Origin of the sequence: Geodermatophilus tzadiensis (assembly GCF_003002915.1) — a bacterium.
Taxonomy (GTDB): domain Bacteria; phylum Actinomycetota; class Actinomycetes; order Mycobacteriales; family Geodermatophilaceae; genus Geodermatophilus; species Geodermatophilus tzadiensis.
The window spans coordinates 1-55,897 of record NZ_PVTG01000025.1 but is presented as its reverse complement, the minus strand read 5'-3'; the positions used below and the strand labels follow the sequence as shown (position 1 = coordinate 55,897).

The following is a 55,897-nucleotide window of genomic DNA, read 5'->3' as shown; positions in this document are numbered from 1 at the left end:
CGCCGGCATTCCCGGCTCGGCAACCTCAGCCCCGCCGACTACGAGAACATGCACCTGACACAGAACGAGGTGTCCGCCTGACGGGGGTCACTTCAGTCGGCCAACTCCTCCGGCCAGGCGGCCACCTGCGCGACCATGCCTTCGGTCGCCGGGTCGGCGACATGGTGCGGACCCCTAATGCTCGCTGGCGAATCCTGGACTTCCGGGAGTTCGAAGACTCCATCACCCATCGGCCGAAGGTTGAGTACCTCGTCCGCCCGATCAGGCTGTTCAAACGGCTTCCAGGCGTCTGGACCCCGGGCGAACGCTTCATGCGGAAGTAGGTCACGCCCGGGGCGGGTGTGTCAGCGCGTCAACGGTGGATCAGGCCGTCCCTGAAGCGGCCTTCAGGGACGCGGGTGACGGCGTACAAGATCCGCGGGACAGGCCCTAGGTGTCAGCGATAGGGGACCGCACGCTCTCGATCCATTCGTCGGACGCCGGGTTTACCGTCCAGAAGTCTCAGGTCGGCGGGAGCGGCTGGGCTTGGGGCTCTCTGAACCGCAGTAGCGGGCGGTCCAGGGAGGCTGTTCGAGTCCGCGGCGAAAGCCAACTGGGGCACCCCGCCCGGCCTCGATGGCCGGGGGCCGGAGCGGGGCCGCCGCCCGGGTCGCCGTGGAGGAGTCGTCTCAACCGGCGAGTCATCGAACAGCCTCAAAGGTCTGCCTCTTGAGCCGAGCAGCCTGTCCGCTCAAGGCACCGTGCCGCAGCCCCGTAATGTGCCGAGCGTGCCGGTTCCGGACTTTCAGACGGTGATGCGCCCTTCCCTCGTCGCACTAGAAGACGGGCAAGCACATACCTTGCAACAGATCCGGGATGCGGTAGCCGGGACGTTGGGTGTCTCCGCCGAGGACCAGGAAGAACTTCTTCCAAGCGGTAAGCAGACGACCTACTCCAACAGGATCGCGTGGGCTCTCACGCACATGGCGAAGGCCGGACTGGTTTCCCGACCTGCACGCGCCCAGTACAGGCTCACGGAACCCGGACGTGAGGTGCTGCTTAAGCACCTCGACCGTGTGGACATGAGCGTCCTGTCGGGCTTCGCTGAGTACCGGGAGTTCCGGACCCCCAGGTCGCTACCGAAGACGGAGGCAGGGGGCGCCGTCGCTGCCGTCGCCGACGAAGTGTCTCCCAGCGAGGCGATCGGAAGCCTTGTTCAGCAGGCAGACGATGCCCTGGCGTCCGAGTTGCTCGACCGGGTGCTCCAGCAGCCACCGGCCTTCCTGGAGCGACTCGCCCTGCGACTCCTCAGGGCCATGGGCTATGGAGGCCGCGAGTCCCTCCTTGAGCACACCGGGAAGAGCGGTGACGCTGGACTGGACGGTCTCGTACGCCAAGACGCACTGGGCCTTGACCTCGTAGGCGTGCAGGCGAAGCGCTACGACAAGTTGGCCACCGTGCAGCGTCCGGAACTGCAAGCCTTCGTTGGGGCGCTCCAGGGCGCTCAAACGAGTCGCGGTGTCTTCGTGACGACGGGCCGGTTCAGCGCGGGAGCGCGCCAGTTCGCGGAGGGTGTCGCTATGCGCCTGGTTCTTCTGGACGGCATAGAACTGGCCCGACTGATGGTGCGGTACAACGTTGGCGTGTCAGTCCGGGAGACGTTCGACCTTAAGCAGATCGAGGAAGAGTTCTTCGAGGACTGAGGGGCCCGTAGTCCGGCGCCGACACGACCTCGCCGTGATCCACTCGTGCCCTAGAGTGACCAAGCCGTTACGAGTCGTCTCGGGAGTGCAGGCGCCAATGACCCAGGAGACACGAGCAAGGGCTCTTGCGGACAGTCGGGACCCGGATTGAGCACTTCGCCATGGGCCGACGCCTGGCAGCGCGCGAAGGAATCTGCCGCGAGCAATCGCGTCCCGTCTTCACCGAGTCCGGGCACCGCCCGTGCTGCATCAACGTCCGTCCATTCGTGGGAAGACGCCGAACGTCTTGCGGCAGCACACATGCGACAACTCGGTTTCCATGACGCGAGCCTCACCTCGCGTGGTGCTGACATGGGAGTCGACGTTCACGCCGCCGGTGCGGTAGCCCAGGTCAAGTTCCACGGAACGAAGACCGGCCGCCCCGACGTGCAAGCGCTCTACGGAGCAGCGACTGCCGAGCGGGCAACACCGCTCTTCTACGCGACCGGGTACACGCTGCAAGCCATCAACTACGCCAACGCCACGGACATCGCGCTGTTCACTTACACCCCAGCCGGTCACATCACCGCGGTATCCAGAAGCGCTCACGACCTTGCGCGTCGCTCCCCGTCGGCAACGTCCCGGGCTGGCTTTTTCCAACGAGCCCGCGCTGATCGCTACCGACAGGAGGCCGAGCGCATCCGATCAACGGTGGCCTCGCTGACTGCTCTGATGCACAAGAGGACGCAGTCCCGCTCGGCAGCCAAACGCAACGCTGCCGGACAGGCCGCTCAGGCGCTGCTGATTGCTACGCGCAGCCTGGACAGCATGGAGTTCCTCCCGCCACACGATCGCCGCCGCGAAGACTTCATGAAGGCAGCGAGAGACGCCGTCAAGATGGCGAAGAAGTGGCTCTGAGCGGCGGGTTCCAGCGGGTCTGTGCACCCGCGCAGGAACATAGAGGCTCGGTTTAGGTCTCCGTCGGAGCGACGGGGGTGGGCGGGGCAGCGTCTTGCTCCACCGCCTCTGGGCCAATGGAGACGAGGCGGCTAGTCCCCGGGCGGGGACCGGTCAGCCGACAGACGTACCAGAAGGCGGCGCCCACCGCCCCCGATACGACGAGGGCAATCCAGACCGGCAGCAGCGGCGTGTTCGGGTCGTTGACCAGCGCGGCTCCCATGACGGGGACCATCAGGGAGGCAACGAGCGAGACTGTTGCGGTCCCGCCGCCGAGAAGGGAAAGATCTTAGTCCGGCCGTCGCTCGCAGAGCGCATCCTTTCTAATGCTGCGTGGTGGTAGCGGCAGAGCGCGACGATGACCCCGACTCCCAGCAGCAGCGACCCTGGTATCAGAAGCCAGTGCCAGAGTCCGGGGTGCCTGGCCTGGCGGGTGGTTGCGTCTACAGCCCCACCAACGACGTAGGCGGCGGCGACAATCGGCCCAACGCTGCCTACCGCACGATCTGCCATGGCCTAGGTGCGTGGGGCTACGGAGACGACTTCCCTCAGGGCGAGCAGCATGAGGAGTCCCGCTGACGTGAAGCCCACACCCATCACTACGTGCTCGACAGTGGCGAGATTGCGGTTCTCCTCTCCCCCCAGGACTGCATACCCGAGCGAGCACAACGCCAGCCCAAGGAACGCTGCGAACAGCAGCAGGGCTGAGTTGTCCGTCTCTTCAACCTCGTCCTGGTGTTCGTCGGGGTCCGACGTAAGGCGCTGGGTAATCACAAGGGCTAATCCAGCGAACGCAAAGCCCGCGAGAACGCCCGTGAGTTGGGAGTAGAGGCCGCCGATAGCGGCCTCGTCGACCGCCAGCACATCCAGAGCCATGTCCTAGGACGCTAGCGACTCGATTCGCCTTCAAGCCGATACGCCTCACGACGGGCCACGTTTCTTGGGGCCTCAGAGGCCGGGGCCGCGTCGGCAGGTTGCTCAAGGATTCTGAGGCCCGACGCTCGCAGCCTAGGGTGGTGGCCGTGCCGCCCTCGAAGTCTCAGCCGTCTTCCGTCGTGAGCCGCCGCCCCGAACCGCGAGCCTGGGCAGAGGCGATGAAGATGGTCGGGGGCGACTATCGCTTCCTGACCGTTCTGTCAGACGGAACGGTTCACGTCGCGAACAGTCCGCGATAGGTCCACTCTGGCGGCGCAGGCATCTATTGCCAGTTCAGAGGCATTTTGCTCGGGTGCACCGCGATGGCTGCCGTTGCGATTGACACAGTCATGGAAGCCCAGTCGGCGTGCCCGCCCTGAAATGCCGCACGGCGCGCTGACCTGCTGTGTTAGCCCCGCTGCCATCGGATCTGTCCGTTTGAATCCCTCATGGGCAGTGGAAGGTTCCCGGCCGAGACGGTGGAGTGTCCGGACAGACGGTGGCCTCATCCCCCCACTGACCTGGGCCTTTGCTGTTTCGCGTACCAGCCGCTCCGGACCTGCGGGTCTGCGCTGACCCGTGGGCTCCGTCGACCGGGTACCAGGTGCGGATACCCGGTCGCGTGCCCGCTACGTGCCCGTACGGTTCGGCGTCGTGCCCGCCGCGAGGTGCCCGAGGTGGACCGCGACCTCGGCATCCCGCCGCTCGGCCGCGTGCTGGTGGACCATCGCCGTGATCCGGCAGCGATTCCGGGGAGCGCGTCATCCCGATCGCCCTTCAGCTCACGGCGGGCCCGACCCTGCTCGGCCTCCACGTCGGCCGACTGCTGGCGCACGGCGGCCGCGTCCCGGTGCTGCAGCCCGCTCGACGACGTCGGGGCCGCTGTGGTGGTGCTCCGACACGTCCGAGAGAAGCGTCGGCCGGTGGGGCCGGATCAGGCGAGCAACTGCTCGCCGAGCCAGCCGTCGTCGGTGACGCCGGGCAGCACGAAGTAGAACCCGCCTCCTTCGGGGAGCACGTACTCCTCCAGTGGCTCTCCGCGGAGCCGATCGGTGACGGCGAGGAAGGTGGCCAGGGTCTGCGAGAAGCTGACGAAGGCCAGCCCCTGGTCGAGCAGCCCGGCGGCGTCGTGGCCGCGGGAGTAGGAGAACCCGCGGCGCAGCAGCCGCTGGTGCTCGGTGTCGGCCGTGCGGGGGCGGGCCAGTCGGATGTGGGCGTCCAGCGGAGTGACTGCACCGTCGGGGTCAGCGGCGAACTGCGGATCATCCTCCTCGCGCCGTCCGTCCAGTGGTGCGCCGGAGGCCTTGCGCCGGCCGATGATCCGCTCCTGCTCGGCCAGGCTGGCCCGGTCCCACTGCTCGACGAACATGCGGATGACCCGGACGACCTGGTAGGTGCCGCCCACCGTCCACGCCGGCTCGGTTCCGCCGTTGCGGTCGGCGCCCACCCACACGGAACGGTCCATGACCTCGCCGTCGGTCGGGTCGAGGTTGGCCGTGCCGTCCTTGAAGCCGAGCAGGTTGCGGTTGTCGGTGCGGCCCGGCGTGTGCACGGCATCGGCCCGGTTGTAGCCGTCGAGCACCCAGCGCACGGTCAGGTCGGCCCGGGTGACCCGCATGACCTGGCGCAGGGCGTGCAGGCATGCGTCCGGCGCGTCGGCCGACACGGTGAGCAGCAGGTCCCCGTGGGTGCGCGCCGCATCCAGCCGGTCGTTGGCCAGGAAGGGCATGGGCACCAGCTCGGCCGGCCGCCGGTCGGCCAGCCCGAAGCGGTCGTCGAACAGCGATGCCCCGACCGACACCGTCACCCGCGGCCGCCGGTCGGCGGTCACCACTCCGGTGTCGGCCGGCGGCAAGCGGGGATCTCGCTGCTCGGCCGGCACGCCGTCGACCAGCCGCCGGGTCTCGGCGGTCAACGCCTGCAACGCACTCGCCAGGGCCGCCCGGTCGGAGCCGACGACGTCGAAGGCGGCCATCAACCCGAACGCCGACACCGGCTCGGCCACGCCCACCTGCTGGGTGCCGGCGAACCCGCGGGCGCGCTCGGCGGCCGAGTGGTCCTGCCCGCGGGTGCACCCGGTCAGGCCCAGCGCGCCGGTCACCCCGGTGGCCGCGGCACCCGCGAGCAGCGCGCGGCGGCTGAGCTGCGGGCTCACTCCAACCCCAGCGCCCCGGGCACACGGGACAGGTCCTCGGCCAGGGCCGCCAGCTGCGCCGACAGCCGCCGACGATCCTGCTCGGTCAACGTCTCGTAGGAGGCGTAGCCGCCCTCGGGCAGCGCGTACGGTCCCAGGCCCGCCTGCACCTCGGCCAGGCCGGCCTCCACGTCGGCGAGCAGCTGCGGGTCCTGGGCCTCCAGTGCCGGGCGCAGCCGCTCCACCGCGGCCACCGCTCCCTCGATGTTGGCCGCGAAGTCCCACAGGTCGGTGTGGGCGTACCGGTCCTCCTCGCCGGTGATCTTGCCCCGGGACACCTCCTCCACCAACTCGGTCGCGCCGGTGGCCACGTCGAGGGCGGTGATGTCGACCTCGGCGAGCTCGCGTTCCAGCGTCGCCAGATCCGCGTCGAGCTGGTCGGCGAGAGGCGCGCCGCCCTCGGTCGTGCCGCGCTCGAACAGCAGGAACTCCAGCCGGTGCCAGCCGGTGAAGTCGGGATCCTCGACACCCTCGAAGTCGTCGACGCGCGCGTCGAGCTTGCCGTCGAGCTCCTCTACGAGGCCGGCCACCGGCTCGATGCGCTCCCAGCCCACCCGGCTGGGCGCGTAGGCCGCACGGGCGGCCTCGAGCTCACCGGCGCGCACGGCGTCGGTGAACACCGCGCTGGCCTCCCGGGTCTGCCGGGCCTGCTCCAGCACGTACTCCCGGTAGGAGACCACCCCCGCGTCGACAGCGGTGGCGACCTCGGGGCTGACGGTGGCGGCGGACGAGCCGTCCGATGCCGAGGAGCCAGCCGGACCGGCGCCGTCCACAGAGCCGGCACACCCGGGGAGGGTGAGCAGGGAAGCGGAGAGCAGGACTGCCGACCGGCGCATGGACACCCCTTCACAGACAGGTAAGGCTCACCTAAGCACAGCGCACCGAGGGCCGAGCCGCCGCCCTGTCCCGACGGCTCCGTTCCCAGGGACGCCGGCTGCGGGCCCGACCGCGGCCGGCGGCCGACCCGAGCCGCACGAGCCGATGTGGCCGGGACGAGCGGCCGCGGCGGGGCGAGGAGGCACCTCGTGCCGGGTCCGGCACGGGGACGGAGTGGATCCCCGGCACCTGTACGGATGCCGCCGACGCCGGCACGGCAGCCTCGGAAACCGCGGTTGCGAGACGGCGCGCCCGCCCGGGCGGTGCCGGCCCGGGGCATGACCCGTCCAGGACGTGCCTCAGGTGCGGGACCGCGCGGTGAGCAGCTGCTCGTGCGACGCCGAGCACCACTGTCACCCAGGAGCCCGCACCGTGGGCGGCGACCACGCCTACTGCGGCACCTCCGTGGAGATCGGCTCCCGCGCCGGGATCGACCGCAAGGGGCTGGTGGGCGCCGGTCACCGCTCGGACGGCGTGCACGACGGCACCGGTGTCGGTTCGGGAGTCGCCGGTACCAGGCTCGAGAACCGCCATGGGGTCACACCCGTCGTGGGTTCGGATCCCACGCCCTCCGCTCGTGGTCAGCGGCGCGTCCCGGGTGGCTCGCGCGGGGCCGCGCCCGCCGCGCCGGCGGAGCGCGACGGCGGGCCCCCGCTGCCCTACCGTGTCGTCCGCCCGAACAGGGGTGTCGACAGGGGGGGCTCATGGACGACGGCGTCCCGGTGGCCACCGACCACGCGCACACCGCGGCCGCGCTGGAGCGCAGCCGGCGCTGGCTGGCCGAGGCGCAGCGGCTGGCGGCCATGGGCAGCTGGGAGTGGGACGTCGTCTCCGACGCGGTGACCTTCTCCGACGAGCTGTTCCGCGTGTTCCGGCTGGACCCGGCGACGGTGACGCCGAGCTTCGAGGCCTGCCTGGAGATGGTCCACCCCGAGGACCGGGACCGCGCCCGGCACGCCATCGGCGCGGCGCTCGCCGCCGGCGGGGTCTTCGACGTCGACCACCGCGTGGTCACCGGGGACGGGGAGGTCATCTGGGTGCGGGCGCGGGGCTCGGTCACCCGGGACGCCCAGGGGGCCCCGCTGCTGCTGGTGGGCACCGCGCAGGACGTCACCGAGCGCGTGGCCATCGAGGCGCGCCTGCAGGAGAGCGAGCGCCGGCTGCTCGAGGCGCAGCGGGTGGCCCGGCTGGGCCGGTGGGACTGGGACGTCCGGGCCGACACGCTCGTTTGGTCCGACGAGATGTTCCGCATCTTCGGCATCCCGCCCGCCGGGCTGGTGCCGACCGTCGACGGCTACCTCGCCCGCATCCACCCCGACGACCGCACCCAGGTGCTGCAGATGCTCGCCGACGTCCGCGCCGGCCGGCAGGACTACGCCCTCGAGCACCGGGTGCTGCGGGCCGACGGGTCGGTGGGCTGGGTGAGCTGCCGGGCCGCCGTCGACCGGGACGACGACGGCGCCGAGGTGCGCATCCACGGCACCGCCACCGAGATCACCGAGCGCAAGACCGCCGAGCTGTCCGTGGCCCGCGCCGCCGAGGAGCTCACCGAGCAGGCCGGGCAGCTGCGCCGGCTGGCCTTCACCGACCCGCTGACCGGGCTGGCCAACCGGGCGCTGTTCCACGACCGGCTGCGGGCCGCGCTGGCGGCACGCCACGAGGGCGGGGTCAGCGTGCTGCTGCTCGACCTCGACGACTTCAAGGACGTCAACGACGTCCTCGGCCACCACGTCGGCGACCAGCTGCTGGTCGAGGTCGCCGGCCGGCTGACGCGGTGCACCCGGCCCGGGGACACCGTGGCCCGGCTGGGCGGCGACGAGTTCGCCGTCGTCCTGCGGGACGGCGACCACGGCGAGCGGGTGGCCGAGCGGGTCACCGCGGTGCTCGACGCGCCGGTGCGGCTGGGCGCCCGGCAGCTGGTGCCGACGGCGAGCATCGGCCTGGCCCGGGTCGGCCGCGACGAGCAGGTGGCCGCCGACGTGCTGCTGCAGCGGGCCGACATCGCGATGTACGCCGCCAAGCGCGGTGGCAAGGGCCGGCACGAGGTGTTCGACCCCCGCATGTCGGTGGCCGTGCTGGCCCGCGCCGACGTCGAGGACGGGCTGCGCGAGGTGATCGAGCGCGACGGGCTCGTCGTCCACGTGCAGCCGATGGTCGACCTGCGCCGGCGGGAGACGCTGCGCGTGGAGGCCCTCGTGCGCTGGCCGCGGGCCTCGGGCCTGGCGCACCCCGCGGAGTTCCTGCCCGTCGCCGAGCGCAGCGGCCTGGTGCGCACCCTCGGCCAGCAGGTCCTGCGCACCGCCTGCCGGGAGCTGGGCGCCTGGCTGGCCGCCGACCCGCGCCGGTCGGTGGCGGTCAACGTCTCCCCGGTGCAGCTGCGCGAGCCCGACGTCGCGACGGCCGTCCTGGCGATCCTCTCCGACACCGGCACCCGCCCCACCCAGCTGGTCCTCGAGGTCACCGAGTCGGTGTTCCTCGAGGCGGGGCCGCGGGTGGTCGCCCAGCTCGACGAGCTGCGCGCGGCCGGCGTCCGGGTGGCCATCGACGACTTCGGCACCGGCTACTCCTCGCTCGGCCGGCTGCAGGAGCTGCCGGTGGACAGCGTGAAGATCGACCGGGCGTTCGTGCAGCAGGTGGTCCGCGGCGACGAGCCGCTGCCGATCCTCACCTCGATGGTCGTCATGGCGCACAACCTCGGCCTCGACGTGACCGCCGAGGGCGTGGAGACGCCGGTGCAGGCGGCCCGGCTGCTGCAGCTGGGCTGCGACCACCTGCAGGGCCACCACCTGGCGCGGCCGGTGCCGACGGACGAGCTGCCGGCCGCGGTGGCGGCGGCCGACGACGCCGTCCGGGCCGCCGCCCGCGCGGCGGGACGGCCGTGCCGGCCCACCGTCCTGCTCGTCCCCGCCGGTGGCCGGCTCGACCCGGCGGTGCCGGGTGCGCTGCTGCGGGCCGGCCTCGAGCCGGTCGAGTCGGGCGCGGCGGAGGGTGTGCTGCTGGTGGCCGACGACGGCGAGGCGGCCCTCGCCCGGGTCGCGGAGCTGCGGTCCTCCCCGTGGCTCCGGGAGGCCGTGCTGGTGGTCGTCTGCGCGTCGGCCGACCGCCTCACCCGCGCGCGGCTGCTCACCGCGGGGGCCGACGACTGCCTGCCCGACACCGGCTGCCCGGCCGAGCTGGCCGCGCGGGTGCGCACCGCCCTCCGCGCCGCGGCCCGCTGACCCCGGGGCGCCGGCGCGCGGGTCAGCGCAGCGAGCGTGCGGCGGCCAGCAGGGTGCGCGCGGTGAGCCGGCCGTCGACCAGGCCGAGGGCGACGACGTCGTCGAACACCCGCTGGTCGGCCGCGGCGGCGCGGAAGGCGGCGTCCATCACCACCGGCCAGCGGCTGACCAGCGACGCCGCGGACGCCGACCGGTGGTGGGCGCCCAGCCGCCGCCGCAGCGCCCGCCGGTGCACCGCGCCGGCGCCGGCGCCGGCGGCCGCGGCCCGCCCGGCGAGCACGCCGGAGAGGACGGCGTAGAAGATGCCCTCGCCGGTCATCGGGTTGACCAGCGAGGCGGCGTCGCCGGCGAGCAGCACCCGCCCGTCGGGCTGGCGCGGCCGGCCGGTGGACAGCGGCAGCCGGTGCGCCCGGAGCCCCTCGGGCTCGACCCCGGGCAGCAGCCGGTGCAGGCCCTCGACCAGCGCGGCCCGGGTGGCGCCGCCGGACACCAGCTCGCCGTAGCCCACGTTGGCCCGCCCGTCGCCCAGCGGGAAGGACCACGCGTAGGCCGGCCAGCGCTGCTCGGTGGTGACCAGCACCTGCGTGCCGGCCTGCCCGGGCGGCTCCGGGGCGTAGCCGCGCAGGGCCACGGCCATCCGGTCGTCACGGTTGCGCGGCAGGCCCACGGCCCGGCGGACGACGGACTCCGCGCCGTCGGCGCCCACCAGCACCCCGGCGGTCAGCACGCCGTCGACGTCCACCCCGTCGGGCCCGGGCGTGACCGTGCGGACGGTGTGGCGGCGCAGCACCGCCCCGCGGTCGAGGGCGGTGGCCAGCAGCCGGGCGTCGAAGATCTCGCGCGGCACCACCCACGAGGGCCGCTGCGTGTCCCGCTCCACCGCGGCCCCGCCGGGGGAGCGCAGCGACAGCCGCGGCACCGGCGGGGAGCCGGCGGTGAGGGCCGCGACGTCGACCCCGAGACCGGCCAGCACGTCGAGCGCCTCGGCGGCGATCGCGTCGCCGCAGACCTTGTCGCGCGGGAAGTCGGCCCGGTCGAGCACGAGCACCGACGCGCCGGTGCCCAGCGCCGACAGCGCCGCGGCCGCCCCCGCCGGGCCGCCGCCGACGACCACGACCTCCCAGCGCTCCACGCCCGCGACGCTAGGCAGCCCCCGCGCCGACGGCCAGCCGGGGTCCCGGTCGCGGACACGTCGTGCTCTGCCCCCGGTGCGGACCAGAGCACGACCGGCGGCGGGGGACCGGTCCCGCCCTCCTTCGTGCTCTGCCCCCGAGTGGGGGCAGAGCACGACCGTGCCGGCCGGGGGTCAGGCGCGCGGCGGCGGCCTGCCGTCGGCCCACTTGCGCGGCGGGTGCTCGTAGCCGGCGACGAACGCCAGGAGCTCGCCGGCGTCGCGGACCACGCCGAGCGCGTCCAGGCGGCGCCGCTCGAGGTAGCCGTCGTCGGCCATCCGGCCCAGCTGGGCCAGCAGCGGCTGCCAGAACCCGTCGACGTCGAGCAGCGCCACCGGCTTGGCGTGCAGGCCGAGCATCCCCCAGGTCCAGGCCTCGAAGAGCTCTTCGAGGGTGCCGGCGGCGCCGGGGAGGGCGACGAAGGCGTCGGCGAGCTCAGTCATGCGGGCCTTGCGCTCGTGCATGGAGGGCACGACCTCCAGCCGGGGCAGCCCGGGGTGGGCCAGCTCGTCGTCGACCAGGTGCTGCGGGATCACCCCGACCACCTCGCCGCCGGCGGCGAGGGCGGCGTCGGCGACGGTGCCCATCAGCCCGACGTGCCCGCCCCCGTAGACCACCCCGACGCCGGCCTCGGCCAGCCCGGTGCCCAGGGCGGCGACGGCCTGCCGGTGCGACTCGGGGCCGGGCCGGCTGCCGGTGAAGACGGCGATCCGCATGGCAGGACCGTATGCGGGTGGGTCCCCGGCTGCTGCTGCCGGATCCCGCCGGTGCGGTTCACTGGGGGTGTGGCGACTCCCGGCCTGACCCCCACCGACGGCTGGACCACCTGCGCGCAGGGACACCGGCACTGGGGACGGGCCGGGGCGGCCGGGCTGCTCGTGCACCGCGACGGCGACGACGGCCCCGAGCTGCTGCTGCAGCACCGCGCGCTGTGGTCGCACCACGGCGGCACGTGGGGCACGCCCGGCGGCGCGCTGCACCGGGGGGAGTCCCCGGAGCAGGGCGCGCTGCGCGAGGTCGAGGAGGAGCTGGGGCTCGCGGCCGGCGACCTGGTGCTCGGCGTGCGCTCGGTCGACGACCACGGCGGCTGGGCCTACACCACCGTGCTGGCCCGGCCGGTCGGCCCGCTCGACCCCGCCGGCCTGCGGCTGGACGGCGAGAGCACCGGCGTGGCCTGGGTGCCGCTGGCCGGGCTGCACCAGGTGACCCTGCACCCGGGTCTGGCCGCCTCGATGGACCGGCTCCGTCCGCTGCTCAGCGGGTCGCCGGCGGTCTGACCGTCACCGTCAGCGCCCGGTGGTCGCCCACGCGCAGGTGGTGCGCGGCCGGGTCCGACCCGGCGAGGCCGTCGCCGAGGGCGAGCAGGTGGTCGAGCTGGGTCCGCGGCGCCGCCGCCGGGAAGCTCGGCTCGCTGACCAGCCGGGTGGCTCCGGCCAGCCGCGCCGGCAGCCCGCCGGGCAGGTTGAGGTCGCCGGCGAGCACCACCGGGCCGGGCAGCGACGCCGCCCAGCGCCGCAGCCGCCGCAGCTGCCCGACCGACGTCGGCGGGGCGAAGGACAGGTGCGTGCCCACGACGGTGAGCCCGTCCAGGCACGCCGCGACGGCGACCCGCGGCTCGTCGGGGATCCACCACAGCCGGGGCCGGCCGGTGGTGGGGTCGGGTGCCCGCAGCGGCAGCCGGGCCCGCCCGGCGCCCAGCCCGAGGACCTCCCACCGGCGCACCGGCAGCCGGCTGACCAGCGCGATGCCGTAGGCCGGTGCGGTTCCCGCGGTGCGCGGGCCGCGCAGGGCCGGCTCGGCGGCGGTCCAGGTGCGCCGGAAGGGGCTCGGCGTGCCGTCGAGGGTGGCGGCGGCCCGCCAGTCGGCCGCACCGAGGGCCCCGGCGAGGACGGCGGCCTGGTCGGTCCCGCCCGACCGGGGCTGGCACGTGTCGACCTCCTGGACGGCGAGCACGTCGACGTCGAGGTCCGCGACCGCGGCGGCCAGCGCCGGCGACGTCAGTACCCGGCCGTCGTGGCCGCGGCCGGAGGCGAGGTTGAGGGTGCCCACGCGCAGGGCGGCGCCGTCGGGCACCCGCGCGACGCTACCGGGGGTCCGCGCCGTCCGCCCGGAGCGGGCCGGGACGCCGCCGCGCGGTTAGGTTGCTCGCATGAGCGCCCGCGACGACGTCTCGGAGATCTTCGACGGCGGCGCGTGGCGGCCGGTCGAGGGGTTCGACTTCGGCGACGTCACCTACCACCGCGCCGTGGACGCCGGCGTCGTCCGCATCGCCTTCGACCGGCCCGAGGTGCGCAACGCCTTCCGGCCGCAGACCGTCGACGAGCTGATCACCGCGCTGGAGCACGCCCGGCTGAGCACCGACGTCGGCTGCGTGCTGCTCACCGGCAACGGCCCGAGCCCGCGCGACGGCGGCTGGGCGTTCTGCTCCGGCGGCGACCAGCGGGTGCGCGGGCGGCACGGCTACGAGCACGAGGTCGGCCGCACCAGCGGGCGGCTGCACGTGCTGGAGGCGCAGCGGCTGATCCGGTTCATGCCGAAGGTCGTCGTCTGCGTCGTCCCCGGCTGGGCGGCCGGCGGCGGGCACAGCCTGCACGTGGTCTCCGACCTCACCCTGGCGAGTGCCGAGCACGCGCGGTTCAAGCAGACCGACGCCGACGTCGGCAGCTTCGACGGCGGCTTCGGGTCGGCCTACCTCGCCCGGCAGGTCGGGCAGAAGTTCGCCCGCGAGGTCTTCTTCCTCGGCGAGGAGTACTCCGCCGAGGACGCTCACCGCATGGGCATGGTCAACCGCGTCGTCCCGCACGCCGAGCTCGAGGCCACCGCGCTGGACTGGGGACGCCGGATCGTGGCCAAGAGCCCGACCGCCCAGCGGATGCTCAAGTACGCGTTCAACCTGCCCGACGACGGCCTGGTCGGCCAGCAGCTGTTCGCCGGCGAGACCACCCGGCTGGCCTACGCGGCCGAGGAGGCCGTCGAGGGGCGGGACGCGTTCCTGGAGAAGCGGGACCCGGACTTCTCCCGGTTCCCCTGGCACGTCTGAGAGGTGCAGTGGTGATCGTCGAGGTGGTGGGGGGCGCCGACGAGCGTCCCGAGGTCCGGGTCGTGGAGACCCACGACCTGACGAGCCTGCACCTGGCCCTCGGCCAGGTGACCGACGAGGAGGCCGACGAGGCGCTGCGCGCGGCCGGCCTGGGACGGGTCGAGGGCGAGACCGGCCACCTCGACACCGCGGCCCTGCGCGCGGCCGCCGAGCCCGCCGAGGCCCCCGCGGACTGGGCGCAGCGCTGGGACGCCATGCTCGAGCAGGCCCGCAGCAGGGGCTGGGCGGCCGACGACGGGGCCAGCCTGCAGGTGCACGTGGAGAGCGCCGCGGGCGCGTGAACCCGGGGGTGCGGGAGCGTCCGACGGGTGACTCGTGGACCCTGGTCGTTGTGGTCACTCCACCGACACGTCAGGATGTGGACGTGCACAACTCAGTCACGCGCGAACGGACTTCCTCGTGAGCGGCACCCCGGGGCGCCCCCTGAGCGCCGAGCTGTCCGAGCAACTGGTCGCGGTCGCCGTCGACATCCTGGCCGACGAGGGCTGGAGCAGGCTCAACAGCGACCGTGTCGCTGCCCGGGCCCGCGCCGGCAAGGCGGGCATCTACCGGCGCTGGCCGTCCATGTCGGCCCTCGCGCGCTCGGCCGTCGGCCGCTTCACGCTGGTGCAGGTCCCCGACGACGGCGGCTCGCTCCGCGGTGACCTGGTCGAGCTGGTGTCGTCCTGGCGGCGGCCGCTGTCCCGCGAGGAGCGGGCCGTGGCCAGCCTCGTGGGCGCCGCCCGGCACGACGAGGACCTCCGCGCCGGGCTCGACGCCGCGCTGGTCCGCCCGCTGACCGAGGTCGTCGACCGCCTCGGCGCGCGCTGGTCCGAGCGCGGCGAGGAGGTGCCCGCGGAGCGGCTGGCCCTGCTGCGCTCGGTCCTCGAGGCGTTCTGGTGGCAGCGGCTCACCGCCGCCGGCGACGGCGCGATGGTGGCCGAGCACGTCGAGCAGGTGGTCGACGACGTGCTGCTGCCGATCCTGGTGCCCGCCGCGGAGCCCGCCCGCAGCTGACCGGCCGGCGCCCGGGACGCACGCCCGCAGGGGGGACGTGCGGCCGCCGCCGCGTCAGCTGGCGCGCAGGGCCTCCGCACCGGCGGCCCGCACCACGTGCGTGGTCAGGTCGGTCTCGTAGCGGCGCAGCAGCCGCTCGGCCAGCGCGCGGGTGGCCGCCGCCTGCGCCGCCACGTCCTCGGGTGCGGGCATCGGGTCGCGCGGCTCGGTCACCAGCACGCGGGTGGTCGCCAGCCAGGTGGCCGCGACCAGCCCGGCGGTCGCCCGCGGGTCGGCCGGTGCGGGCCGCTCGGCGTCGGGGCCGGTCCAGGCCGCCAGCAGCGCGGCGCGCAACCGGCCCTCGGCCTCGAAGTGCAGCTCCCGCTCGGCGGCCTGCAGCGCCGGTGACCCGGCCAGGGTGGTGACCATCCGCCGGCCCTCGACGGTGGCCAGCGACGTGACGTAGTCCGTGACGGAGGCGACCAGGTGCTCCCGCAGCGCGGTCAGCGCGGGTACGCCGGCCGGCCGCTCCCGCACGGCGGCCGAGGGCGCCTCCACCCACGGCGTCCGGTCGGACCAGTAGAGCTCGTCCTTGGTCGCGAAGTGGTTGAACACCGTCTGCACCGCGACGTCGGCCGCGGCCGCGACGTCGGCGATGGTCACGGTGTCGAACCCCCGCTCGGCGAACAGCCGCTGGGCCGTCTCACGGACGTGCGCGTGGGTGAGTGCCTTCTTCTGCGCGCGACGGGACTGCTCACTCACGGTGATAACGCTAACAACTCTCTGTGCTCGATCAGGACGGGCGTGGGGTGGGGTCGACCGTTCCGGTGGTGCCCCCGGCTCCGGTGCCGTGCGCACCGGGCCGCCGACGGCGTCGTCGCGGTGCGCCCGTCGATGGTGCCGCACGCCGCCGGAACCCGTGGGCCCGGGCCCCGGCGTCACGTGCGGCGCGGCGGTTCCCCCCGGCCGGACCTGGGCAGCTCCCCGCCATGAGCCTGCGGGTGGGTCTGATCGGGGCCGGCGGCGTCGGTGCCCGTCACGGGAACACGCTGCGCGGCCTGGACGGCGTGGAGCTCGTGGGCGTCACCGACGCCGTCCCGGCCGCGGCCGCGGCGCTGGCCGCCGGGCTCGGCGTCCCGGCCGTCGACGACGTCGACCGGCTGCTGGGGTCCGGAGTGGACGCTGTCTGGCTGTGCGTGCCGCCGTTCGCGCACGGGGAGCTGGAGCTGGCGGTCGTGCGCGCCGGCCTGCCGCTGTTCGTGGAGAAGCCGCTGGGCGCGGGGCTCGCCGTGGCCGAGGAGGTGGCCGCCGCCGTCGCCGCGGCCGGGGTGCCGACGGCGACCGGCTACCACTGGCGCCACCTCGACACCGTCGCCCGGGCCCGCGAGGTGTGCGCGGGCGCCCCGCCGCGGCTGGTCGCGGCGACCTGGCTGGACAGGGTGCCCCCGCCCGCCTGGTGGGCCGACGCCGGGCGCTCGGGCGGGCAGGTGGTCGAGCAGGCCACGCACGTGCTCGACCTCGCCCGCCTGCTGGCCGGTGAGGTGGCCGAGGTGCAGGCGGTCGCCGCGCCGTCGTCGTCGCGCGGGCGGGACGTCGACGACGCCACCGCGGCCCTGCTGCGCTTCGAGTCCGGCGCGGTCGGCACGCTCACCGCGGCGTGCGCGCAGCCGGCGAGGACCCGGGCCGGCATCGAGCTGTCCTGCGCCGGTGCCGCGGTGGAGCTGACCGAGACCTCGCTGGTGGTGACCACGCCCGACGGCACCGAGCGCGCCGAGCCGGCGGTGGACGCGCGCACCGCCGTCGACCGGGCCTTCGTCGACCTGCTGCTCACCGGCACCCGCGCCGAGGGGCTGGTCGACCACGCCGAGGCGCTGCGCACCCACCGCCTCGCCGTCGCCGTCGCCGAGTCCGCCCGCACCGGCGCCCCCGTGCGCCTCCCGTGCTGAGCCGCCCCGGTCAGCGGGCGGGGACGCGGGACCGCGGCGAGCCCGACCCGCGCAGGGTGCGCACCCGGGCGCGGCGCAGCACCTCGGCGTACACGCGCTCGTAGGCGTCGGCCATCACCGCGGGGGCGAACCGGCGACGCGCGTCCTCGGCGCAGACCTGCGGGTCGATCTCGCCGAGCCGGGTCAGCGCCGCGGCCAGGCCCGCCTCGTCGTCGCGGAGGAAGCCGGTGCGGCCGTCGTCGACGAGCGCGGGCAGGCAGCCGCGCGGGGTGCCCACCACCGGCGTCCCGGCGGCGAGCGCCTCGCACACCGCCGTCCCGCCCGGCTCCTCCCAGCGGATCGGGGTCAGCAGCGCCCGCGCCCGGCGCAGCAGGTCCTCCTTGGCCGCGCCGCTCACGCTGCCCACCCAGCGGGCCTGCGCGCCGTCGAGCAATGGGTCGACGGCCTCGAGGAACCACGCGACGTCGGGGTGGGCCAGCGCCGGGGAGCCGGGGGTGGCGAGCGCGGCGTCGAGGGCGGTGCGGTCGGGCAGCGGCCCCACCGGACCGGCCAGCACCACCGGGACGCCGGCCGCGCGGGCCGCCCGCACCGCGGTGTCGGTGCCCTTGAGCGCGCAGACGCGGGCGAGCACGAGGACGGCGTCGTCCCGCTCGCCGTGCGGCAGCGGCGGCGGGCCGTCGACGGGGACCGCCAGCGGGATCGCCGCCAGCGTCTGCCGCCGCAGCCGCTCCGGGCCGCGCGCGACCTGGCTGTCGGACACCCCGGCGAAGAACACCCGCCCGCGGCCGTCGAAGCGCTCGTAGAAGTCGGCGTTGCGCTGCAGGTCCCAGTGCAGGGTCTGCAGCACCGGCGGGGCGGCCGGGCCCAGGGCGCCGAGCAGCGCGGGGCCGACCACCTCGAGGTGGGTGTGCACCAGGTCGAAGCGGCCCGCGGTGGCCGCCTCGGCGACCGCCAGCGCGTGCGCGTGCGCGATCCCGACGACCTGGGCGTAGGGCGCGCCGAGGACGTCGAAGCGGCCGGCCGGGAAGGCGCTGACCAGCCCGTCGGCGGCCAGCGGGGAGTCCCCCGAGGCGGCCAGGACGACGGTGTGCCCGCGGGCCCGCAGCTCGGCGGTCAACGTGGCGACGACGTTCTCCAGGCCGCCGTAGCCGACCGGCGGGACCGGCAGCCAGGGGCCGGCGTCCATCAGCACCCTCACGACCGGCTCCCCGGGCGGGCGGTGCCGGCCCGCACGGTCCGCATCGGCGGCCGCTCGGTGACCCCGACGTCCCAGCTCACCGCCTCCACCCCGTCGGCGGTGCGGAGGAACTGCAGCAGCCGGTCGGCTGGGACGCCCGCCCCCGGGCGGCGGGACAGCGCCGTCTGCAGGATCTGCGCGGCCATCCGCCCGAGCGCTGCGTCGGACTGGTGACCGTGCCGGCGGGTGCCGACGTCGACCTGCGCCAGCGCGTCGACGCCGGCCACGGCCGCGAGGTCGACCAGCAGGCCGAACTCGACGCCGTAGCCGGAGACGAACGGCACCCGCTCGAGCAGCTCGCGGCGGCCGGCGTACTCGCCCGACAGCGGCTGGACGAACCCCGCGAGCTCGGGCCAGAAGGCGTTGAGCAGCGGCCGGGCGAGGAGCTCGGTGACCCGCCCGCCGCCGGAGGGCACGATGCCCTCGGGAGTGCTCAACGGGCGGTCGTAGAGCGCCTTGACGTAGCCGATGCCCGGGTCGGTGAGCAGCGGGCCGAGCAGGCCCACGACGAACTGCGGGTCGAAGCCGACCAGGTCGGCGTCGACGAAGACGACCAGGTCGCCGCTGGTGGCCGCCAGCCCCTTCCACAGCGCCTCGCCCTTGCCCGGGACCCGGCCATGCCCGGCCAGCACGGTGGCGGTGTCGACGACGCGCGCCCCGGCCGCGGCGGCCACCGCGGCGGTGCGGTCGGCCGACCCGCTGTCGACGACGACCACCTCGTCGACCAGCGGCGCGCGCAGCACGAGCGCCTCGCGGATCGCGGTGACGATGGCGCCGACGGTGGCCTCCTCGTCGAGCGCCGGCAGCACCACGCTGACCGTGGTGCCCTGCGCCCGTCTGGCCTCGGCCAGCTCGGCTGCGCCCCACGTGGTGGCGGAGAAGGTGCGCCGGCGCAGCCAGCGGCGGACGTCAGGGCGCACGCGCTGCTCCCCCTGGTCAGGCGCCGGTCCTGCTACCGGCACGGGACCCCCGGCGCGACAGTGTGCCGGAAGCGACGCGCGAGGCGAGGCCGCCGCACGGTCCCCCGCGCGTGGTCGTGCTCTGCCCACGGCGGCGGGGCAGAGCACGACCGCGCTCAGGAGGGGATGCGCCGGGCGTCCCCGGAGCGGTACCCCGGCACGGTGACCATCGGGGGGCGCTCGTCGACCGCCACCGGGGTGCTCACCGGCACGAACCCGGCGCCGTCGCTGCGGAACTGGGTGAGCAGCCCGCCGGTGCTGGCCCGGGCGGCCGGGCCGCGGGAGAGCACCGCCGACACCACCTGCCCGGCCATCCGGCCGAGCGCCTCCTGGTCCTGCGAGGTGTGCCGGCGGACGCCGAGGTCGACCTGCGCCAGGCCGCCGAGCCCGAGCAGGCCGAGTAGGTCGACCAGCAGGCCCACCTCCACGCCGTAGCCGGACAGGAACGGCACCTGCTCCAGCGCCGACCGGCGGCCGGCGTACTCGCCGCCCAGCGGCTGCACGAACCCGGCGAGTTCCGGCCACAGCGCGTTGAGCAGCGGGCGGGCGGTCAGCTCGGTGACCCGCCCGCCGCCGGCGGGGGAGCTGTGCCCGACCAGCTCCAGCGGCCGGGTGTAGCAGCCCTTGACGTAGCCGACCTGCGGGTCGGTCAGCAGCGGCGCGAGCAGCCCGGGCACGTAGTGGGTGACGTCGCCGAGCAGGTCGGCGTCGAGGAAGACCAGCAGGTCGCCGGTGGTGGCGGCCAGCGACTTCCACAGCGCCTCGCCCTTGCCCGGCCGGCTGCCGCACGACGGCAGCACGTCGGCGGCGGCCACCACGTCGGCGCCGGCGGCGCGGGCCACCTCGGCGGTGCGGTCGGTGGAGTCGGAGTCGACGACGAGCACCTCGTCGACCAGCGGCACCCGCCGCACCCAGCACTCGACCAGCCCGCCGGCCAGCCGCCCCACCGTGGCCTCCTCGTCCCGCGCGGGCAGCACGACCGACACCCGGTGCCCGCCGCGCCGCTTCGCCCGCAGCAGGACGTCGACGTCGACGTCGGCCGTCGACCGGACGGTGGAGGTGCGGCCGGAGAACCAGGCGCGGGCATCGGGTCGCATCAGCCCACTCTCGGGGACGTCGCGGGGACGGCGCCACGGCCGGGAGCCGCTGTTCACGTGCGCGGAACCGGACGTTCGCGCACACCCGCCTCACACCCGGGCGCGCTCCCGCAGGGCGGTGGGGCTGTCGGGGCCGACGGCGGCGCCCGCGCCGTCCGGCTCGGGGTGGCCGAGCTCGGTCAGCCAGCCGCGCAGCACCCGGTGCAGGTGCTCGGCGCCGACGATCTCGCCGGGTGCGGTGAGCACCCGCGGGTGGGCCAGGAACCCGTGCTGCTGCGGCCCGCCGAGCCCGCCGTGCGAGCCGACGTGCGGCTCGAACGGGCCGGCCTCGTCGGTGTCGGGGTCGTAGCGGCTGTTGACCACCACGTCGGGGCAGTGCGGGAAGGCCGACACCCGGGCCACCAGCGCCGGGGCGTGCGCGCCGTAGGGCCGCAGCGGGTCGTCGCCGAACACCTCGCCGGTGGCCAGCCGGTGCAGCCCGTCGCGGCCGAGCACCACCGGGCCGTGCTGCTCGGAGTGCACGAGCAGGAAGCCGACGCCCGGGTGGTCGACCAGCGCCGGCAGCAGGTCGGGCCAGTGGTGCTCGACCTCCTCGAGCGGCACCCGGCCGGGCAGGTCGGGGAACGAGACGCCCGCCGTGTGACCGGACACGACGACCACCACGCCCGGCGCCACCCGGGCGACGTGGCCGGGTGCGCCCGACGGCGTGCGGTGCCGGTGCTCGGCGGCCCCGGCGGTGTCGATCCGCTCGCGCAGCCGGCGGGCGATGACGCCCGGCCCGGACGCCACCTCGGCGAGGGCGGAGGCGACCTGCCAGCCCTCGGCGGGGCGGCGGCTGTCCCGGGGCTCGGGACCGCGCAGGTCCGCGGCCGGCGCGCCGCCGCAGTGCCGCCCCACGAAGGCCTCGATCGTCTCGCCGAAGCGCTGCACGAACGCCTCGCCCTGGGTCTGCCCGTGGTCGGAGAGGAGCACCAGGTGGTACGGCCGCGGCGCCAGCGCGCCGGCCCGCGCCAGCCGGCCGACCTGCTGGTCGATGCTGCGCAGCACCTCGAGGGTGTCGAAGCGCTCGACGCCGGAGTGGTGGGCGACCTCGTCGTAGCCGAGGAAGTCGGCGTAGACGATCGGGCGGCCGGCCATCATGTCCTCGAGGACGGCCGCGACGACGACGTCCCGGGCGATGACGGTCGTGCCCGGCCGCGCCAGCGGGTACAGCCCGCCCCGGCTCACCCGCGGGCGCACGTCGGCGCGCCGCTGCCGGGCCGCGGCGACCACCTCCCGGTAGACGTCGGCCAGCGAGGTGCCCACCGTGCGGACGGCGTTGACCGGGTTGGCGAAGTAGGCGTAGTAGCCGGCGCCCACGCGGTCGCGGCGCCGGCCGGCCCGCCGCGTGGTGACCAGCGGCAGCGAGCTCATCGTCAGGCTGACGTGCGGGGCGTCGCCGCTGAAGAGGTTGCCGCGGCTGGCCCCGCCGCCGGCCAGCAGTCCGCGGCCGTCGGAGTGCCGCCGCTCGACTTCCGCGGCGTCGGCCGGGTGCGACACCTGCACGACGTGGTCGCGGTCCTTCTCGTAGTACCGGAACCCCGGGACGTCGTGGTTGGAGCCGTGCAGGATGCCGCACACCGCCGCGCCGGTCTGTGAGCTCCAGTCGGTGTGCCAGGAGGTCAGCGCGTGGCTGCCCGAGCGCAGCCACGCGGCCAGCGTCGGCATCGACCCGTCGCGGACGGCGCGGCGGGCGACGTCGGCACCCAGCCCGTCGATCTGCAGGAACAGCACCCCGGGCGGGCAGGGCTCGAGGGCCCCGGCCCGGGCGGCGCGGCGGCGGGCGCGGCGGAAGAACACCTCGTCCTCGTCGACGGCCAGCACGCTGCTCACCACCGCGGTGACCGCGGCCATGGCGACCACGACCAGCACGCCGGTGCGCAGGTCGGCCACCACCACGCCCGGGACGGCGAAGGAGACGGCGAGCACCGCCGCGCCCAGCACCAGGAAGCTGCCCACGCCCAGGGTGAACAGCGCGATCGGCAGGGCCACCCGCATCACCAGCGGCCAGACCACGCCGGCGAGCACGCCGAGCAGCAGCGCGGCCAGCGGCGGCTGCCACCACCCGCCCGTCGCGAAGCCGTCCAGCCAGCGGTCGAGGACGACGAGGGCCGGCGTGGTCAGCAGCCAGGTGAGCAGCACGCGGGCCGTCGTCCGCCCGCGGCCGAGCACCCGGCCGGGGGCGCTCCCCGCGGGCCGGCTCACGCGGGGCCGCACGACGTCGGGGCGGACTCGTCCTCCGGCTCCGGGGCCGGCTGCCGCCGGCGGCGCCCGCCGACCAGGTTGAGCACCCCGCCGGCGAGCAGCACCAGCACGGTGGCCACCAGCGTGGCCACCAGCGGGTTGTCGAACACGCCGCCGCTGACGACGCCGAGCGTCGCGTAGGCCGCCGCCCAGAGCGCGGCGGCCAGCAGCGACGCCGGCAGCAGCCGCCGCCACGGGTAGGCCAGCGCCCCGGCGGCGAGCAGCACCGGGATGCGCCCGGCGGGCAGCAGCCGGCCGACCAGGACGATGAGCCAGCCGTGCGCCCGGAACTGCTCGCGCACCTCCTCGATGCGGTCGGCGTGCTGGCCGCGCGACACCCAGCGCACCGCGGCGGGACCGCCGGAGCGGCAGACGGCGAAGGTGACGACGTCGCCGACCCACGCGCCCAGCGTGGACAGCAGCAGGACCAGGGCGAGGTCGAGCCGGCCGGTGCTCGTGGCCAGGGCCGCGGCCGCGCCGACCACCGCCCCGGTGGGGACGACCGGCACGATCGAGCCGAGCAGCACGCCGCCGAGGACCACCGGGTAGCCCAGCGACGAGCCGTCGGTCCAGCTCGAGGCGAGCGTCGCGGCGCTCACGCCGCACCTGCCGAGGCGGCGGGCAGCACGACCGGGTCGCCGGGCTCGGTGTGGGCGACGGCGGTGCGCAGGCCCCGGGCGGCGACCGCGGCGGCGAACGCGCGCGGCGGCTCGACCAGCAGCCGCCGGTAGCGCCGGGCCAGCCCGGGCAGCGTCGTCCCGCCGGCGACGGCGAGCGTCCCCCAGTGCACCGGGACGGCCACCCGGGGGCGCAGCCGTGCCACCGCCTCGGCCGCGCGCCGCGGGTCGAGGTGCCCGGGACCCAGGGTGGGTCCCCAGCCCCACACGGGGACGAGGGCGACGTCCACCTCGCGCCGGCCGATCCGGGACATGCCGTCGAAGAGGTCGGTGTCGCCGCAGGCGTAGACGGTGCTGCCGGCGCCCTCCACGAGGTGCCCGACGGCGGCGGTGTCGGGCCCGTGGGTCAGCCGCGGGCCCCAGCGGTGGCCGCTGTGCCGGGCGGGGACGGCGGTGACCCGCAGGCCGCGGTGGGTCAGCGTCTCGCCGGCCGCCAGTTCGTCGACCCACCGGAAGCCGCGCGCGCGCAGCCACCTCCCCGCGCCGCGCGGCACCACGACCCGCACGGAGCGGCCCAGCAGCCGCAGCGAGGGCAGGTGCAGGTGGTCGGCGTGCAGGTGGCTGACCAGCACCAGGTCGACGCCGGCCCAGGTGGCGGCGGGCAGCGGCGGGACCACCCGGCGCAGCGGGCCGACGCGCGCGGTGAGCACCGGGTCGGTGAGCACGGTGCTGCCGGCCAGCTCGACGCGGACGGTCGAGTGGCCGAGCCAGTGCAGCGCCGGGTTCGCCACCCCGCCAGTATCGACCCGGGGACCGACGTCCCCGGCCCTCCGTCGCGCGGAGCGGCGGCCGTCCCCGTTCCGTCCCGGGGTGCGGGGCGCGGCGATCGGTCCCACCATCGCTGCCATGACCTCAGCGGGAGCACACCCGGGGTCGTCGGGCAGCGATCTGTCGGGCGAGCTGCGGCGCATGGCCCTGCACCTGGAGACCGCCGCCGTGCTGGAGCTCCGGGCGGCGCGGGCCGAGCCCCAGCAGCGCGCGGTGCTGCGGCGCCGCGCCGAGCAGCGCCGTCAGGAGGCCGCGCGGCTCCGCGAGCGGCTCGCCGCCCGCGGCGTCGCGCTGCCGCCGCGCGCCCGCCGTCCCACCGCCCCGTCGGCCTGAGCCGTCCACCGCGCGGCGCGCGGCGCTAGCGTGCCGCCGTGGCCACCTGGGCGGACGTGCGGCGCCTGGCCCTCGCGCTGCCCGGCGCGACCGAGGGCACCTCGTACGGCTCGCCGGCGTGGAAGGTGCGCGACCGCGCCTTCGTGTGGGAGCGCCCGCTGCGCCGCGCCGACCTCGAGCACCTGGGCGACGCCGCGCCGGAGGGGCCCGTGCTCGCCGCCGCGGTGGCCGACGAGGGGGTCAAGCACGCCCTGGTGGCCGACGACCCCGCCGTCTACCTGACGACGCCGCACTTCGACGGGTACGCCGCCGTCCTCGTCCGGCTCGACGCGATCGGCGTCGACGAGCTCGCCGAGCTGGTCATCGAGGCCTGGCTGGCCCGGGCCCCGGCGCGGCTCGCCCGGCAGCACCTCACCGACCGCGGCTGAGCCTCCTCCTGGGCAACTCCGCGGAAGTGCACGGGGCAACTCCGCGGAGGTGCACGGGGACGTCTCCGGCAGAGGAGGCGGGCGGACGACGTCGTCCGGCACCGCCCGGTGCCGTCCGCGCGCCGGATCGCGCGCGGAGTGGCAGAGTCCACAGGGTGAAGACCTGGCTCGACGCCTGGCCGGTGTTCCGGCAGCTGACCGGCCCCGACCCCCTCGGCCGCGGCGCGGCCGCGCGCAGCAAGGACACGGAGAGCGTGGTGAGCCGGACGGCCACCGCCGACCGGGTCGTGCAGAGCGTCTGTCCCTACTGCGCGGTGGGGTGCGGGCAGCGGATCTACGTCAAGGACGAGCAGATCGTCCAGATCGAGGGTGACCCGGACTCGCCGATCAGCCGCGGCCGGCTGTGCCCGAAGGGCAGCGCGAGCAAGTCCCTGGTGACCAGCCCGACGCGGGTGACCAAGGTCCGCTACCGCCGGCCGTACGGCACCGAGTGGGAGGACCTCGACCTCGACACGGCGATGCACATGATCGCCGACCGCGTCCTGGAGGCCCGGCGCAAGGGCTGGCAGGACGAGAACGACGGCAAGCGCGTGAACCGCACCATGGGGTTGGCGAGCCTCGGAGGGGCGACCCTCGACAACGAGGAGAACTACCTCATGAAGAAGCTCTACAGCGCCATGGGCGCTATCCAGATCGAGAACCAGGCGCGCATATAGCACTCCGCCACGGTGCCCGGTCTGGGTGCCTCGTTCGGTCGTGGCGGTGCCACGAACTCCCAGGAAGACCTCGCGAACTCCGACTGCATCGTCATCGAGGGTTCCAACATGGCCGAGTGCCACCCGGTGGGTTTCCAGTGGGTGAGCGAGGCCAAGGCGCGCGGCGCGAAGATCGTCCACGTCGACCCGCGGTTCACCCGCACCAGCGCGATCGCCGACCTGCACGTGCCCCTGCGCATGGGCACCGACATCGCCTTCCTCGGCGGGCTGATCCGGTACGTCCTCGAGAACGACCTGTACTTCAAGGAGTACGTCGTCGCCTACACCAACGCCGCGGCGCTGGTGAGTGAGGACTTCGCCGACGCCGAGGACCTCGGCGGCCTGTTCTCCGGCTTCGACCCGGAGAACAACACCTACGACGAGTCCAGCTGGCAGTACGAGCCGGAGGAGCCGCCGCACTCGGGCTCCGACGACCCGGCCGGGGCCGCCGAGCAGGACGAGCTCGAGGACCACCCGGAGATCCGCAAGACCGACAAGGCGCAGGCCGCCGGCAGCGGCGGCCCGCCGATCGCCGCCAAGCCGAAGCGCGACGAGACGCTGCAGCACCCGCGGACGGTCTTCCAGATCCTCAAGCGGCACTTCGCCCGTTACACCCCGGAGATGGTCGCCGAGGTCTGCGGTGTCGAGCCGGAGGTGTTCCTGCAGGTGGCCCGGTGGGTCACCGAGAACAGCGGCCGCGACCGGACGACGGCGTGGGTGTACTCGGTGGGCTGGACGCAGCACAGCGTCGGCGCGCAGTACATCCGCACCTGCTCGATCCTGCAGACGCTGCTGGGCAACATCGGCCGTCCCGGCGGCGGCATCCTGGCGCTGCGCGGCCACGCCAGCATCCAGGGCTCGACCGACGTCCCGACGCTGTACAACCTGCTGCCCGGCTACCTGCCGATGCCGCACGCGATGCAGCACGAGTCGCTCGACGACTACTGCGCCGACGCCGCCGGCAAGGCCGGCTTCTGGGGCAACAAGCGGGCCTACACGGTCAGCCTGCTGAAGGCGTGGTGGGGCGACGCCGCGACGGCGGACAACGACTACGCCTTCGGCTACCTCCCGCGCATCGACGGCGACCACAGCTCCTACCGCCAGATCAAGGACATGATCGAGGGGAAGATCTCCGGCTACTTCCTGGTCGGCGAGAACCCCACGGTCGGGCACCCCAACGGCCGGATGAACCGCTTCGGGCTGGCCAACCTCGACTGGCTGGTCGTCCGCGACCTGCAGCTGATCGAGTCGGCGACCTTCTGGAACGAGTCGCCGGAGATCGAGACCGGCGAGCTCGCGCCGGAGACGATCGCCACCGAGGTCTTCTTCATGCCCGCGGCGTCGCATGCGGAGAAGGAGGGGACCTTCACCCAGACCCAGCGGCTGCTGCAGTGGCGGCACAAGGCCGTCGAGCCGCCGGGCGACGCCAAGAGCGACCTGTGGTTCTACTTCCACCTCGGCCGCATCCTGCGCGAGCGGCTGGCGGGCTCGACCGACCCGCGCGACCGCCCGCTGCTCGACCTCACCTGGGACTACCCGACGCACGGGCCGGACGCCGAGCCCAGCGCCGAGGACGTGCTGCGGGAGATCAACGGGGTCGGCCCCGACGGCCGCGCCGTCTCCGGCTACCTGGACCTGAAGGACGACGGGTCGACGTCGTGCGGCTGCTGGATCTACTCCGGCGTCTACGCCGACGAGGTGAACCAGTCCGCCCGGCGCAGGCCCGGGCGCGAGCAGGGCCAGGTCGCCTCCCAGTGGGGCTGGGCGTGGCCGTACAACCGGCGGGTCCTCTACAACCGCGCGTCGGCCGACCCCGACGGCAAGCCGTGGAGCGAGCGCAAGAAGTACGTCTGGTGGGACGAGGAGGCCGGTCGCTGGACCGGCGTCGACAACCCGGACTTCGAGGCGACGAAGCGGCCGGACTACGTGCCACCGGAGGGTGCGAAGGCGCAGGACGCGATCGGCGGCGCCGACCCGTTCATCATGCAGGGGGACGGGAAGGCCTGGCTGTACGCGCCCGCGGGCGTCGTCGACGGGCCGCTGCCGACGCACTACGAGCCGGCGGAGTCCGTCGTCGAGAACGCCCTGTACAAGCAGCAGGCGAACCCGACGATCGAGCACATCAACGGCCCGTGGAACCGGGAGAACCCCTCGCTGAGCCCGGTCTTCCCGTTCCAGGTGACCACCTACCGGCTCACGGAGCACCACACCGCCGGCGGGATGAGCCGCACGCTGCCCTACCTGTCGGAGCTCCAGCCGGAGTTCTTCGTCGAGGTCAGCCCGGAGCTCGCCGCGCTGCGCGGCCTGGTCAATGGCGAGTACGCCACGCTGGTGAGCACCCGGACGGCGATCGAGGCGAAGGTGCTGGTCACCGAGCGGATGCGGCCGATCCGGCTGCGCACCGGCCAGGTCGTGCACCAGATCGGGATGCCCTACCACTGGTCCTACAGCGGCATCTCGACCGGCGACTCGGCCAACGACCTGCTCGGGATCGTGCTCGACCCGAACACCCACATCCAGGAGGACAAGGTCAGCACCGCCGACATCCGGCCGGGACGGCGTCCGCGCGGGCCCGAGCTGATCGAGTTCGTGGAGGGCTACCGGCGCCGCGCCGGGGTGGAGTCCGGCCGGGTCGGCGTCAACGGACGGGACCCGGTGGCCGCCGAGGCGGGGGAGGGGTCGCAGCAGTGACCACGATCAGCTCGGCGAGCGCGGCCTTCACCGGCAACGACCCCGAGAACCGGCTCTTCGGGCCGGTCCCGGACGTGACCGGGCAGTCCGGCTACGACACCGACCACCCGGCGCGGGTGGGCTTCTTCACCGACACCTCGGTGTGCATCGGCTGCAAGGCCTGCGAGGTGGCGTGCAAGGAGTGGAACACCCTGCCGATGGACGACTCGCACGGCGTGCGCGACGTCATCGGCCTGTCCGGGATGTCCTACGACAACACCGGCCAGCTCGGGGCCAACTCCTGGCGGCACGTCGCGTTCATCGAGCAGGCGCGCACCGTCGACCTGCCGATGCCGACCTTCGGCCGCCCCGGTGACGACCGGCGGGGCAGCGGCCCGTCGGTGGCCGAGGGCGACAACGACGGCAGCCTCGCCGCGGCGCAGCAGTCGAGCGTGCTCAACGCCGAGGCACTGTCGGAGTTCGACCCGCAGACCGGGCAGAGCGGCACGGACAAGCAGATCCGGTGGCTGATGAGCTCCGACGTCTGCAAGCACTGCACGCACGCCGGCTGCCTCGACGTCTGCCCCACCGGGGCGCTGTTCCGCACCGAGTTCGGCACTGTCGTCGTCCAGGGCGACATCTGCAACGGCTGCGGCTACTGCGTGCCCTCCTGCCCCTACGGCGTCATCGACCAGCGCAAGGGCGACGGCCGGGTCTTCAAGTGCACGATGTGCTACGACCGGCTCACCGACGGGCTGCAGCCGGCCTGCGCCACGGCGTGCCCGACGCAGTCGATCCAGTTCGGCAACCTCGACGAGCTGCAGGCCCGGGCTGACGCCCGGCTGGCCACCCTGAAGTCGCAGGGCGTGGAGACGGCGCGGCTCTACGGCCGGGACGAGGACGACGGCGTCGGCGGTGCGGGGGCGTTCTTCCTGCTGCTCGACGAGCCGGAGGTCTACGGGCTGCCGCCGGACCCGGTGGTCACCACCCGCGACCTGCCCTCGATGTGGCGGGCCGCGGCCGCCGGCGCGGCGATGATCGCCGGCGTCGTGATCTCGTCGTTCGTCGGGCGGAGGCCCCGGTGACCGAGGGACTGACCGCGCCGGGCGCGGGCTGGCGGCGGGCCGACGGCCCCTCCGCGGAGGCCCGCGGCAAGCGGCGGCGCAAGGGCGGGCGGCGCGGCGGTGGCGGCGAGGTCGCCATGGTCGACGACGCCACCTTCACCTCCTACTACGGCCGCCCGATCATCAAGCCGCCGGTGTGGAAGTCGCCCGACGTCCCGCTGTACCTGTTCCTCGGCGGGATGGCGGGGTCGTCGTCGATCCTGGCCGCGGTCGCCGACGTCACCGGCCGGCCGACACTGACCCGGGTCAGTCGGTACACCGCCGGCGGCGGGGCGCTGGCCTCGGTCGTGTTCCTCATCCACGACCTCGGCCGGCCCGAGCGGTTCCTGCACATGCTGCGGGTGTTCAAGCCGACCTCGCCGCTGTCGGTCGGCTCCTACATCCTCGCGCCGTTCAGCGGGGCGGCCGCGGCGACGGCGGCGGCGGAGCTGCTGGGCTGGTTCCCACGGCTCAAGCGCTTCGGCGGCGTGGTGTCGGCGCTGTTCGGCGGACCGCTGGCCACCTACACCGGCGTGCTGCTGGCCAACACCGCGGTGCCCTCGTGGCACGCCCCTCACGACCAGCTGCCGTTCGTCTTCGGCGGCTCGGCGATGGCGGCCGGCGGCGGCGTGACGATGGTCTTCACGCCGGTGGCCGAGGCGGCGCCGTCGCGGCGGACCGCGGTGGCCGGGGCGGCCATCGAGCTCGCGGTCATGCACCGGGTGGAGCACGACCACGGGATCGTCAGCGAGCCCTACCTCGAGGGCCGGCCCGGCACGCTGCTGCGCGCGGCGAAGGCGTGCACCGCGGCCGGCGCCGCGCTCACCGTGGTCGCCGGGCGCCGGCGGGCCGGGGCCGTCGTGGCCGGGGTGCTGCTGGCGGCGGGGTCGCTGCTCACCCGGTTCGGCGTGTTCGAGGCCGGCATGGCCAGCGCCCGCGACCCCAAGTACACCGTCGTCCCGCAGCGCGAGCGGCTGGCCGCCCGGCAGAACGGGCACGCGCCGACCGTCAGCCGCTAGCCTTCGCGGGCGTCACAGCCGGGCCTTGGGCGAGGGCAGCAGGCCGTCCTCGATGGCCCGGACGTAGAGGGCGCGGCGGGTCGGCGCGGGCCGGCCCACCTGCTCGTAGTCCAGGCGGATCCGCCGCAGGTGGGTCTCGAGCGTCTCGGGGTCCGTGCCGAGCCGGCGTCACGGTCGGCTTCACCTGGCGGTGGCTGCCCGGGCAGCAGCCTCACCTGGAACGAGCCGTCGCAGGACGGGGCCGGTGCAGGCGAACGGCTGAACCGGATCCGCGCCCGCTCCGTATCCAGACGCGAGGGCGGTGCGCGCGGACCACGGGGCTGCGTGCGCCGCCCTCGGCGCGTCAGGTGCACGTTCCGGTCACGTTCCGTAGCTTGGTGGTGGCAAAGTGCCGCCACGGGGGCCGGGAACGGCTGGGGGAGATGTGCCGTGGTGGGGATGGGTCCTCGTCGCGTGGCCGGTGGTCGCGGTCGTGGTGGGGGTGTTCATCGGGCACGCGATCCGGGCGGCCGAGCGCCGTGAGCTCGATGCCGACCGGCCGGACGAGCCTCCGCCCCCCGACGGCCCCACCGGCACCGGAGGTCAGCGGACGCCGCGGTAGCGGATGACGCTCCCGGGACCGGCCGAGCGGGCCGTGGTCAGGCACAGCGTGGCGCGGCGCAGCACCTCGCGCGCCGGGAGCCCCTCCTCGAGGACGGCGACGCCCACCCCGGCACGCAGTCCCGGGTGGCCGAGCGCGGCCACGCCGGCGGCGAGCCGGGCGGCCACGGCGTCGGCGTCGGCCGGATCGCCCGCGAGCAGGACGGCGAACTCCGCGGGACCGGAGCGGCCGATCCAGTCGTCCCCGCGCAGCGAGGCGGCCACCAGGCGGGTGGTGGCGTCCAGGGCCGGAGCCGGCGTCGGCCACGTGTCGTTGCGGCGCAGGAGGCCCAGCACCAGCAGGGCGGCCGGACGCCGCCGGGCGGTGGCCAGGCGGGCGTCGAGCTGGGCCAGCACGTCGGCCGGGCCGGGCAGCAGCGCGGCGCACCCGTCGGGGGCGGGCAGGTCGAGGACAACAGGGCCGTGCGCAATGGTCATGGTCAGGGCATCGGCGGGACGGAACCGGCCGGAGAGCCGGGACGGGCCAGCCCCACCCCGAGGGGGGAGACCGACCCGTCGTCGTGCTCGGGGTGACGCTCAGTCGCAGGAGGGGACGGCGTCGGCCCAGCGCCCCCACGCCGGCAGGTCGGCGCGGTAGGCCGCCCGGGTGTCGGCGCCCGAGGCCGCGGTCCAGTCGACGCGCCCGCCGATCTCGGGCTCGTCCTTGTCCCACTCGAACCAGTTGACCATCGCCAGCCGCGGCAGCCGCTGCGCCAGGGCGGGGTCGTGGACCTGCCGCCACCACGCCTGCTTGACCGCGAGTTCGTCGGCGCCGCCGCTGCCGGGCGCGTAGAGCGCCGCCGTCTCCGGCACGGCCACCGGCTTGCCGTGCTGCACGCCGTAGGTGCCGTGGAAGTCGGGCAGGCCGCGGTCGTCGCCGGCCAGCCCGACGTACTCGCCGGTCAGCTGCGCGACGAACTTGCCCGGCTCGGGCACCTCGTTCTCGCCCCACGGGTGCGCCGAGCCCCAGTGGTAGAGCGACATCCCGACCCAGTCGACGGCGTCGTCCCCCGGCCAGTACGGCGCGTACGGGTCGTCGGCGGCGGTGACCCCGCCGTCCCCGTCGGTGTCCAGGACGGCGGCGTCGCCGCTGCCGGCCACGGCCTCGTACCGGCCACCCGCGAAGGGGTAGCCGCCGCCGTAGTTGGGTGCCCACATCGTCGCCGACCCCGGCGCCTCCGCGTGGACGGCGGCGGCGACGCGGCGGAAGGCGGCCACGTACTCGGCCGGCTGCTGGCCCCACGCGTACCAGGAGCCGTTCATCTCGTGCGCGAACCGGACGACGACCGGCACGCCGCGGCGGTTGTAGCCGTCGAGCCGGGCGGCCAGGTCGGCGGCGGCGTCGTCGGTCACCGCGGCCAGGCCGTCGTGCGGCTCCAGGGTGAGCAGCATGAGGCCGCCCTGGGCGACGAGCTGGTCGACCGCGCCGTCGAGGTTGCGGCCGTCGTCCGGGCCGAGCGGGAAGCCGGTGAAGCTGACCGCGACGGCGGGCGCGTGCCCGGCGGCCGCGGCGTACTCGGCCAGCGTCTCGCTGCCCCAGTCGAGGTTGGCGCCGAGGTAGACGCCGTCGCCGGGGACGACGGCCGCGGCCGGCGTCGGGTCGCAGGGAACCGGCGGCGCCGCCTCCTGCGGGACGACGGCGCAGCCCGTCAGCAGGGCCGCCGCGACGGCCAGCAGGGGCAGCCGGCGGGTCACGCCGACGCCAGGGTGGACGGGTTCCACTGCTGCTCCTCCCGGGCCGCGCGCCACCTCAGCGCGCCGACCCCCATGGCCGTCGTCGCGACGGCCGCCAGTGCCGGCCAGTCACGCCCGACGAACTCCAGCCGGTGGTGCGTGCCCTGCCGCGAGCGGACGACCACCGGGGTGATGACCGGGCTCCTGCGGTCGGGCACCCACATCGCCAGCCAGGTCTCCGTGCCGACCGGCAGGACGGCCGACCCCTCCGGCAGCCGCGCCCGCGCACCGCCCAGGGAGACGTCGACGACGGTGCCGGGCAGGCCGTCGAGCAGGGCCAGGAGCGTGACGTCGAAGCGGTGCCCCTCGCGGCGCTCGGTGCCGTAGCTGTCGTCGCGGATGCGCACGACCGCGGCGGCCACGAAACCGGCGGTGACGCCCAGCCAGAGCACCGGTACCAGCGCGCTGCCGGTGAGGGCGTAGCGGGTCGGCGTCAGCCCGGCCATCGACAGCCCGGCGTAGACCATGCCGCCGACCAGCACCGCCAGCAGCACGACGAGCACGGCGGGGACCCGTGCCCGGGCGCGGGCGTCGCCGGTGCGGCCCTTGGCGGTCACCGCGAACGTGCCGGTGCCGCGCCGGACCAGCGACAGCGTCGCGGCCAGGTTCGACGGCAGCCGGACGACGTCGAACAGCAGCGACCAGTGCAGCCGCGCGAACCCGCGGCCGAGCAGGGTGGTGGCCACCTGCTGCAGCAGGAAGCTGCTGCCGGCCAGGCCGAGGAACACCCAGGGCGGCGCGTCGACCGGGAACAGGCCGGTGACCACCACGGCGACCGGCAGCACGGCCAGCCCCAGGGTGCGCCAGGAGTCGAACCAGGCCGACAGCGAGTACGCGTAGCTCAGCCGCTGGGCGAGTGTGAGCCCGCGGCCGAGGACCGGGTTGTCCGCCCGCAGCCTCACCACCTGCATGGCGCCGCGGCCCCAGCGGCGGCGCTGGGCGTAGAAGGCGTCCGGGGTGCCCGCGGCCAGGCCGCTGGCGAGCACCTCGTTGTGGTACGCGGTGCGCCAGCCGGCGCGGTGCAGGCGCACGGTGGTGTGGAAGTCCTCGGTGAGGGTCTCGGTGGCCACGCCGCCGACCGAGCGCAGCGCCGACACCCGCAGCAGGGCGTTGGTGCCGCACCAGAAGGCGGCACCGGCGTTGTGCTTGCCGGCCTGGATCACCCGGTAGAACAGCGACTCCTCGTGCAGCGCCGTCCCGTGCCGGAAGTGCTCGAAGGACTCGACGTTGTAGAAGTCCTGCGGGGTCTGCACCAGGGCCAGGCGCGGGTCGGTGAAGTACGGCTTGGTGCGGGTGAGGAAGTCCGGCTCGGGCACGTGGTCGGCGTCGAACACCGCGACCAGGTCGGTGGTGACGTGGGCGAGGGCGGCGTTGAGGTTGCCGGCCTTGGCGTGGTCGTGCACCGGGCGGGTGACGTAGCGTGCGCCGAGGGCCCGGCACATGTCGGCCACCTCGGGCCGGTCGCCGTCGTCGAGCACCCAGGTCTCGTGCGGCTCGTCCATGGCCAGGACGGCGGCCACGGTGGGCAGCAGCACCTCGAGCGGTTCGTTGTACGTGGCGACGAGCACGGTCACGGTGGGGTCGGGGTCCTCCGCGCGGCCGGGGCGGGTGCGCGCGGGGGAGACGTCCCAGGTGGTGACCACGAAGAGCACGAGCGCGGCGAAGCCGTGCACCTCGAGCAGCAGGAACGGGACGCCGACCCACAGGGCGCGGCCCTCGGGCATCGTCCAGCCGATCCGCCAGACCAGGTAGACGGCGGTCGCGAGCACCGCGGCGATGCCGAGCACGTGCAGCACCCGCCGGCGGGCCGGGCTCTCCGGTGCCGGCAGCTCGCCACCGGGGCGCGGCCGGCGGCGCACCGGGGGCGACGCGACGGGCGCCGGGCGGAGGTCCACGTGCGGGGCATCGGCCCGCCGGGCGGGCCGCTGCAGGCGCCCGGGAGGCCGCTCACCCCATCGGGTCGCGGGCTCTGACCCCGTGGCGCTCAGTGGCACTACCGTCGTGCCGGTGTTCCGCTGGGTGTGCGCCGCCGTCGCCGGGGCGGTCCTGTCCGGCTTCGCCTTTCTCCTGGTGACCGGTCGATACGCCAACGACGGTCCGGTCATCCTGCAGCTGGGGGCAGGCCATGGCCTGCACCGAGGCGACCTGTTCGTCGCCACCGGCTGGGCCGTGGCGATGGTGATGCTCGCGGTCCTCGCGTGGCCGCACCGGCGTCCGGTCAGCCGAGCAGACCGGCCCGGGCCTTCGCGGTGAGGGCGGTGCGGACGGCGGCGTCGACGGTCGCGGAGAACGCCGGGTCGGTCCCGGCGCGCGCGAGGACGGCGTCCAGCATTGCCGGGTAGACGTCGGGGTCCACGGTGAGCACCAGCGTGCCGCCGGCCTCGAGGAAGCGGGTGGCGCGCTCGCCGGGCGGGATGTCCTGGACGGCGGTCGCCACGCCGACGTCGTCGGTGACCACCGGACCGTCGAAGCCGAGCTGCCCGCGGAGGACGTCGGTGATGACGACCCGGCTGAAGGTGGCCGGCGCCGACGGGTCGATGGCCGGGTAGGTGGCCGACGACAGCATGACCATCGGCTCGGCGGGGGAGGCGGCCAGCTCGCCGAAGACGGCCACCTGCTCGCTGTCCGCGGTGGTGACCGGGTCGGCCACCCCGGCGGCCTCGTCGGTGTTCTCGTCGACCAGGCCGAGGCCGGGGAAGTGCTTGAGCGTCGAGGTGACGCCGTGGGCGGCCAGCCCGTCGACCACGGCCGCGACGTCGGCCGCGACGTCGGCGGCGGTGCTGCCGTACTGGCGGCCGAAGGCACCGATCGGGTCGTTGTCGGCCTCGGTGCCGGCCGGCACGACGTCGGCCACCGGCGCGAGGTCGAGGGTGACGCCGGCCGCGGCCAGGGAGGCGCCGAGGCCGTCGGCCAGCGCGGCGAGCTGGTCGGGCGGCAGCTGCCCCTGCTCGGCGGCGGCCGGCAGCCGCTCGAACCCGGGGCCGCGCAGCGCCTGCACCTCGCCGCCCTCCTGGTCGGCGGCCACCCACGGTCGGGGGCCGGACGCGGCGTCGGCCCAGCGGCCGGTCACCGCGGCGAGGTCCTCGGCCGGGGCCTGCGACCGGCCGGCGAGGAAGACGCCCCCGACGCCGTCCTCGACGAGCGCGTCGCCGGCGTCGAGGCCGGTGAGCGGCACGCCGACGATGAACAGCTGCGCCACCTGGGCGCGGCGGTCGAGCTCGGCGAGCGCCGCGTCGACCTGCCGGTCGACCGGGTCGGCCGCGGCGGACGGCGATCCGGTCGTCGGGGTGGCGGAGGTGGTGCTCGAGGCGCTCGTCGCGCTCGGCGACGACCCGGTGCCGGAGCAGGCGGTGAGGAGGCAGATCAGCGCGCAGAAGGCCGGCAGGGACCGGGCGGGCGCGGGCGGGCGCATGGAGCTCCTCGGACAGCGGACGGGACCGGTCCAGTCTGACCCGTCGGTCCGCCGGGGTCGGGGACCCCTCGGGCACCATGGGGCGGGTGGGGAGGGCGGGGGCACGGGCAGCGGTCCTGGCCGCTCTCCTCATCGCCGCGGTCGTGGTGGTCCTCGTCGTCGACCTGCCGAGCGCGGACGCCGTGCGCAGCCGGGTGGAGGGGACAGGGGCCGTCGGGCTGGTCCTGGTGACCCTCGGGGTGGCGCTGGCGCTGCTCGGCCCGGTGCCGCGGACGGCGTTGTCGCTGCTGCTGGGCGCCGTCGTCGGCTTCTGGGCGGGTGTCATGGCCTCCGTCATCGGCGCCGTGCTCGGCGGGCTGGCCGCCTTCGGCCTCAGCCGGGTGTTGGGGCGGGAGGCGGTGACCCGGCTGGCCGGCCCGCGGGTGCTGGCGGTCGACCGGGTGCTCACCGGCCGCGGCTTCGTCCCGCTGCTGGTGGCGCGGGTCATGCCGGTCCCGTTCAGCCTCACCAGTTACGCCGCCGGGCTCACCGGGGTGCCGCTGGGGACCTACACGGCCGCCACGGCCCTCGGTGTCGTGCCGGGATCGGTGCTGCAGGTGGCGGTGGGCGCCTCGGCCGGCCGGCTGCTCGGCTGGGCCACCTCACCCGGTGGGCTGCTGGTCGAGGGCGCGGTCCTGCTGCTCCTCGTCGCCGGCGGCGTGGCGTGGTGGCGCCGCAGGTCCCGGCCGAGTCAGGCGCCGGGCACCCGCTGAGGTGCCACCGATCACGACGGCGGGCGGTTACCCTCCTCCGGCCGAGGCACGCCGTCACAGCGGGTGTGGTCCCGGCCACCGTGGACGGGGAGGTCAGGGTGACGCAGGAGGACCTCGGGCGCCGGTACGCCGCCGACGTGGACGAGACCAGACGGGTGTGGTCGCCGTCCGGTGAGCCGGTGCTGCCGCCGCCGCCCGGTGGCTGGCCGGCGCCGCGGGCGACCGCGACCATCCAGCCGACGTCGCCTCCGTCGTCCGACGCGCTCCCGCCCGGACCCGACTCCGGCCCGGTGCCGGTGCTCCCGCCCCACGTGAGCGGCGGGTCGCGGCGCGGCGTGCTCGTCGCGGCGCTGGTCGCCGCGGTGGCGGTGGGCGGCGGCGTGGCGACCTGGTTCGCCCTCGGGGACGGCCCCGGCGCGACGGCGACGGCCGGGCAGACGACGACCGCGGCGGCCGCCGACGAGGGCGAGGACCTGGGCGACGCCGGCTCGCCGGCGCCGGTCGTCCCGGCCGCGCCCACGGTGTCCCCGGAGGACCAGGCACTCGCCGACCTGCAGGCCCTGCGCGAGGAGTCGCTGGCGCGGGTGGACCTCGACGGCCGCTGGATGGCGCAGGTGGCGAGCAAGGACGTCGGGATCACCGACCCCCTGCAGACGGCCGCCAACGGCACCCACCAGTTCTTCGCCGTCGACATCCTGGCGGAGAGCCGCGCCGCGCTGTCGTCGGTGGCGGACCCCGCAGACCTCTACGTGCTGTGGAGCACCGACTTCGGGGCGACCTCGACCGCTCCCGACGGCGACCCGTACTGGGTGACGCTCGTCGACGGCGGCTTCGCCGGCGAGGGCGCCGTCGACGCGTGGTGCGCGGGTGCCTACCCGCAGTTGAGCGCCGAGCAGCTGGCGAACACCTGCGTCGGGCGACCTCTCACCCCACCGCACGCCTGAGCACGGACCGCCGGCAGGAGGAGCCGGTGACGTCGCCGCAGCTTCGGGCCGGGATGCCGCCCGGACCACCGGTGACGGCCAGTGATACGGCCCTGGGCAGTTCCCCTTGACCCTCGGTCACCGTGCCTCCAAGGTCCCAGGACCCAGGAGGAACGGCGTAGTCGGGGCTCCACCGGTCGCGCTCGGTGAGCATGTCGAGAACCGAGGGGGTCCAGATGTCCAGCGGAGTCGAGCGGCAGGCAGTCGACGTCGGAGATGAGGACAGGCAGAAGAGGGACCGGCACCGGGCCCGCGAGGAGCTCGGACGGAGGTCCTCCCGCCCTGCGGGGCCGAGGCTGCACCGCTGGGACCGGTTGGGGCGAGGACGGCGATGACCCTCCCCACCTCCGTCTGCGTCCCGGCCTGCAACGCGGCGCGGATGATCTCCCAGACCTCCGGTCGGTGTTGGCGCAGGAGCGACGACGTGGAGACGACCATGACCGCAGCCGTGCCGTGGGCGGTGGCTGGCCCGTGCCCGACCACTCGGACGAGCGGCCCAGGCGTGCTGGCCGTCCCCGCCGCGGTGCCGCGTGGTTGACCTCGGCGGGCGGGTCGCTCTGGTCACCGGTGCATCGGCCGGCATCGGACGTCGCCTGACGGAGGGGTTGGCGATCCGAGGCGTCACCGTCGTCGGAGTGGCTCGCGGGGCGGAGCGGTTGACCCGGGCGATGGCCGAGGTCGCTGATGCCACGGGGAAGCGAACCCTCGCGATCCCGGCTGACGTCACGGATCGTGCAGCGGTGGACGCGGCCGTGGCGCGGGCGCAGGAGGAGTGTGGACCGATCGATCTGCTCGTGAACAACGCCGGCCTGATCGACGCGGCGGAGGTCTCGCTTTGGGACGCTGATCCGGACCAGTGGTGGGACGTGGTGGCCAGCCACGTGCGAGGTGCCTTCCTCGTCAGCCGTGCGGTGGTCCCGACGATGGTCGCCCGCCGCAGCGGCACCATCGTCAACCTGGCCAGTGGCTCGGGCTTGCGTGCGAAACCCGAGTACTCGGCGTACTCGGTGGCGAAGACCGGCCTGATGCGGATCACCGAGGCGTTGGCCGGTTCCCTGGCCGGTACCGGTGTGAAGGTGTTCGACCTGGCACCTGGCGTAGTCGAGACCGACATGACCCGGTCGATGGCCGTGTGGCGGGGGAAGACGGACTGGACCGACCCCGAGCTCGTGGTTCAGTGGGTCGTCGCGATGGCGCAGGGACAGCTCGACCAGTGGTCGGGGCGGTTCGTGCATGCCGCTGCCGACCGTGTCGACGTCCTGGCACACGTGGAGGGACTGGGCGGCGACGCCCGGCGACTGCGGCTCCACGAATGGGGATCCGAGGACACCTTCCGACGGTGACGTCCTGCTCGGCCGGTGCGAGGTCCGTCTGCCCCTGTGCAGCGGCCTTACTGCCACGACGGCACCTCCGGCCGGCGGCTCGCGGACGTCTGGCAGCACGCCCGCCCGCGGTCGGCCCGAGCGCTTCACCAGCACGCCGTGGACCATGGGATCGTCTCGGGCTCCGTGAAGACCGCCTCCGTCTTCGCCGGTCAGGTCGGCACCGGGGATGGCCACCTGTTGCGCTGCCCCAGAAGGACTCCGGTGGATAGGACGTCCTCGGCGGCGCACCATCGAGGACCGCGATCAGCCGGTCCCGGCGACGAGGGCGGCGTCACTGTGTGGGGAGCAGCCTGCGCAACGACTGTTGCGGTCGTTGGCGATAACCTGATCAAGCTCGGCCCGGAAGTCGATGGCCGCCACGACGAGCCTCGGGGAGCCGCTGTCCGATGAGGCACCCGGATCCCGTGCGAATCCTGATCTTCTGCGGGGCGAGCGAGTGGGGTGGCGCCGAGATCGCGCTCGGGCACCTGCTGGCCGCGCTGTCCGAACGGTACGAGGTCCGGTTGCTCGGTGTTGACGATGCGGTGCTCGAGCGCCTGGCAGCCCGACGTCCCGGCACAACCTACACCGTGCTGCCCACCGTGCGGGGGCGGTGGGACCTGGCCACAGCCAGGGCGCATCGGCGGGCCATGGCGCGAATCGGAGCGGATCTCGTGCACCTCAACCTCCCCACGCCGTTCGCAGACCCGTACACAGTTCTCGGCGCAACGACACTGCGGCGCACCCCGGCCGTGGCGGTCGTGCACCTACCGATGCCCAGTCCGGGGCCGCGCATCGGCCGGATCGTGCGGTTCACCGCTTCGCGGATCAGCGCCGTGGTGGGGGTCAGCGCCAGATCGGCGCGCCAGCTGGAGCAGATCCTCGGCTTGGCACCGGGCGGGGTCCGTGTCGTCTGGAACGGGGTCCCCGCACCAGGGCCGCCGCTCCCCGGGGCGGCACCCTGGGGTCAGCTTGTCGTCGGGGGCGTCGGCCGGCTGGACCGGCAGAAGGGCTTCGACGTGCTCCTGCGGGCGGTCGCAGGTCTGCCGGCCGCCCACCTCGTGCTCGTCGGGGACGGCCCCGAGCGGGAGGCACTCGAGGAGCTGGCGGCCGACCTCGGTCTGGAGGAACGCGTCACGATGGTCGGGTGGTCCAGCGAGGCCCCCAGGCTCATGCGCTCCTTCGACGTTCTGGCGGTGCCCAGCCGGTGGGAGGGCCTGCCCCTGGTCGTCCTGGAGGCCATGTTGGGAGGTGTTCCGGTCGTCGCGACTCCGGTGGGCGGAGTCCCCGACGCGGTGCGCCACGAGGAGACAGGACTGCTCGTCGCGGTCGAGGACGTCGGGGATCTCACCGCGGCGCTGCATCGGCTAGATGGCGATCCGGCGTTCCGTCGGCGCCTGGCTGCGGAGGCGGCAGCAGAAGCCGGACGGCGCTTCACCGCCGAGGCCATGGTTCGGTCGTACGAGGCGCTCCACGACGAGCTCTTGGCCCGGCGGGCGGAACAGCCCGCATGGCGCCGATGGGGTGGACGGCGGCCGAGGGCAGACCGTAGTACCGACGCTCCGTCGGACGACGAGGTCGCGGCCATCCCCGTGGGTGGTCCCTGGCCGGTGCTGGCACCGCCCCCGGCGCCCGGGGTCGACCGGGCAACCGAGCCCCCCAGCTTCTCGGTCGTCATTGCGGCCTACCAGGCGGAGGCCACCATCGCGGCGGCCGTCGTGTCGGCCCTGGAGCAGACTCATCCGCCGCTGGAGGTCGTGGTCTGCGACGACGGGTCGACCGACGGTACCGCAGACGTGCTGGCAGGCCTCGGGGACGCCGTCCGCGTGGTGCGCCGACCCAACGGGGGGGAGTCGGCCGCCAAGAACACTGCCGTCGCCGCTGCTCGGGGCGACTACGTGGTCGTACTCGACGCTGACGACGTCTTCCACCCGCGTCGGCTGGAGGCCCTGGCCTGGTTCGCGCGGGAGCGGCCGGACCTCGACGTCCTCACCACGGACGCCATCGTGGAGGCCGACGGCGTCCCGGTACGCCGGGCGTACCACTCTGCATGGCGGTTCCCAGCGGACGACCAACGTGCCGCGATCCTGGACCAGAACTTCGTCCTCGGGATGTGTGCGGTGCCCCGCGAGCGATGGCTCGCGGCCGGCGGCTTCGACGAGTCCCTCTCGATCACCGCGGACTGGGAGTTCTGGCAGCGGCTGGTGTTGGACGGTTCCCGGGTGGGACTGGTGGACGTCCCTCTTGCTCGGTACCGCCTGGCGCAGGGCTCCCTCAGCTCGGACCCGGTCCGGATGGCCGAGGCTCGGCTGCGAGTGCTGGACCGCGCCGCCGAACGCACCGACCTCGACCGGCACGATCACGAGGTCATCGCCCGTGCGCGGATCCGCGCGCACGGCGAACGGCGCTGGCGAATGCTCACGCACAGCCTGGACGGGGATGGACAGGACGTGAGGAAGCATGCGCTCGCGGTGCTCGTCGGCCGCGGGGAACGGCTGCGCACCCGACTCGGCGCGCTGCTCGCCGTCGTCGCACCCGACCTTGCCCGACGACGCCGGCTGCGGCGGGTGGGTGACACGGTCGAGATCGCGTCCGGCATCCGCGTGCCCCGACGCACCTGAACGGCGCCCGCCCCGGAGCGACAGTAGGCGATCCCCGGCACGTCACTGGAGGCACGAGGACGGCAGCAGGCTCGCGAACACCGACGAGCCCCTCCCCGCGCCCCTCCATGAGCCGTCGCGTGACAGTGCACCGAGTTTTGACCGACAACGCCAGCAGCCACCGCGTGCACACGGCGGGTGTCCCCCGTCCGACGGCCCGAGATGGCCCGCCGGTCCATCCAGGCCGGCCCCGACCAACAGCAGGCCCGAGCGGTTCAACCGCATCGTGCAGACCGGGTGGCCTCCGCTCTCATGGAGCATCGCAGCGACGAGCGGCCGATGCGCCGGCGCGAGCAGGGATCATGGTCGCGTGTGGAGCGGCGAAGCAGGTCTGACGGGCTGGTCGCACGGTGCCGTACGAAGGAGACCCGGACCCGCACCGACGCGCCCCGACGGGCGGGGTCAGATCGCTGAGCCGACGGAGAGGCCGCCCGATCGATCCGCCGTCAGCGCAGGGGCTCACGAGTTGGACACGTGAACGGACCGTCGCCGGTGATCGTGACCTTCACCTGGGCGATCCCGTACCCCGGCATCGACCATGCCGGCGGGGAGTACGTGCTGCGACACACGTCGGCTCTGGCTGATCGGTGGCCCGTCCTCATGGTGGCGGAGAACTCGGCCGCGAACGACCGGGGGGTGGACGTGCGCCCGCGTCCGGACCGGGTCCGGGTGGCGCTGGTCCGGCCTTACAACCGGTGGACGGTCTCGCAGCTGGCCTGGCGGGTGCGCCGGAAGTCGACGGCCATCACTGCGAGTCGAGCCCTGGCCGACCACATCCGGCACGACGTGACGCTCCAGCAGAGCCTGCGCGAAGCAGGGGTCGTCGAGTTCCAGTGGACCGACACCTTCGGCCTCGCCAGGGTGGTGAGGAGGTACGCCGGCAAGACCCCGTTGGTGGGCATCGCACACGACGTCATCTCCCAGCGCCAGAGCCGCCGGGTCTCGGCTCTCCCCCTGCCGGAGCCGGTGCGACGGGCCTATCGACGCTGGATCCGTGTGCAGGAGCGGCGGGTGCTCTCCCAACTCGATGTCGTGATCACGTTCAGCAACAAGGACGCCTCCTTGGTGCGCCAGCTCGCTCCGGGCGTCGTCACCGAGGTCCTGGCGCCCCCCGTGGCGACGGCCTCTCCCGCACGGACTGGTGCTCGCCCAGTGGGGACGCCGCCGGTCGTGGCCTTCGTCGGGGCGCTGTACCGGCCGGAGAACGACGAGGCCGTGCACTGGTTCCTCCGTGAGGTCTGGCCGCGGGTGCGACGCGATGCAGCCAATGCCCAGTTCCACATCTCCGGTGCCGGTCCGAGTGCCGACCTCGGTCGCAGGACGACCGGCCGGGACGACGTCGTCCTGTGGGGCTATCGCGACGACCTCGATGAGGCGTATCGACAGGCGGATGTCGTGGTCATCCCTCTCCTGCAGGGGGCCGGGGTGAAGTTCAAGACCATCACCGCGCTGTCGTGGGGTGTGCCCGTGGTGACGACGACGGTCGGCGCGGAGGGGATCCCCGAGGCGGCGGAGGGCGCAGCCATCGCGGACGACCCTGCCGTGTTCGCCGAGGAGGTGCTCCGTGCTCTCCGCGGGGGTGTCGAGGCGGAGCGGCGCGCGCACGTCACGGACATCGTGCAGGAACGGTACTCGGAAGCGGCGTTCGTCCGGAGGCTGCAGGAGCTCTATGACGGCCTGATGCGCCAGGCCTCGACCGGGGACCACGGGGATTGACCCCGATGTCGCTGCTTGCGGGGGACGCCGGGGAACGGGACGTCGGGGAACGGGACCTCGCGGCGGGTCCCGACCCATGACGCGATCGGACCCCCGTCCTGCGGCCCCAGCCGATCGGCTGCGCGCCGCGGACTGCAGTGGGTCGCGGGAAGGAAGCCAGGTCCGTCGTCTCGTTCTGGAGCCCCGTCCTGCTCGCGTACTCCTGTCGCCCTCCCGACAGCGTGGTCGCCATGGTCACGGCCTGATCGGCATGGCGACGGAGCTGGGCGATCTCCGGCCGTCCACGGCCTTGGTGCAGGCGACGTCCGCCACCCCACAGCGGGAGTCGGACCTCTTCTCGTCGGAGGGGCGCAACTCAGACCCGGCGTCCCGCTTCGAGCCGGTACTTCACCCCGCACGAGGGGCACTGCTCGTAGGTCCGGCGACGCTCGCGCCACCAGGGATTGACCAGAGCCAGCCCCCGCCGAGGCAGTCGCGACTCGAAGACCGGGAGACCGCTGGTCCCGCAGATGTCGCACCGGGCGTCGCTGAAGCCGATCTGTCGCCGTCTGCGACCGGACACGAGCTGAGGATGGCATGGAAGCGGCGCCGCGTTGCGAGTTCCAGTCGGGGTCGACGTCGAACGGGACGCCCGGCCGACGTGCGGCCGCACCGTCGGACTCGCCCACCACGTATGTGCAGCCGGTCGCCGCCGTCCGCACGTGCGCAGCCTGCGGGGCGCCGGGCGGCTGTTTCGCCGGTGCGTCGCAGTCCGATCGGGGACGGACCGTGGCAGGTGGACCGCCCCGTGTCCGGAGTTGAGCCGTTCCGTCGCCGGGCGGACGGAGTCATGGGACGACCCGTCGTGGTGGCCCACAGGGACCTGCAGCGTGGCAGGCTCCGCTGGTCACTCGTGGGCGGGTCCGGTCGAGACGGTGTCGGTGAGTGACCGATCGGTCCCGTGCAGGAGGGCCGTCGGTCCACTGCTCTCGATCGGGACCGTGAAGTGAGCCTGAGCACTGCCCGCGCTGCCGGAGATGGGGTGTGATGTCGCAGCTCGCGATCGTGATCGTGAACTACAGGTCGGCGGACATCCTCCGCGGGTGCCTAACGACAGTGCCTCCGACGTCGGAGGTGGCACGCATCGTGGTCGTCAACAACGACCTCGACAGCGAACACGAGAGGACGCAGCTCGCCGACATCGCACGCGATGACGGGCGCGTCAGCGTCCTCCAGTCCCCGTGCAACGCGGGATTCGGTGCAGGCGTGAACCGAGGGGTCCACGAGGCGCAGCGGTTGGGTTGCGACAGCGTGTGGATCCTCAACCCGGACGTCGAGGTCCGCGAGGGCTGCCTGACCCACCTCCTGAAGGTGCTCGAGCAGCACCCCGATGCCCTCGTCTCTCCGGCCATCACGTCCGGCCGGCCGCCCGACGAACAGGTCTGGTTCAGCGGAGGTCGCCTGGATGCGCGGCGCGGTCGTGCGGAGCACCTCGGGTACCGGGAGCGGACGGAGACGCTGGACGAGGTCACACGACCGGCGAGCTTCCTCACCGGCACGGCGTTGATGACGCGCGTTGACACCTTTCAACGCCTCGGCGGCTTCCGGGAGGATCTGTTCCTCTACTGGGAGGACGTGGACCTCAGCATGCGGGCCGCGCAACTGGGGATCCCGATGCTGGTGGTCGGAGGTGCCCGGCTGTGGCACGAGCAGGGCGGATCGGTCGATGACCGGTCGGACAAGTTCTTCTTCTACGTGCAGCGGAACCGGCTCGTGGTCAGCTGGTCCACGGCTCACCGGGGCCTCGTGGCCATGCTGATCGGCCCGGGGCTGCTCGAGACCGCGCGGCTGTTGGGGAGGCCGCTGCTCAGGGAGCGGCGCTACCGGCTGAAGAAGTGCAAGCGTTCGGTTCAGGGCCTATTGGCCGGCATCGTCGCTGTCAGGCGGCTCCAACGAGATCCGGGAGCATCGGTCGGAGGTCCAGTTTGACCGCCGCCGTCGATCTGGTCTTCGACGCGAGATCGGCTGTGGCCAGCCGGCACTCCGGATGGGAGCGCTACAGCCGCAGCCTGCGCTTCGCACTGCACGATCAGCTCCGGATCGCCGACTACGTCGGTCCGCGATGGCGCGGGGAGGTGGTCCTGCCCGCAGTCAACATGGTCCAGCCCTCGATCCTCCTGCGGAGGCACGCCGGGACGCCGGTGCACTACCCGACCTTTCCACCGCCGCCGACGGTCAGCCGTGCGCTAGGGCGCCGGTTGGTGTACACGCTCCACGACCTGACCTGGTGGAGATATCCCGAAACGGCCTCGCGGCTCGGTGGAGCGGTGTATCGCAAGTGGGCCGAGACAGCGGTGCGACGCGCCACCATCCTCACCGTGAGCCAGGCCGTGGCACGGGAGGTCCAGTCCTGCTTCGACGTCCCGGCCGACCGTCTCTTCGTCGCGTCGCTGGCCTCTGATCTGCCGATCTGCGAACCCGGCCGGCGGCCAGGGAGGGACCGTCCATACCTCCTCTCGGTGGCGGCGATCGAGCCGCGGAAGAACATCGGTCGTCTCCTGGAGGCCTTCCGGATGTCCGGCCTGGCGGAGAGTCACGACCTCGTACTCGTCGGGAGGAGGGCCTGGGGTCAGATGCCAGCGGGGACCTCATTGCTCTCGGACGTCGACGACGACATGCTGGCGGGGCTCTACGCCGGGGCATCGGCGACGGCCCTGGTCTCCCTCTACGAGGGGTTCGGGCTTCCCATCCTCGAGTCGCTCGCACAGGGGACACCGGTCGTGTGTTCGGACCTCGAGGTCTTCCGGGAGGTGTCGCATGGAGCGGGGATATTCGTCGACCCCCTGGATCCCGAGAGCATCGCTCAGGGGCTACGGACGGCGGCGGCAGGTGGATCTCCACCTGCGTCCGCGGTCATGGCTGCCCGCACGAGGAGCTGGGCCGACACGGCGCGACAGGCCTGCGCTGCCTATGCCAGTGCCAGGGTCGAGGGCTGACTCTCCGGTTCGCCGCCAGCGGGTGGGCTACTTCGACGTGTCCCTCATGACCCCGCGGGCCGCGTACGAGACCGTGCTGCGGTGGGGGGCGGCGGGCCAGTCGGCACGTCTCGTGGTGACGCCCAACCTGTCCATGTACTCCGTGTGGGAGCGGCATCCGGACTTCCGTCGTGCCTGTGCACGGGCCAACCTCGTGCTGGCTGACGGGTGGCCGATTGCGGTCGTGGGCAGCATCGCGGCGCGACGAGTGGTCCCTCGCGTCACCGGGAGCGACCTCCTCAAGAACTTGGTAGCCGGTGCCGCCGAGGGGCAGGTCCGCATCGGCATCATCGGAGGTCAGGGTCCCGCTGAGGCGGTCCGACGTTGTCGCCTCACTCACCCCGGAGTGGACATGCGGGTCATCGACGACGCCTATCACGAATCACTCTCCGAGTCGCTGGCTGAGCACCTCGCGAGACGTGCTCACCAGGAAGGCGTCGACATCCTCGTCCTGGCCTACGGCGCGCCCCGGCAGGAGGTCTTCGGGATGCGCTTGGCGCGCCACCTACCGCACGGGGTGATCCTCTGCCTCGGGGGTGCCGTCGACTTCCTGAGCGGTCATCAGAGACGGGCGCCGGTCATCGTGCGCAGGTTGTGCCTGGAGGGCATCTGGCGCATGGCGCTCGACCCTCGTCGGGTGCTGCCGAGATACGTCCTGCCCGCAGGCGCCTTCGCGCGGTCCCTGGTGGAGCAGACGCGGCCGCGCTGGTTGTCGAGCAAGCCGGCCTGAGCGGCATCGTGAGCGCCCGCCTGCCTGTCCCGAGCGGCGGGTGCGAGGCACCCGAGCGGGGGCGGGCCGGCCGTCAAGTGCTGGCCGGTGAGGCGGGTGTGCACTGATCGGCCGGACCCGTCCGGGGCACCGCCCGGCCCTCCGGTGAATCCCGGCCAACGCCAGCGCGAGGGAACGTGCGCTCGGCCAGTCCGCGGACCGGATCTCCCGCGGCGACCAGTCCCGCCGTCAGGAAGGGGAAGAAACCCGCATTGAAGGTCAGGACGTTCTCACTGATGAAGGCGGTCACCGCCTGTACCAGGAGGACCGTCGCCCCAATCGCAGCCAGCGGCTGGTTGCGCACGGCCAGATGGCACAGCCAGAGGACCAGGAAGCTCACCATCATGCCGATCAACCAGCCGGTCTGGGTCAGGACGGCGACGTAGGCGTTCTCTGCCGTGACCGCCTCGGCATAGGTGTTGAGGGCGGCCGATCCCCCGGTGCCCCATCCGTGCCCGAAGAACGGGAAGTTCTGGAACAGCTGCAAGCTGTACTCGAGGGCCGAGTGGTGTCCCAGGGTCGACGCGTCGTCGCCGCTCAGGATGCCACCGAGGTAGTCGCCCAGAGGTCGGATCGCCGCACTGGCGATCACGATCGCGACCACGATGGCTGCCATCCTGAGCAGCGCCCGGCCGACGCCGTACTGGACAGCGGCCAGCGCGGTGACCCCGGCCGCGGCCAGCAGCCAGCCGTTCCTGGTGAAGCTGAGCAGCAACGCCGCCGTGATCGGCAGGGTCACGAGAAGGGGGTGTCGCAGCGCCGACCGGTACGCCACGGCGAGGACGAGAGCGCCACCGAGCATCTCGCCGGCCGACAGCGGGTCGCCGAACGTGCCGGTCAACCGGGGGAAGCCCGCGGACGTGAAGAAGTTGCCCGGGAGGTCGGTCAGGGGGTCGACGAACAGGGGCTGGTCCTTGACCTCGACCCAGTACCGCCCCACGCCGACCGTCTCGGAGACGAAGGACCGTGGGAGGGCCAGCTCGACCAGGGCGTAGACCGCACCGATCAACACCACGTAGACGGACGCCACAGCGACACGCCGCCGCTCGTCCCGGCTGAGCAGGGCCACGCAGCCCAGCGACAGGACGGGTAACGAAGCACCTCGCATAGCTGCCAGCTGCACCGCCAGGGGAGCGGGCGAATCGAAGAGCACGTACACCACGCCGCCGAGCGTGAGGAAGGCGCCGACGAGGAGCGGGACCGCCCAGCTCTGCCGCCTCTCCTGCATGGCCCTGAGCGCCAGGACGGCCAAGAGGGTCCAGGCGAGCAGGTCCTTGGCGCCGATCATGGGCCGGATCAGTGAGCTCGGGACCCCCGCGACGTGGGCCATGGCGAACACGTGTGAGCTGAAGACGATGGTGGCGGTGATGAAGGTGAGAGCGACCGCCGGTCGCCTGTGACACACCTGCAGCCAGCCGGCGACGACGAGGAGCCCGACGGCGGCCGCGCCGAGGAGGGGTTGGAGGACGAGCCCCATCGCGAGCGTCGTGGCGATCACCGCAGTGAGGACCAGCCACGCCGCACCCCGGCCTCGCACGGCCATCCCGTGTCCCATCGTGGCAAGCGTATCGCCGGGACGGCTGCGCGAGCCCGGTCCGAGCTCCGCCGATCCTCGCCGGGACACCGTGCCGCACTCGCTCGGGTGGCCTCTGCAGTGCAGCGGCTGTGAGGACCGCTGGCCCAGGACGGCGGCATCATGAGCACATGGCCTGGTGGAGTGCGGAGGGGCAGACCGAGGACCAGCCTGGTCAGCGCTCATCGATCAGTCGCCGCCGCTTGTTCGTGCGGGGAGGGGTCGTCGGTGCGGGCGGTGTGCTCGCGGCCAGTGCGGTCGCTGCCGGGTTGGACAGCCGGGTCCGTGACGATCCCGGCCCGGGGGAGCCCGTGAACCAGGGCCTGGCGGTGACCGCCCCCGAACCGTCGGGCGAGGACGACTCGGCGACGCTCGCCGCGCTGTGTGTGGGGCGGCGGGACGTCCACCTCCGGAGTGGTGCCACGTACGTCATCGCTGCCCGCGACGCCATCAGTCAAACGGGGTTCACGGGTCGGATCGTCGGGAACGGGGCCACGCTCAAGTTCACCTACACTGGGCCGTGGTCGGAGAGCTACTCCGCCATCAACGGGCTCCACGACGTCACATTACGTGATCTCTCCATTACGGCACCCGACGCGAACCTGTTCTCCATCTTCCGTGACTGCACCAACCTGCACCTCGACCATGTGACGGTGTACGCGTGCTCGCCGAAGTTGACCTATGCACTCCCCAAGGACTTCTCGGCGCACCGGATTCGGTGGATCTCCGAGGGAGATGACCCGTCAGTCATTGATGGGTCGTTGTATGTACCGGACGCCGGTCGGTTCTCCCTCACCGACTTCGACTACGACGCCACCTTCACCGGCCGGACAGGCGCGATCGTGTCGGCTGTCGCCACGAGGACCGCTCCAGGCGCCACCGTCTACGTCGCGAACGGCCGAGCCTTCACCGCGGACCGGCCCGGGCACAGTGCGGATGGATTCATCGACATCGAGCCGATCGGGGACGCCTCGTTCGACAACGTCACGGTCCGGGACGTCGTCCTGTACAACACCAGTTGCTATCTGACCGGGGCCCGCAACGTCACGGTGGACAACTGCACCTTCGTCTACACGGCGAACAACTCCAGCGGCCGGGCCATCCCGTTCGTCGTCTACAACCACAACGAGGTCAAGCCGCCCCTGGGAGCGCTCCACGTCAGGAACTGCCGGGTCGAGTGGACCGCCGGCAATCCGGCCGACCAGACGATCGGCGTCATGACCTACCAGTCGCATCCCGGGGCCGTGGTCAGGTTCACCGACAACAGTTATCACTTCAGCCCCGCCGTAGGGCAGGTCGTGCAGGACCTCTACTGGGTCAAGGACGGCGCTCCGGCGATCATGTCGATCCACGGTGACGCGATCCTCGAGGCAGGCGACATTGCGCACTCGCAGGCGCTGATCCGGACGGATTCGACGGTGCGTCGACTCCTGGTCCGGGAGATGTCGGTCAGCGGGACCTTCGCGCAGAAGTTGCAGGCGGGGGCCGACGGCGGAGGCGGCGAGGGCGACCTCGTGGTCTTCGAGAGCAACGACTTCACGGGGGCCACGTTCACCGGCGCCGATTCCGTCGCCTCGGGTGTCACGCTGAGGCGCCGGCACTCAACCGACAACGCCGGGATCGAGTACTGACTCCATCACCTGCTCTGCGCCGCGTCGCACACGGGCAGCAGGACCAAGCACACCGTCGATCGGTTGATGCGTCCCTCGCCCGGCAGCACGAACGCGGACGACCGGACGACGCGGGCAGGGAGGCTGGACGGAGCCGAGCACCGGTCCTGGTACGCCTGCCCTCCGACGACGAGATCCCCACTTTGTGGGCAGCGGACGGTGCCGCGGCCCGGTCAGGCGAGGATCCAGAGCTCCCGGTGACCGCCTTCGGGGACGCGTACCACCGCGACGGGGGACTTGCCGCAGTTCGCGGGTCACCACATCGCACGGCGATGACCTAGGGTCCCCGATTCGGATCCCCTGCGATGACGGATGGCGCAGCGGACGGATTGGAGCGACATGGACCTCCGACAAGTGCTCACCGCGCTCCGCTCAGGGTGGTGGTTGCTCGTCGTCGGCATGCTCTCCGGCGGAGCTGCCGGGCTGGGGGGGAGCCTGCTCCAGACTCCGGTGTACGAGTCCTCCACACAGTTCTTCGTCTCGAGCACGGAGTCTGCGTCGACGTCGGATGCGTACCAGGGCAGCCAGTTCTCCCAGGAGAGGGTCGAGTCCTACGTCCGGCTCCTCACCGGCGACGAGCTGGCCGGACGGATCGTCGCCGGCCTCGCTCTGGACATGGAACCCGACGAGCTCGTGCAGCGGATATCGGCGACCGCGGCCTCGAACACCGTGTTGATCGACGTCTCGGTCACGGACTCGTCGGCGGGACAGGCGCAGCGCCTTGCGGAGGCGGTCGGACAGGAGTTCCCCCGACTGGTGACCGAGTTGGAGACCCCCGACGGCGGAGGGCGGTCACCGGTGAAGGTGACGGTCACAGAGCGTCCCGAGGAGCCGGTCACCCCGGTGTCACCGCGGCCGCGTCGCAACGCCGCCCTGGGGCTGGCCATCGGACTGTTGGCCGGCATCGGTCTCGCGATCACTCGCGCGCGTCTGGATCGGACCGTCAAGGACCCGCATGAGACGGCAGAGCTCGTGGGCGCCCCTGTGATCGGCGCAGTCGTCCGTGACGACGACCTCAAGAGGAGGCACGTCGCCGACCGCCGCGGGAACAGTCGGACGGCGGAGGACTACCGGCAGCTGCGGACCAATCTCCAGTTCCTCAAGGTCGACGCGCCACCGAGAGTGATCATGGTGTCCAGCGCGATGCCGTCGGAGGGCAAGACGACCGCCGTCGTCAACCTGGCTCTGGCGCTCGCCGCCGCCGGGCAGCGGGTGACCGCGGTCGACGCCGACCTGCGGCAGCCGGAGGTGACGACCTACCTCGGTCTTTCCGGAGGTGTCGGGCTGACCAACGTCCTCGCGGGTACCGCGGACGTCGACGACGTCAAGCAGCTGTACGTCGAGCGCCTGTCGGTGATCGCCGCCGGTCCCACACCACCGAACCCCGGTGAGATGCTCGCCTCGAGCAACATGGCGAGGCTCATCGAGAAGCTCCGCAAGACCAACGACTACGTCATCATCGACGTGCCTCCGATCCTCCCAGTGGCGGACGCCATCGGGCTCGCGCCCAAGGTGGACGGCGTCCTCCTGTCCGTCCGATACGGCAGCACGCGGAAGGACCAGCTGCAGCAGGCTGCGGCCACGCTGTCGCGGGTGGGGGCCACGACGCTCGGCGCAATCCTCAACATCCTCCCGCCGCAGGACGAGGTGGCCACCGCGTACGGCTACGGCTACGGCGCCGAGAGGGGGCGGGTGGAGGATCCGCGGGACGGAGCCGTCCCTCAGCGGACGTTCTGGCGGGTCAAGTCGAGCAGTCGGCACGCGCGGCCCCGTCGGATGTTCGCCACGGAACAGGAAGGCTGACTCCTGGCACCGACCAGCACGCGCCGGGAGGTGAGGTCGTCGGCTACCCAGGATGTCCCCGCGCGAGACGACCTACGCCGAGCGGGCGCCAGGAGCGCTCTCTGGCAGGGGCTCGCATTCGCGCTGTCGAAGGCGGCCGTTCTCGTCACGACCGTCGTCCTCGCCCGACTTCTCGCACCGGAGCAGTACGGCCTGGTCGCCCTCGCCCTGGTGTTCGTCGCGTATGCCCAGACCGTGGCGGACGCGGGGGTGGCCCAGGCGCTCGTGTACCTCCCCCGGAGTTCTCCGACCGTCCGTGCGGCGATGTCGTGCGCCCTGCTGGTCGGAGTGCTCCTCGTGGCCGTCGCGATGGTGTCCGCGCCGCTGGTCGCCGCGTTCTTCCAGCGTCCGGACGTCGAACCCCTGGTTCGGTTGTGTGCCGTCTCGCTGCTCGCGTCCTCGCTCGGTTCCGTGCCGGATGCCCTGCTCCGCCGTGACCTGCTCTTCTCCCGGATCACCGTGGCGAGGGTCGTCAGCGCGGTGGCCACGGGGGCGACCTCCATCGGGCTGGCTGCGGCGGGCGCCGGGCCCTGGGCGATCGCATGGGGCGCTGTCGTCGGCAGCACGGTCGCCACCGTGGTCTCGTGGATCGTCCTCCCCGTGCGCCCCGACGCCCTGCTGTGGCGCACCACCCGGTCAGACGTCCGTGCTGTCCTGGCCTACGGCATCCCGGTGGCCGGTGCGTCCCTCCTCGGGAAGTTCGTCTTCGACGCCGACTACCTCGTCATCGGCAGACAGCTGGGCGCCGAACAGTTGGCGTACTACACGTTCGCGTTCAAGCTCCCTGAACTGGTCATCCTCAACGTCTTCTTCGTCCTCCTGTCCGTGACGTTCCCGTTGTTCACGCACGCTCGATCCGATCCGGAACGACTGCGTCGCGGCTATCTGTTCAGCATCAGGTTGCAGTCGCTCTACGGGGTCGCAGCTGGTGTGGGCCTCGCGGTGACGGCTCCCCTGGCCGTCCGCGTGCTCTTCGGGGAGGCCTGGGCTCCTGCGGCCGGGGCTCTCACCGCTCTTGCCCTGTACGCGGCGCTGCGAACGATCGGCGGTGGGGCCAACGAGGTCTACAAGGCCCTCGGGCGTCCCGGTATCCCGCTCGTGATCTCGGTGATCCGCCTGGTCGTCCTCGTGCCGGTCCTCCTCTTCGCGACGAGGTGGGGCATCGACGGTGTGGCCTGGGCCCAGGTGGTCCTCGCTGCGGTGTTCGCCATCGCCATGCAGGCCGTGGCCCTCCACGTGCTGCAGTTGGACGCACGGCGCCTGCTCTCCGCCCTGGCGCCCGCGGCTTCGGTGGCTCCTGCCGTCGCCGTGGTGGCGGGACTCCTCGCCCACCTGCCGCTGCCGCCGGCACTCACTCTCGTCGTGGCGGTCACCGGCGGAGGCGCTGCGGCGGTTGCCGTCCTGTTGGTCGCCCAACCGGCCCTGGTCAAGGACGTCATCGGCCTCCTGTGCCGGCGCTCGGTGACCACCTGAGCCGCGACCGCGTCCCACAGCTCCGGAGTCGATTAACGTGACGCTCCCATCCGACCGGTGACCAGACGATCGGAGTCCCATGGGCTCTGCGCCCCCGAGTGACGATCCGGGGAGCCGTCCTCGACTGCTGTCGGTCGTGGCGCGCCGGCCGCTCAAGACCGCAGCGCAGTCCCCTCCGCTCCCACTGCACCTATGGCGGAGGCTGGACTGGCGCCTCCTGCTGCCCGCACTGGGCTCCGGACCGGTGGTCCTCGCCGGCCGCCCGGACGAGGAACTGCGCTCAGCACTACCGCTGCTGGGTCGCCCCGTCCACCACGTGGTGTCGGATCGGGACTGGGAGGCCGTGAGAGGGACCGCGAGCCTGGTCGTCCTCGTCGACCCGCCATCGAAGGACCTGGAGCGAGCAGCAGCGGCATGCCGTTCCGGAGCCTCGGTCTACGCCGAAGTGCGCCGATCCCTGCGCCGACTGGCGGGCCCGCGGACGCTGACGGGGTGGCGGCGGGCCTTTGCGGAGGCTGGGCTGGCGGATGTCAGGGTGAACTGGCATGCCCGCACGATCGCCAGGTCGGCCAGGATCATCCCGGTCGAGGCCCACGGTGCGGTGCGTCACGCCCTCGACCAGCACCAGGGCAACCGCTTCAGGCGCATCCTGGCCGTGACGACCCGTGCCGCCGTGGGGACGGGTCTGCTCCCCGCGCTCATCGCCGAGGGGAGCGTGGTCGGCCGCCTCCCGGAGGTGCTGCCGGGAGGCGGGACGAACCTCGTCGAGCGGATCCTGGTCGAGAACCTCGACCGGCTGGACCTGGGCGCGGTGGGGCTGGGGACAGCGCTGGAGACGGCGTTCCTGACACCTCGGTTCGTGACCTCCCGGCACGTGGTGGTCCTGGTGTACGCCAAGGGGGAGAGTCGGCCTCGACTGGTGGTCAAGGTGCCGCGTCAGCCCGGGGACAGCCAGGGCGTCCGCCGCGAGGCCGACATGCTGCTGCGCCTCGCCGCTCACCTCGACCCCAATCGGCTGCGCGTTCCTGCGGTCCTCGGAACGGTGGCGTGCGACGGGCTGACCTTGCTGGCGGAGTCGGCGGTCCGAGGCACCGTACTGAGCCCCCCACAGGCCCGCCGCCACTTCCGGACCGTTCTGGCGGCGGGCACCTCGTTCATCGATGCGCTCCCCGTCGTCCGTCCCGCTGAGAGCAACACCGACTGGTACGTCCAGGCGGTCGAGCGACCCCTCGCGCGGCTGACCGAGCTCGCACCACTGGACGGGGAGACAGCCGTCCTCTGCGCCCGCACCCACGAGTTGCTGGCGCCGCTCCGGTCGGTGCCGTTGCCGGCGATCTTCGAGCACGGCGACCTGGCGTTCCCGAACCTCTACTTCGGAGCCCGGGACTCCAGCCTCGGGGTCGTCGACTGGGAGCGCTCGACGACGGAGGGCGTGCCCGGTCACGATCTGGTCTTCTTCCTCCAGTTCCTCAGCGAGTCCAGGTGGTCTGCCTCCACCTGGTCCGCACAGGTGGCGGCCTTCCGGGCCGCCTTCGTCGGCCCCGACGCCTGGGCGGTGCCGGTCCTCCGCGAGCACCTCCGGCACCGGGGAGTAGATCCGAGGTCGTGGGGACGGCTCGTGGTCATGACCTGGGCCCGTACAGCTGCCACGCTGGTCGATCGGCTCCTGCTGGACCCAAGCGGCAACGGCCTCCGCCCGTCGGCGGCCGTGGATGCGGCGGTCCGCTTGGAGCGCGAGACGAGGCTCTGGCGCCTCGCCGTGGAGTCCGCCGGACGTGGCGAACTGGGGGATTGAGCGGGTCCCCGGCCCTGCGGTCCGGCCGCCTGAGATGCTCCTATGCCTCGTCAAGCGGTCAGTACGTGGTGGATCTCGCGGGCGATGTAGCGCTTGAGGCAGCGGATGATCTCGAGGTTGCTCAGGCCTTCGGCTCGTCGGCGGGCGGCGTAGTCCTG

The 55,897-nt window shown here is 73.7% G+C and carries 45 protein-coding genes; 27 read left to right on the top strand and 18 right to left on the bottom strand.

All coding sequences use genetic code 11. The features are described 5' to 3' along the window. The first annotated feature begins 794 nt into the window (after nucleotides 1-794). Nucleotides 795-1,682, top strand: a complete 888-nt coding sequence (locus tag LY71_RS22645; RefSeq protein ID WP_281261632.1) for a restriction endonuclease — start codon at nucleotides 795-797, stop codon at nucleotides 1,680-1,682. Nucleotides 1,683-1,829: 147 nt separating this feature from the next. Further along, nucleotides 1,830-2,579: a restriction endonuclease gene (locus LY71_RS22640; RefSeq protein ID WP_281261631.1), complete on the top strand. Its 750-nt coding sequence runs from the start codon at nucleotides 1,830-1,832 to the stop codon at nucleotides 2,577-2,579. 555 nt (nucleotides 2,580-3,134) lie between these two features. Here the strand turns inward: LY71_RS22640 and LY71_RS22630 are convergent. From LY71_RS22630 to efeO, 3 genes are all read right to left on the bottom strand, one after another. Continuing rightward, on the bottom strand, nucleotides 3,135-3,494 hold the full coding sequence (locus tag LY71_RS22630) for a hypothetical protein (RefSeq protein WP_106282099.1): 360 nt from the start codon (nucleotides 3,492-3,494) through the stop codon (nucleotides 3,135-3,137). A 973-nt stretch (nucleotides 3,495-4,467) separates the two neighbouring features. Continuing rightward, the gene (locus LY71_RS22625) at nucleotides 4,468-5,688 is read right to left on the bottom strand and encodes a Dyp-type peroxidase (RefSeq protein WP_106282097.1); all 1,221 of its coding nucleotides are present in this window, start codon (nucleotides 5,686-5,688) and stop codon (nucleotides 4,468-4,470) included. Next, nucleotides 5,685-6,563, bottom strand: coding sequence for an iron uptake system protein EfeO (gene efeO, locus LY71_RS22620; protein ID WP_106282095.1), 879 nt, complete (start codon nucleotides 6,561-6,563; stop codon nucleotides 5,685-5,687). The genes LY71_RS22625 and efeO overlap by 4 nt, the downstream gene beginning before the upstream one ends. Nucleotides 6,564-7,307: 744 nt before the next feature. On the opposite strand from efeO, the gene LY71_RS22615 reads away from it, so the two are divergent. Further along, the gene (locus tag LY71_RS22615) at nucleotides 7,308-9,821 is read left to right on the top strand and encodes a GGDEF domain-containing phosphodiesterase (protein ID WP_106282093.1); all 2,514 of its coding nucleotides are present in this window, start codon (nucleotides 7,308-7,310) and stop codon (nucleotides 9,819-9,821) included. A 22-nt stretch (nucleotides 9,822-9,843) separates the two neighbouring features. On the opposite strand, the gene LY71_RS22610 is transcribed toward LY71_RS22615, so the two are convergent. Together LY71_RS22610 and LY71_RS22605 are read right to left on the bottom strand one after the other, a co-directional pair. Then, a complete protein-coding gene (locus tag LY71_RS22610; RefSeq protein WP_425433039.1) occupies nucleotides 9,844-11,109 on the bottom strand; it encodes an NAD(P)/FAD-dependent oxidoreductase in 1,266 nt (421 codons plus the stop codon). A gap of 18 nt (nucleotides 11,110-11,127) precedes the next feature. Next, nucleotides 11,128-11,709 (bottom strand): LOG family protein, encoded by a 582-nt coding sequence (locus LY71_RS22605; RefSeq protein ID WP_106282089.1) that lies wholly within the window; start codon nucleotides 11,707-11,709, stop codon nucleotides 11,128-11,130. A gap of 69 nt (nucleotides 11,710-11,778) precedes the next feature. On the opposite strand from LY71_RS22605, the gene LY71_RS22600 reads away from it, so the two are divergent. Beyond that, on the top strand, nucleotides 11,779-12,270 hold the full coding sequence (locus LY71_RS22600; RefSeq protein ID WP_245888245.1) for an NUDIX domain-containing protein: 492 nt from the start codon (nucleotides 11,779-11,781) through the stop codon (nucleotides 12,268-12,270). Here the strand turns inward: LY71_RS22600 and LY71_RS22595 are convergent. Then, nucleotides 12,248-13,066 (bottom strand): endonuclease/exonuclease/phosphatase family protein, encoded by an 819-nt coding sequence (locus tag LY71_RS22595; RefSeq protein WP_245888244.1) that lies wholly within the window; start codon nucleotides 13,064-13,066, stop codon nucleotides 12,248-12,250. The two genes, LY71_RS22600 and LY71_RS22595, sit on opposite strands and share 23 nt — an antisense overlap. Before the next feature lie 76 nt (nucleotides 13,067-13,142). On the opposite strand from LY71_RS22595, the gene LY71_RS22590 reads away from it, so the two are divergent. The 3 genes from LY71_RS22590 (at nucleotide 13,143) to LY71_RS22580 (ending at nucleotide 15,089) form a co-directional block, all read left to right on the top strand. Next, entirely contained in the window at nucleotides 13,143-14,033 is an 891-nt protein-coding gene (locus LY71_RS22590) for a 1,4-dihydroxy-2-naphthoyl-CoA synthase (RefSeq protein ID WP_106282087.1), read from the top strand. An 11-nt stretch (nucleotides 14,034-14,044) separates the two neighbouring features. Next, entirely contained in the window at nucleotides 14,045-14,374 is a 330-nt protein-coding gene (locus tag LY71_RS22585; protein ID WP_106282085.1) for a hypothetical protein, read from the top strand. Between the two features lie 118 nt (nucleotides 14,375-14,492). Further along, nucleotides 14,493-15,089, top strand: a complete 597-nt coding sequence (locus tag LY71_RS22580) for a TetR-like C-terminal domain-containing protein (RefSeq protein WP_106282083.1) — start codon at nucleotides 14,493-14,495, stop codon at nucleotides 15,087-15,089. 54 nt (nucleotides 15,090-15,143) lie between these two features. On the opposite strand, the gene LY71_RS22575 is transcribed toward LY71_RS22580, so the two are convergent. Next, nucleotides 15,144-15,830, bottom strand: a complete 687-nt coding sequence (locus LY71_RS22575) for a TetR/AcrR family transcriptional regulator (RefSeq protein ID WP_170121456.1) — start codon at nucleotides 15,828-15,830, stop codon at nucleotides 15,144-15,146. Between the two features lie 239 nt (nucleotides 15,831-16,069). Here LY71_RS22575 and LY71_RS22570 point away from each other — a divergent pair, with 239 nt between their 5' ends. Next, nucleotides 16,070-17,014, top strand: a complete 945-nt coding sequence (locus LY71_RS22570; protein WP_245888243.1) for a Gfo/Idh/MocA family protein — start codon at nucleotides 16,070-16,072, stop codon at nucleotides 17,012-17,014. Nucleotides 17,015-17,024: 10 nt separating this feature from the next. On the opposite strand, the gene LY71_RS22565 is transcribed toward LY71_RS22570, so the two are convergent. From LY71_RS22565 to LY71_RS22540, 6 genes are all read right to left on the bottom strand, one after another. Further along, nucleotides 17,025-18,212 (bottom strand): glycosyltransferase, encoded by a 1,188-nt coding sequence (locus LY71_RS22565; protein WP_106282077.1) that lies wholly within the window; start codon nucleotides 18,210-18,212, stop codon nucleotides 17,025-17,027. Then, the gene (locus tag LY71_RS22560; protein ID WP_106282075.1) at nucleotides 18,209-19,171 is read right to left on the bottom strand and encodes a glucosyl-3-phosphoglycerate synthase; all 963 of its coding nucleotides are present in this window, start codon (nucleotides 19,169-19,171) and stop codon (nucleotides 18,209-18,211) included. The genes LY71_RS22565 and LY71_RS22560 overlap by 4 nt, the downstream gene beginning before the upstream one ends. Before the next feature lie 155 nt (nucleotides 19,172-19,326). Then, nucleotides 19,327-20,307 carry a glucosyl-3-phosphoglycerate synthase gene (locus LY71_RS22555; protein ID WP_106282073.1) on the bottom strand — a complete coding sequence of 327 codons (981 nt, stop codon included), beginning with the start codon at nucleotides 20,305-20,307 and terminating at the stop codon, nucleotides 19,327-19,329. Nucleotides 20,308-20,397: 90 nt separating this feature from the next. Then, nucleotides 20,398-22,551, bottom strand: coding sequence for a phage holin family protein (locus tag LY71_RS22550; protein WP_106282110.1), 2,154 nt, complete (start codon nucleotides 22,549-22,551; stop codon nucleotides 20,398-20,400). Further along, nucleotides 22,548-23,189, bottom strand: coding sequence for a DedA family protein (locus LY71_RS22545; protein ID WP_106282071.1), 642 nt, complete (start codon nucleotides 23,187-23,189; stop codon nucleotides 22,548-22,550). Before LY71_RS22545 ends, LY71_RS22550 begins: the two co-directional genes overlap by 4 nt. Further along, on the bottom strand, nucleotides 23,186-23,998 hold the full coding sequence (locus LY71_RS22540; protein ID WP_106282069.1) for an MBL fold metallo-hydrolase: 813 nt from the start codon (nucleotides 23,996-23,998) through the stop codon (nucleotides 23,186-23,188). The genes LY71_RS22545 and LY71_RS22540 overlap by 4 nt, the downstream gene beginning before the upstream one ends. Nucleotides 23,999-24,113: 115 nt before the next feature. Between LY71_RS22540 and LY71_RS22535 the strand changes: the two genes are divergently transcribed. The 6 genes from LY71_RS22535 to nrfD all read left to right on the top strand — a co-directional run bounded on the left by LY71_RS22535 (nucleotide 24,114) and on the right by nrfD (nucleotide 30,343). Next, nucleotides 24,114-24,368: a hypothetical protein gene (locus LY71_RS22535; protein WP_146146222.1), complete on the top strand. Its 255-nt coding sequence runs from the start codon at nucleotides 24,114-24,116 to the stop codon at nucleotides 24,366-24,368. Between the two features lie 38 nt (nucleotides 24,369-24,406). After that, nucleotides 24,407-24,796, top strand: a complete 390-nt coding sequence (locus tag LY71_RS22530) for an MmcQ/YjbR family DNA-binding protein (RefSeq protein ID WP_106282065.1) — start codon at nucleotides 24,407-24,409, stop codon at nucleotides 24,794-24,796. 155 nt (nucleotides 24,797-24,951) lie between these two features. Continuing rightward, nucleotides 24,952-25,512, top strand: a complete 561-nt coding sequence (locus tag LY71_RS24790) for a dehydrogenase (RefSeq protein ID WP_106282063.1) — start codon at nucleotides 24,952-24,954, stop codon at nucleotides 25,510-25,512. A 12-nt stretch (nucleotides 25,513-25,524) separates the two neighbouring features. After that, nucleotides 25,525-28,242, top strand: a complete 2,718-nt coding sequence (gene fdh, locus LY71_RS22520; RefSeq protein ID WP_106282061.1) for a formate dehydrogenase — start codon at nucleotides 25,525-25,527, stop codon at nucleotides 28,240-28,242. Beyond that, nucleotides 28,239-29,306, top strand: coding sequence for a 4Fe-4S dicluster domain-containing protein (locus LY71_RS22515; RefSeq protein ID WP_106282059.1), 1,068 nt, complete (start codon nucleotides 28,239-28,241; stop codon nucleotides 29,304-29,306). The genes fdh and LY71_RS22515 overlap by 4 nt, the downstream gene beginning before the upstream one ends. After that, nucleotides 29,303-30,343: an NrfD/PsrC family molybdoenzyme membrane anchor subunit gene (nrfD, locus tag LY71_RS22510; protein ID WP_106282057.1), complete on the top strand. Its 1,041-nt coding sequence runs from the start codon at nucleotides 29,303-29,305 to the stop codon at nucleotides 30,341-30,343. Before LY71_RS22515 ends, nrfD begins: the two co-directional genes overlap by 4 nt. Nucleotides 30,344-30,925: 582 nt before the next feature. On the opposite strand, the gene LY71_RS22505 is transcribed toward nrfD, so the two are convergent. The 3 genes from LY71_RS22505 to LY71_RS22495 form a co-directional block, all read right to left on the bottom strand. Continuing rightward, complete coding sequence (locus LY71_RS22505; protein WP_106282055.1) at nucleotides 30,926-31,420, bottom strand: diguanylate cyclase; 495 nt, start codon at nucleotides 31,418-31,420, stop codon at nucleotides 30,926-30,928. 99 nt (nucleotides 31,421-31,519) lie between these two features. Beyond that, nucleotides 31,520-32,704 carry a glycosyl hydrolase gene (locus tag LY71_RS22500; protein WP_211297493.1) on the bottom strand — a complete coding sequence of 395 codons (1,185 nt, stop codon included), beginning with the start codon at nucleotides 32,702-32,704 and terminating at the stop codon, nucleotides 31,520-31,522. Beyond that, nucleotides 32,674-34,611, bottom strand: a complete 1,938-nt coding sequence (locus LY71_RS22495) for a glycosyltransferase (protein WP_146146221.1) — start codon at nucleotides 34,609-34,611, stop codon at nucleotides 32,674-32,676. The genes LY71_RS22500 and LY71_RS22495 overlap by 31 nt, the downstream gene beginning before the upstream one ends. Before the next feature lie 112 nt (nucleotides 34,612-34,723). Here LY71_RS22495 and LY71_RS23245 point away from each other — a divergent pair, with 112 nt between their 5' ends. Beyond that, nucleotides 34,724-34,969, top strand: a complete 246-nt coding sequence (locus tag LY71_RS23245; RefSeq protein ID WP_146146220.1) for a hypothetical protein — start codon at nucleotides 34,724-34,726, stop codon at nucleotides 34,967-34,969. Here the strand turns inward: LY71_RS23245 and LY71_RS22490 are convergent. After that, nucleotides 34,935-36,128, bottom strand: coding sequence for a glycoside hydrolase family 3 N-terminal domain-containing protein (locus LY71_RS22490; RefSeq protein WP_106282051.1), 1,194 nt, complete (start codon nucleotides 36,126-36,128; stop codon nucleotides 34,935-34,937). The genes LY71_RS23245 and LY71_RS22490 overlap by 35 nt on opposite strands. 86 nt (nucleotides 36,129-36,214) lie before the next feature. Here LY71_RS22490 and LY71_RS22485 point away from each other — a divergent pair, with 86 nt between their 5' ends. The 8 genes from LY71_RS22485 to LY71_RS22445 all read left to right on the top strand — a co-directional run bounded on the left by LY71_RS22485 (nucleotide 36,215) and on the right by LY71_RS22445 (nucleotide 47,347). After that, nucleotides 36,215-36,880 carry a TVP38/TMEM64 family protein gene (locus tag LY71_RS22485; protein WP_146146219.1) on the top strand — a complete coding sequence of 222 codons (666 nt, stop codon included), beginning with the start codon at nucleotides 36,215-36,217 and terminating at the stop codon, nucleotides 36,878-36,880. Nucleotides 36,881-36,978: 98 nt separating this feature from the next. Continuing rightward, nucleotides 36,979-37,824 carry a hypothetical protein gene (locus tag LY71_RS22480; protein WP_146146218.1) on the top strand — a complete coding sequence of 282 codons (846 nt, stop codon included), beginning with the start codon at nucleotides 36,979-36,981 and terminating at the stop codon, nucleotides 37,822-37,824. A 569-nt stretch (nucleotides 37,825-38,393) separates the two neighbouring features. After that, the gene (locus tag LY71_RS22470) at nucleotides 38,394-39,206 is read left to right on the top strand and encodes an SDR family oxidoreductase (RefSeq protein WP_106282042.1); all 813 of its coding nucleotides are present in this window, start codon (nucleotides 38,394-38,396) and stop codon (nucleotides 39,204-39,206) included. Between the two features lie 446 nt (nucleotides 39,207-39,652). Further along, nucleotides 39,653-41,848, top strand: a complete 2,196-nt coding sequence (locus tag LY71_RS22465; protein ID WP_245888241.1) for a glycosyltransferase — start codon at nucleotides 39,653-39,655, stop codon at nucleotides 41,846-41,848. A 531-nt stretch (nucleotides 41,849-42,379) separates the two neighbouring features. Next, nucleotides 42,380-43,603, top strand: coding sequence for a glycosyltransferase (locus LY71_RS22460; RefSeq protein ID WP_106282037.1), 1,224 nt, complete (start codon nucleotides 42,380-42,382; stop codon nucleotides 43,601-43,603). A 1,026-nt stretch (nucleotides 43,604-44,629) separates the two neighbouring features. Then, a complete protein-coding gene (locus LY71_RS22455; RefSeq protein ID WP_170121455.1) occupies nucleotides 44,630-45,571 on the top strand; it encodes a glycosyltransferase family 2 protein in 942 nt (313 codons plus the stop codon). After that, complete coding sequence (locus LY71_RS22450) at nucleotides 45,568-46,578, top strand: glycosyltransferase family 4 protein (RefSeq protein WP_106282033.1); 1,011 nt, start codon at nucleotides 45,568-45,570, stop codon at nucleotides 46,576-46,578. Before LY71_RS22455 ends, LY71_RS22450 begins: the two co-directional genes overlap by 4 nt. A 22-nt stretch (nucleotides 46,579-46,600) precedes the next feature. After that, entirely contained in the window at nucleotides 46,601-47,347 is a 747-nt protein-coding gene (locus LY71_RS22445; RefSeq protein ID WP_170121454.1) for a WecB/TagA/CpsF family glycosyltransferase, read from the top strand. Between the two features lie 73 nt (nucleotides 47,348-47,420). Here LY71_RS22445 and LY71_RS22440 read toward each other — a convergent pair whose 3' ends face one another. Continuing rightward, a complete protein-coding gene (locus LY71_RS22440) occupies nucleotides 47,421-48,884 on the bottom strand; it encodes an O-antigen ligase family protein (RefSeq protein WP_170121453.1) in 1,464 nt (487 codons plus the stop codon). 206 nt (nucleotides 48,885-49,090) lie between these two features. Here LY71_RS22440 and LY71_RS22435 point away from each other — a divergent pair, with 206 nt between their 5' ends. The 4 genes from LY71_RS22435 to LY71_RS22420 all read left to right on the top strand — a co-directional run bounded on the left by LY71_RS22435 (nucleotide 49,091) and on the right by LY71_RS22420 (nucleotide 55,739). Beyond that, nucleotides 49,091-50,590 (top strand): hypothetical protein, encoded by a 1,500-nt coding sequence (locus LY71_RS22435; RefSeq protein WP_106282027.1) that lies wholly within the window; start codon nucleotides 49,091-49,093, stop codon nucleotides 50,588-50,590. Between the two features lie 378 nt (nucleotides 50,591-50,968). Beyond that, a complete protein-coding gene (locus LY71_RS22430; RefSeq protein ID WP_170121452.1) occupies nucleotides 50,969-52,432 on the top strand; it encodes a tyrosine-protein kinase domain-containing protein in 1,464 nt (487 codons plus the stop codon). Nucleotides 52,433-52,462: 30 nt separating this feature from the next. After that, on the top strand, nucleotides 52,463-53,944 hold the full coding sequence (locus LY71_RS22425; RefSeq protein ID WP_170121451.1) for a lipopolysaccharide biosynthesis protein: 1,482 nt from the start codon (nucleotides 52,463-52,465) through the stop codon (nucleotides 53,942-53,944). A gap of 244 nt (nucleotides 53,945-54,188) precedes the next feature. Continuing rightward, nucleotides 54,189-55,739 carry an aminoglycoside phosphotransferase family protein gene (locus tag LY71_RS22420; protein WP_106282020.1) on the top strand — a complete coding sequence of 517 codons (1,551 nt, stop codon included), beginning with the start codon at nucleotides 54,189-54,191 and terminating at the stop codon, nucleotides 55,737-55,739. Nucleotides 55,740-55,897 lie beyond the last annotated feature (158 nt).

What these genes read in the sequence shown, in the direction of transcription:
- LY71_RS22645 (WP_281261632.1), top strand. Translation starts at nt 795, where the DNA reads ATGCGCCCTTCCCTCGTCGCACTAGAAGACGGGCAAGCACATACCTTG.
- LY71_RS22630 (WP_106282099.1), bottom strand. Translation starts at nt 3,494, where the DNA reads ATGGCTCTGGATGTGCTGGCGGTCGACGAGGCCGCTATCGGCGGCCTC.
- efeO (WP_106282095.1), bottom strand. Translation starts at nt 6,563, where the DNA reads ATGCGCCGGTCGGCAGTCCTGCTCTCCGCTTCCCTGCTCACCCTCCCC.
- LY71_RS22615 (WP_106282093.1), top strand. Translation starts at nt 7,308, where the DNA reads ATGGACGACGGCGTCCCGGTGGCCACCGACCACGCGCACACCGCGGCC.
- LY71_RS22605 (WP_106282089.1), bottom strand. Translation starts at nt 11,709, where the DNA reads ATGCGGATCGCCGTCTTCACCGGCAGCCGGCCCGGCCCCGAGTCGCAC.
- LY71_RS22590 (WP_106282087.1), top strand. Translation starts at nt 13,143, where the DNA reads ATGAGCGCCCGCGACGACGTCTCGGAGATCTTCGACGGCGGCGCGTGG.
- LY71_RS22555 (WP_106282073.1), bottom strand. Translation starts at nt 20,307, where the DNA reads ATGCGACCCGATGCCCGCGCCTGGTTCTCCGGCCGCACCTCCACCGTC.
- LY71_RS22535 (WP_146146222.1), top strand. Translation starts at nt 24,114, where the DNA reads ATGACCTCAGCGGGAGCACACCCGGGGTCGTCGGGCAGCGATCTGTCG.
- LY71_RS22505 (WP_106282055.1), bottom strand. Translation starts at nt 31,420, where the DNA reads ATGACCATTGCGCACGGCCCTGTTGTCCTCGACCTGCCCGCCCCCGAC.
- LY71_RS22490 (WP_106282051.1), bottom strand. Translation starts at nt 36,128, where the DNA reads ATGCGCCCGCCCGCGCCCGCCCGGTCCCTGCCGGCCTTCTGCGCGCTG.
- LY71_RS22455 (WP_170121455.1), top strand. Translation starts at nt 44,630, where the DNA reads ATGTCGCAGCTCGCGATCGTGATCGTGAACTACAGGTCGGCGGACATC.
- LY71_RS22435 (WP_106282027.1), top strand. Translation starts at nt 49,091, where the DNA reads ATGGCCTGGTGGAGTGCGGAGGGGCAGACCGAGGACCAGCCTGGTCAG.
- LY71_RS22430 (WP_170121452.1), top strand. Translation starts at nt 50,969, where the DNA reads ATGGACCTCCGACAAGTGCTCACCGCGCTCCGCTCAGGGTGGTGGTTG.